The organism is Isoptericola sp. NPDC056578, from assembly GCF_042793275.1.
Lineage (GTDB): Bacteria > Actinomycetota > Actinomycetes > Actinomycetales > Cellulomonadaceae > Isoptericola.
Window position 1 is genome coordinate 1 of record NZ_JBHTVC010000029.1, and the last position, 55,985, is coordinate 55,985.

43 protein-coding genes are annotated in these 55,985 nt (G+C 73.7%); 38 read left to right on the top strand and 5 right to left on the bottom strand.

Going from position 1 to position 55,985, the window contains the following annotated elements; genetic code table 11:
* Nucleotides 1–38: 38 nt before the first annotated feature.
* Complete coding sequence (locus ACFQ80_RS12785; RefSeq protein ID WP_430563912.1) at nucleotides 39–254, bottom strand: YtxH domain-containing protein; 216 nt, start codon at nucleotides 252–254, stop codon at nucleotides 39–41.
* Between the two features lie 305 nt (nucleotides 255–559).
* Between ACFQ80_RS12785 and ACFQ80_RS12790 the strand changes: the two genes are divergently transcribed.
* The 16 genes from ACFQ80_RS12790 (at nucleotide 560) to ACFQ80_RS12865 (ending at nucleotide 19,817) form a co-directional block, all read left to right on the top strand.
* The gene (locus ACFQ80_RS12790) at nucleotides 560–1,873 is read left to right on the top strand and encodes a geranylgeranyl reductase family protein (protein WP_430563913.1); all 1,314 of its coding nucleotides are present in this window, start codon (nucleotides 560–562) and stop codon (nucleotides 1,871–1,873) included.
* A 76-nt stretch (nucleotides 1,874–1,949) separates the two neighbouring features.
* On the top strand, nucleotides 1,950–2,312 hold the full coding sequence (locus ACFQ80_RS12795; protein ID WP_429735904.1) for an NADH-quinone oxidoreductase subunit A: 363 nt from the start codon (nucleotides 1,950–1,952) through the stop codon (nucleotides 2,310–2,312).
* 107 nt (nucleotides 2,313–2,419) lie between these two features.
* Entirely contained in the window at nucleotides 2,420–2,971 is a 552-nt protein-coding gene (locus ACFQ80_RS12800) for a NuoB/complex I 20 kDa subunit family protein (protein WP_430563914.1), read from the top strand.
* Nucleotides 2,968–3,696: an NADH-quinone oxidoreductase subunit C gene (locus ACFQ80_RS12805; protein WP_430550578.1), complete on the top strand. Its 729-nt coding sequence runs from the start codon at nucleotides 2,968–2,970 to the stop codon at nucleotides 3,694–3,696. Before ACFQ80_RS12800 ends, ACFQ80_RS12805 begins: the two co-directional genes overlap by 4 nt.
* Nucleotides 3,693–5,039, top strand: a complete 1,347-nt coding sequence (locus tag ACFQ80_RS12810; protein WP_430550577.1) for an NADH-quinone oxidoreductase subunit D — start codon at nucleotides 3,693–3,695, stop codon at nucleotides 5,037–5,039. The genes ACFQ80_RS12805 and ACFQ80_RS12810 overlap by 4 nt, the downstream gene beginning before the upstream one ends.
* Complete coding sequence (nuoE, locus tag ACFQ80_RS12815; protein ID WP_430563915.1) at nucleotides 5,036–5,872, top strand: NADH-quinone oxidoreductase subunit NuoE; 837 nt, start codon at nucleotides 5,036–5,038, stop codon at nucleotides 5,870–5,872. The genes ACFQ80_RS12810 and nuoE overlap by 4 nt, the downstream gene beginning before the upstream one ends.
* A complete protein-coding gene (gene nuoF / locus ACFQ80_RS12820; protein WP_430550575.1) occupies nucleotides 5,865–7,199 on the top strand; it encodes an NADH-quinone oxidoreductase subunit NuoF in 1,335 nt (444 codons plus the stop codon). Before nuoE ends, nuoF begins: the two co-directional genes overlap by 8 nt.
* The gene (locus ACFQ80_RS12825; protein ID WP_430563916.1) at nucleotides 7,199–9,856 is read left to right on the top strand and encodes an NADH-quinone oxidoreductase subunit G; all 2,658 of its coding nucleotides are present in this window, start codon (nucleotides 7,199–7,201) and stop codon (nucleotides 9,854–9,856) included. The genes nuoF and ACFQ80_RS12825 overlap by 1 nt, the downstream gene beginning before the upstream one ends.
* Nucleotides 9,853–11,211 (top strand): NADH-quinone oxidoreductase subunit NuoH, encoded by a 1,359-nt coding sequence (gene nuoH, locus ACFQ80_RS12830; RefSeq protein ID WP_430563917.1) that lies wholly within the window; start codon nucleotides 9,853–9,855, stop codon nucleotides 11,209–11,211. The genes ACFQ80_RS12825 and nuoH overlap by 4 nt, the downstream gene beginning before the upstream one ends.
* Nucleotides 11,208–11,987: an NADH-quinone oxidoreductase subunit NuoI gene (gene nuoI, locus ACFQ80_RS12835; RefSeq protein ID WP_430550572.1), complete on the top strand. Its 780-nt coding sequence runs from the start codon at nucleotides 11,208–11,210 to the stop codon at nucleotides 11,985–11,987. The genes nuoH and nuoI overlap by 4 nt, the downstream gene beginning before the upstream one ends.
* Nucleotides 11,988–12,034: 47 nt before the next feature.
* Complete coding sequence (locus ACFQ80_RS12840) at nucleotides 12,035–12,862, top strand: NADH-quinone oxidoreductase subunit J (protein WP_430550770.1); 828 nt, start codon at nucleotides 12,035–12,037, stop codon at nucleotides 12,860–12,862.
* Nucleotides 12,862–13,161 carry an NADH-quinone oxidoreductase subunit NuoK gene (gene nuoK, locus ACFQ80_RS12845; RefSeq protein WP_430550571.1) on the top strand — a complete coding sequence of 100 codons (300 nt, stop codon included), beginning with the start codon at nucleotides 12,862–12,864 and terminating at the stop codon, nucleotides 13,159–13,161. The genes ACFQ80_RS12840 and nuoK overlap by 1 nt, the downstream gene beginning before the upstream one ends.
* A 28-nt stretch (nucleotides 13,162–13,189) precedes the next feature.
* Nucleotides 13,190–15,115 carry an NADH-quinone oxidoreductase subunit L gene (gene nuoL / locus ACFQ80_RS12850; protein ID WP_430563918.1) on the top strand — a complete coding sequence of 642 codons (1,926 nt, stop codon included), beginning with the start codon at nucleotides 13,190–13,192 and terminating at the stop codon, nucleotides 15,113–15,115.
* Between the two features lie 82 nt (nucleotides 15,116–15,197).
* Nucleotides 15,198–16,841 (top strand): NADH-quinone oxidoreductase subunit M, encoded by a 1,644-nt coding sequence (locus ACFQ80_RS12855; RefSeq protein ID WP_430563937.1) that lies wholly within the window; start codon nucleotides 15,198–15,200, stop codon nucleotides 16,839–16,841.
* A complete protein-coding gene (gene nuoN / locus ACFQ80_RS12860; RefSeq protein WP_430550569.1) occupies nucleotides 16,838–18,604 on the top strand; it encodes an NADH-quinone oxidoreductase subunit NuoN in 1,767 nt (588 codons plus the stop codon). The genes ACFQ80_RS12855 and nuoN overlap by 4 nt, the downstream gene beginning before the upstream one ends.
* 268 nt (nucleotides 18,605–18,872) lie before the next feature.
* Complete coding sequence (locus ACFQ80_RS12865; protein WP_430563938.1) at nucleotides 18,873–19,817, top strand: polyprenyl synthetase family protein; 945 nt, start codon at nucleotides 18,873–18,875, stop codon at nucleotides 19,815–19,817.
* Between the two features lie 62 nt (nucleotides 19,818–19,879).
* Here ACFQ80_RS12865 and ACFQ80_RS12870 read toward each other — a convergent pair whose 3' ends face one another.
* Together ACFQ80_RS12870 and ACFQ80_RS12875 are read right to left on the bottom strand one after the other, a co-directional pair.
* Nucleotides 19,880–20,458: a prepilin peptidase gene (locus tag ACFQ80_RS12870; protein ID WP_430563919.1), complete on the bottom strand. Its 579-nt coding sequence runs from the start codon at nucleotides 20,456–20,458 to the stop codon at nucleotides 19,880–19,882.
* Between the two features lie 73 nt (nucleotides 20,459–20,531).
* Nucleotides 20,532–21,380 (bottom strand): UbiA family prenyltransferase, encoded by an 849-nt coding sequence (locus ACFQ80_RS12875; RefSeq protein ID WP_430563920.1) that lies wholly within the window; start codon nucleotides 21,378–21,380, stop codon nucleotides 20,532–20,534.
* Nucleotides 21,381–21,522: 142 nt separating this feature from the next.
* On the opposite strand from ACFQ80_RS12875, the gene ACFQ80_RS12880 reads away from it, so the two are divergent.
* The 6 genes from ACFQ80_RS12880 to ACFQ80_RS12905 all read left to right on the top strand — a co-directional run bounded on the left by ACFQ80_RS12880 (nucleotide 21,523) and on the right by ACFQ80_RS12905 (nucleotide 27,756).
* On the top strand, nucleotides 21,523–22,605 hold the full coding sequence (locus tag ACFQ80_RS12880) for a type III polyketide synthase (RefSeq protein ID WP_430563921.1): 1,083 nt from the start codon (nucleotides 21,523–21,525) through the stop codon (nucleotides 22,603–22,605).
* Complete coding sequence (locus ACFQ80_RS12885) at nucleotides 22,602–23,126, top strand: isoprenylcysteine carboxyl methyltransferase family protein (RefSeq protein ID WP_430563922.1); 525 nt, start codon at nucleotides 22,602–22,604, stop codon at nucleotides 23,124–23,126. Before ACFQ80_RS12880 ends, ACFQ80_RS12885 begins: the two co-directional genes overlap by 4 nt.
* Nucleotides 23,126–24,205, top strand: coding sequence for an NAD(P)/FAD-dependent oxidoreductase (locus ACFQ80_RS12890; protein ID WP_430563923.1), 1,080 nt, complete (start codon nucleotides 23,126–23,128; stop codon nucleotides 24,203–24,205). The genes ACFQ80_RS12885 and ACFQ80_RS12890 overlap by 1 nt, the downstream gene beginning before the upstream one ends.
* Before the next feature lie 176 nt (nucleotides 24,206–24,381).
* On the top strand, nucleotides 24,382–25,788 hold the full coding sequence (locus ACFQ80_RS12895; RefSeq protein ID WP_430563924.1) for an FAD-dependent oxidoreductase: 1,407 nt from the start codon (nucleotides 24,382–24,384) through the stop codon (nucleotides 25,786–25,788).
* A gap of 141 nt (nucleotides 25,789–25,929) precedes the next feature.
* A complete protein-coding gene (gene htpX, locus ACFQ80_RS12900) occupies nucleotides 25,930–26,823 on the top strand; it encodes a zinc metalloprotease HtpX (protein WP_429764854.1) in 894 nt (297 codons plus the stop codon).
* A 60-nt stretch (nucleotides 26,824–26,883) separates the two neighbouring features.
* Nucleotides 26,884–27,756 carry a potassium channel family protein gene (locus tag ACFQ80_RS12905; RefSeq protein WP_430563925.1) on the top strand — a complete coding sequence of 291 codons (873 nt, stop codon included), beginning with the start codon at nucleotides 26,884–26,886 and terminating at the stop codon, nucleotides 27,754–27,756.
* On the opposite strand, the gene ACFQ80_RS12910 is transcribed toward ACFQ80_RS12905, so the two are convergent.
* The gene (locus ACFQ80_RS12910; RefSeq protein WP_430563926.1) at nucleotides 27,729–28,610 is read right to left on the bottom strand and encodes an HAD family hydrolase; all 882 of its coding nucleotides are present in this window, start codon (nucleotides 28,608–28,610) and stop codon (nucleotides 27,729–27,731) included. The two genes, ACFQ80_RS12905 and ACFQ80_RS12910, sit on opposite strands and share 28 nt — an antisense overlap.
* Nucleotides 28,611–28,648: 38 nt before the next feature.
* Nucleotides 28,649–29,146: a YajQ family cyclic di-GMP-binding protein gene (locus ACFQ80_RS12915; protein ID WP_429764848.1), complete on the bottom strand. Its 498-nt coding sequence runs from the start codon at nucleotides 29,144–29,146 to the stop codon at nucleotides 28,649–28,651.
* A 305-nt stretch (nucleotides 29,147–29,451) separates the two neighbouring features.
* Between ACFQ80_RS12915 and ACFQ80_RS12920 the strand changes: the two genes are divergently transcribed.
* From ACFQ80_RS12920 to ACFQ80_RS12995, 16 genes are all read left to right on the top strand, one after another.
* Nucleotides 29,452–35,559, top strand: a complete 6,108-nt coding sequence (locus ACFQ80_RS12920; protein WP_430563927.1) for an Ig-like domain-containing protein — start codon at nucleotides 29,452–29,454, stop codon at nucleotides 35,557–35,559.
* A gap of 55 nt (nucleotides 35,560–35,614) precedes the next feature.
* On the top strand, nucleotides 35,615–36,586 hold the full coding sequence (locus ACFQ80_RS12925) for an AAA family ATPase (RefSeq protein WP_430550559.1): 972 nt from the start codon (nucleotides 35,615–35,617) through the stop codon (nucleotides 36,584–36,586).
* On the top strand, nucleotides 36,583–37,875 hold the full coding sequence (locus ACFQ80_RS12930) for a DUF58 domain-containing protein (protein ID WP_430563928.1): 1,293 nt from the start codon (nucleotides 36,583–36,585) through the stop codon (nucleotides 37,873–37,875). Before ACFQ80_RS12925 ends, ACFQ80_RS12930 begins: the two co-directional genes overlap by 4 nt.
* Entirely contained in the window at nucleotides 37,872–40,367 is a 2,496-nt protein-coding gene (locus ACFQ80_RS12935; RefSeq protein ID WP_430563929.1) for a transglutaminase-like domain-containing protein, read from the top strand. The genes ACFQ80_RS12930 and ACFQ80_RS12935 overlap by 4 nt, the downstream gene beginning before the upstream one ends.
* Nucleotides 40,364–41,971: an RDD family protein gene (locus ACFQ80_RS12940; RefSeq protein ID WP_430563930.1), complete on the top strand. Its 1,608-nt coding sequence runs from the start codon at nucleotides 40,364–40,366 to the stop codon at nucleotides 41,969–41,971. The genes ACFQ80_RS12935 and ACFQ80_RS12940 overlap by 4 nt, the downstream gene beginning before the upstream one ends.
* Entirely contained in the window at nucleotides 41,968–42,831 is an 864-nt protein-coding gene (locus tag ACFQ80_RS12945) for a PP2C family protein-serine/threonine phosphatase (RefSeq protein ID WP_430563931.1), read from the top strand. Before ACFQ80_RS12940 ends, ACFQ80_RS12945 begins: the two co-directional genes overlap by 4 nt.
* Nucleotides 42,828–44,639, top strand: a complete 1,812-nt coding sequence (locus ACFQ80_RS12950) for an FHA domain-containing protein (RefSeq protein WP_430563932.1) — start codon at nucleotides 42,828–42,830, stop codon at nucleotides 44,637–44,639. Before ACFQ80_RS12945 ends, ACFQ80_RS12950 begins: the two co-directional genes overlap by 4 nt.
* Before the next feature lie 7 nt (nucleotides 44,640–44,646).
* Nucleotides 44,647–46,350: a serine/threonine protein kinase gene (locus tag ACFQ80_RS12955; RefSeq protein ID WP_430563933.1), complete on the top strand. Its 1,704-nt coding sequence runs from the start codon at nucleotides 44,647–44,649 to the stop codon at nucleotides 46,348–46,350.
* The gene (locus ACFQ80_RS12960) at nucleotides 46,350–47,045 is read left to right on the top strand and encodes a hypothetical protein (RefSeq protein ID WP_430550552.1); all 696 of its coding nucleotides are present in this window, start codon (nucleotides 46,350–46,352) and stop codon (nucleotides 47,043–47,045) included. The genes ACFQ80_RS12955 and ACFQ80_RS12960 overlap by 1 nt, the downstream gene beginning before the upstream one ends.
* Before the next feature lies 1 nt (nucleotide 47,046).
* Nucleotides 47,047–51,528 (top strand): FtsK/SpoIIIE domain-containing protein, encoded by a 4,482-nt coding sequence (locus tag ACFQ80_RS12965; RefSeq protein WP_430563934.1) that lies wholly within the window; start codon nucleotides 47,047–47,049, stop codon nucleotides 51,526–51,528.
* Between the two features lie 122 nt (nucleotides 51,529–51,650).
* Complete coding sequence (locus ACFQ80_RS12970) at nucleotides 51,651–51,935, top strand: WXG100 family type VII secretion target (RefSeq protein ID WP_430550550.1); 285 nt, start codon at nucleotides 51,651–51,653, stop codon at nucleotides 51,933–51,935.
* 300 nt (nucleotides 51,936–52,235) lie between these two features.
* Complete coding sequence (locus tag ACFQ80_RS12975) at nucleotides 52,236–52,520, top strand: WXG100 family type VII secretion target (protein WP_430550550.1); 285 nt, start codon at nucleotides 52,236–52,238, stop codon at nucleotides 52,518–52,520.
* A 138-nt stretch (nucleotides 52,521–52,658) separates the two neighbouring features.
* Nucleotides 52,659–53,909 carry a hypothetical protein gene (locus ACFQ80_RS12980; RefSeq protein ID WP_430550549.1) on the top strand — a complete coding sequence of 417 codons (1,251 nt, stop codon included), beginning with the start codon at nucleotides 52,659–52,661 and terminating at the stop codon, nucleotides 53,907–53,909.
* 32 nt (nucleotides 53,910–53,941) lie between these two features.
* Nucleotides 53,942–54,418, top strand: a complete 477-nt coding sequence (locus tag ACFQ80_RS12985) for an LpqN/LpqT family lipoprotein (protein ID WP_430550548.1) — start codon at nucleotides 53,942–53,944, stop codon at nucleotides 54,416–54,418.
* Nucleotides 54,415–55,188 (top strand): hypothetical protein, encoded by a 774-nt coding sequence (locus ACFQ80_RS12990; protein ID WP_430563935.1) that lies wholly within the window; start codon nucleotides 54,415–54,417, stop codon nucleotides 55,186–55,188. The genes ACFQ80_RS12985 and ACFQ80_RS12990 overlap by 4 nt, the downstream gene beginning before the upstream one ends.
* Nucleotides 55,189–55,210: 22 nt before the next feature.
* Nucleotides 55,211–55,858 (top strand): hypothetical protein, encoded by a 648-nt coding sequence (locus ACFQ80_RS12995; RefSeq protein WP_430563936.1) that lies wholly within the window; start codon nucleotides 55,211–55,213, stop codon nucleotides 55,856–55,858.
* Nucleotides 55,859–55,985 lie beyond the last annotated feature (127 nt).

A 55,985-nucleotide genomic window follows, 5' to 3' on the forward strand; every position in this document is an offset into this window, starting at 1 on the left:
GTGCCGAGCTGATCCACCCGCTGCCGAACAGATCGTGGTCAGCTGCCTGCCGTGCGGTCCTTGAGCCCGCTGCCCTGCTCCTTGGCGAACTCGGTGACGCTGCTCGTGACGTCCGAGACCTTGGCCTGCACGCGCGGGTCGTTCCAGGTCTCCGTCGCCCAGTCCTTGGCCTTGTCCAGCTGCTGCCGGCCCCTCTCGGTGCCGAGCAGGTAGCCGAGCGCTGCGCCGACGACGAATGCCGGTCCTGCCTTCATGTGTCGCGCCTCCTCGTAGGTCGTGCCGATGGTGGTTGCTGGCGGTCGTGGTCGTGGGTCGTGCGCACGACCGTAGGCACGCCTGCCGTCGTACGCACCCCGCGACATGCCGACCGCGGCACCCTGCCGGACCTGCGGGGACGCGGGCCGGTGCGCCTGCGGCGCGCCGCCCGGGCGCAAGGAAGGTTTACCTTCCTACACAGCGCCGCCCGATCGTGACTAGAGTGCTCGCAAGAGTTGTGATCAGGTTCACAAGTCCGCCCCGGCACCGTCGCCGGGGCGCTTCGAGGGATCGAGGTGAGCACGTGCGGTCAGGTCGCGTCGACGACGCCGACGTCATCGTCGTGGGCGCCGGCCCGGCCGGTTCGTCCACGGCCCACTGGTGCGCCGCCGCGGGCCTCGACGTGCTCCTGCTCGACAAGGCCTCCTTCCCCCGCGACAAGGTGTGCGGCGACGGGCTGACTCCCCGTGCCGTCGGCGAGCTGGCCCGCATGGGGCTCGGCACCCGCGAGGACGACGGCTGGATCCGCAACGAGGGGCTGCGCGTGGTCGCGGGCGCCCGGTCGTGGGAGCTGCCCTGGCCCGACCTCGACTCGTACCCCGGCTACGGCATGGCCCGCGCGCGGACGTCGCTCGACCACCGGCTCGCGCAGCACGCGCAGGCGAGCGGCGCCAAGCTGCTCGAGCGCACCAAGGTGACCGGCCCCGTCCTCGACGAGCGCGACGGTCGCGTCGTGGGCGTGCGGGCGCAGGCCCTCGACGGCCGCGGTCGCGCCGACGGCGCCGAGACGACCTACCGGGCGCCCGTCGTGGTCGCCGCCGACGGCGTCTCCTCCCGCTTCGCCACCGGCCTCGGCATCGCCCGCCGCGACGACCGACCGCTCGGCACGGCGGTGCGCACGTACTTCCGCACCGAGGGCACGTCGCGGCACGAGGACGCGTGGATGGAGTCGCACCTCGAGCTGTGGGACGGCGCCCCGGGGGCGTCGAACCTGCTGCCGGGCTACGGCTGGATCTTCGCGCTGGGCGACGGCACCGCGAACGTCGGTCTCGGCTCGGTGAGCTCCACGCCCGCCCGCCAGTCCGCCCACGGGCACGACTACAAGGGCCTGATGCAGGCCTGGATGCGCAACGCCCCCGCGGAGTGGGGGTTCACCCCCGAGAACCAGGTGGGGCCGATCCGCGGGGCCGCGCTGCCGATGGGCTTCAACCGCACGCCCCTGTACCGCGACGGCGCGGTGCTCGTGGGCGACGCGGCCGGCATGGTCAGCCCGTTCAACGGCGAGGGCATCGCCTACGCCCTGCAGGCGGGCCGCGTCGCGGCCGACGCGATCGCCCAGGCGCGCACCCGCACCACGGACGACGCGCGCGAGCGGACGCTCGCCTCCTACGGGGACCGCATGCGGGCCGACCTGGGCGGCTACTACACGCTGGGCCGCTGGTTCGTGCGGCTCATCGAGCACCCGCAGATCATGCGGATCTGCGTGCGGTACGGGCTGCCGCGGCCGGTGGTCATGCGGTTCGTGCTCAAGCTGCTGTCCGACTGCTACGAGCCGCGCGGCGGTGACTGGGTGGACCGGGTCATCGCGGGGCTCACGAGGGTGGTCCCGGCGGCATGAGCGCACACGAGCACAAGGGAGTGGTCGAGATGCACGAGGTCGACGAGCGCGCGGCCGTGCGGACGGGGGTCCTGCGATGACGAACCCGTACGTGCCGGTCCTCATGCTCATGGGCGTAGCCCTGGTGCTCGCCGTGGGCGGCGTGGCGGCGAGCGCCGTCATCGGGCCCAAGCGCTACAACCGGGCCAAGCTCGACGCGTACGAGTGCGGCATCGAGCCGACGCCGCACGCGGTCGGCGGTGGGCGGCTGCCGGTCAAGTACTACCTGGTGGCGATGACGTTCATCGTCTTCGACATCGAGGTCGTCTTCCTCTACCCGTGGGCGGTGGACTTCGCCGTGCTGGCCGGCTTCGGCCTCGTCGCGATGCTCACGTTCCTCGCCCTCATCACCGTCCCCTTCGTCTACGAGTGGCGGCGCGGGGGCCTCACCTGGGTCTAGGCCCGCACGCACGACCAGCACGATCAGCACCACCCAGCACGACACGGCACAACGGACGGCATCGGCGCCGAGGATCCTCACGCCGATGTTCACGAAGGGGAGGGGTCATGGGCCTGGAAGAGGCTCCGTCGGGCTTCCTGCTGACGACGATCGAGGACCTGGCGGGCTACCTGCGCAAGGCGTCCGTCTGGCCGGTGACGTTCGGGCTGGCGTGCTGCGCCATCGAGATGATGGCGGCCGGCGCGTCGCGGTTCGACCTGTCGCGGTTCGGCATGGAGGTCTTCCGGGCCTCGCCGCGTCAGGCGGACCTCATGATCGTGGCGGGCCGGGTGAGCCAGAAGATGGCGCCCGTCGTGCGGCAGGTCTACGACCAGATGAGCGAGCCCAAGTGGGTGCTGTCGATGGGCGTGTGCGCGTCCAGCGGCGGCATGTTCAACAACTACGCGATCGTGCAGGGCGTCGACCACATCGTGCCGGTCGACGTCTACCTGCCCGGCTGCCCGCCGCGCCCGGAGATGCTCATCAACGCGATCCTCGCGCTGCACCAGCACATCCAGGACTCGCCGCTGGGCGTGAACCGCAGCGAGGCGGCCGCGGCCGCCGAGGCGGCGGCGCTCGAGGCCACCCCGACGTTCGAGCTCAAGGGGCTGCTGCGATGACCGGCGAGCTCGTCCCCGAGGGCGCCCCGGACGCCCGCCGGCCGGAGGTCGTCGAGGTGCGGCACGGCATGTTCGGCGTCCGCGGCTCCGGCGACACCTCCGGGTACGGCGGCCTGGTGCAGCCGGTCGCGATGCCCGCCGCCGCCACGAGGCCGTACGGCGGCTGGTTCGACGAGGCCGTGGACGTGCTGGCCGAGGTGCTCGGCGAGGCGGGGGTCGCGTTCGACGACGCGGTGGAGCGCGTGGCCGTCGACCCGCACACCGACCCGCCGAGCCCCCACGCCGAGCTCACGCTGCACGTGGCGCGCGAGCACCTGCTGGCCGTCTGCCGGGCGCTGCGCGACGACCAGGACCTGCGGTTCGAGCTCAGCCTCGGGGTCTCGGGCGTGCACTACCCCGACGACGCCGGGCGCGAGCTGCACGCCGTCTACCACCTCACCTCGGTGACGCACGGCCGCCGCGTGCGGCTCGAGGTGTCGGTGCCCGACGCCGACCCGCACGTCCCGTCCACCACGTCGCTGTACCCCACCAACGACTGGCACGAGCGCGAGACCTGGGACTTCTTCGGGATCGTCTTCGACGACCACCCCGGACTGGCGCGCATCGAGATGCCCGACGACTGGCCGGGCCACCCGCAGCGCAAGGACTACCCGCTCGGCGGCATCCCCGTGGAGTACAAGGGCGCCACGGTGCCGCCGCCGGACACGAGGAGGTCTTACTCGTGAGCACTGGAACCTTCAGCGCCACCCGCCCGCCCACCGCCGACGAGTTCGACCCGGGGATCCCCGGGTTCGAGGCGTCGGGGGGCGACTGGGACGAGATCGCCCGCGAGGCCGTGGGCGAGGAGCGCATCGTCGTCAACATGGGCCCCCAGCACCCGTCGACGCACGGGGTGCTGCGCCTCATGCTGGAGATCGACGGGGAGACGGTCACCGAGGCCCGCTGCGGCATCGGCTACCTGCACACCGGCATCGAGAAGAACATGGAGTTCCGCACCTGGACGCAGGGCACCACGTTCTGCACCCGGATGGACTACCTGGCGCCGCTCTTCCAGGAGACGGCGTACTGCCTCGCCACCGAGAAGCTGCTCGGCATCACCGACGACGTGCCGGAGCGGGCGTCGATCATCCGCGTGCTGATGATGGAGCTCAACCGGGTGGCGTCCCACCTCGTCTGCCTGGGCACGGGCGGCAACGAGATGGGCGCGACGACGGTCATGACGATCGGCTTCACCGCCCGTGAGGAGATCCTGCGGCTGTTCGAGGCGGTCACCGGGCTGCGGATGAACCACGCGTACGTGCGGCCGGGCGGCGTCGCGCAGGACGTGCCGGACGGCTTCGAGGACCAGGTGCGGGCGGCGCTGCCGAAGATCCGCCACTACCTCGGCCAGCTCGGCGACCTCATGCTCGCCAACCCGATCTTCAAGGCGCGCCTCACCGACGTCGGCGTCCTCAACCTCGCCGGCTGCATGGCGCTGGGCGTCACCGGCCCGGTGCTGCGCTCCACGGGGCTGCCGTACGACGTGCGCAAGGCCTTCCCGTACTGCGGGTACGAGACGTACGACTTCGACGTGCCGACCTCGACCGACGCGGACTGCTACTCCCGCGTGGTGCTGCGGATCGAGGAGTGCTACCAGTCGCTGCGCATCGTGGAGCAGGCGCTCACCCGGCTCGAGGCGACCTCGGGGGCGCCGGTCATGGTGGCGGACAAGAAGATCGCGTGGCCGGCGCAGCTCGCGGTCGGCGGCGACGGTCAGGGCAACTCGCTCGACCACATCCGCCAGATCATGGGTACCTCGATGGAGGCCCTGATCCACCACTTCAAGCTCGTCACGGAGGGCTTCCGGGTGCCGGCCGGGCAGGTGTGGCAGACCGTCGAGCACCCGCGCGGCGAGCTGGGCGTGCACGCGGTGTCCGACGGCGGCACCAAGCCGTACCGGGCGCACTTCCGCGACCCGTCGTTCAACAACCTCCAGGCCGTGTCGGTGATGTGCGAGGGCGGCCAGGTGGCCGACGTCGTCGTGGCCGTCGCGTCCCTGGACCCCGTGCTGGGAGGGGTCGACCGATGACGGCAGAACCCACGAGCGCCCGTTCGGCCACGCGGTACGACGCCGACACGCTCGCGTCGCTGGCGGCCGACGCCGCCGCGATCAAGGCGCGCTACCCCGACCCGCGCTCCGGCCTGCTGCCGATGCTGCACCTGGTGCAGTCGGTGGACGGGTACGTGAGCCGCGACGGCATCCTGTTCTGCGCCGAGCAGCTCGGGATGACGCCCGCCGAGGTGAGCGCCGTCGCGACCTTCTACACCCAGTACAAGCGGCACCCCAACGGCACCTACACGGTGGGCGTGTGCACGAACACGCTGTGCGCGGTGATGGGCGGCGACGCGATCTTCGACGAGCTGAGCGAGCACCTCGGCGTCGGGCACGACGAGACCACCGACGACGGCGCGATCACGCTCGAGCGTGTCGAGTGCAACGCCGCCTGCGACTACGCGCCGGTCGTGATGGTCAACTGGGAGTTCTTCGACAACCAGACGCCGGAGTCCGCCACGGACCTCGCCGACCGCCTGCGGGCGGGCGAGCAGGTGGCGCCCACGCGCGGCGCGTCCTCGGTGTGCGGCTTCAAGCAGATGAGCCGCGTGCTCGCGGGGTTCACCGACGGCCGCGCGGACGAGGGCGTGGGCGCGGGGGAGCCGACGCTCGCCGGGCTGCGGCTGGCGCGCGCCTCGGCCGCCGTCGACGGCGGGGAGCCGTCCGGCGGGCCCGCCGCGTCGCCCGAGGGCTCGTCCGCCGCGTCGTCCGCCGAGGTGCCGCCGGAGACCGGGACGGCGCAGTCCAGCGCGGAGCGCAAGCCCACGACCGAGGACGATGTCGAGCCGAAGGGTGGCAGCGATGACTGACCTCATGCCGGTGCTCACGGACACGTGGGACGCCGACCGGTCGTGGAAGCTCGCGTCGTACGAGGCCGCCGGCGGGTACGCGGGGCTGCGCAAGGCCCTGGCGACGGAGCCCGCCGACCTCGTGCAGACGGTCAAGGACTCGGGCCTGCGCGGCCGCGGCGGCGCCGGCTTCCCGACCGGCATGAAGTGGGGCTTCCTGCCCCCGCCGGACGGCGGCCCGCGCTACCTCGTGGTCAACGCGGACGAGTCCGAGCCGGGCACGTGCAAGGACATCCCCCTGATGCTGGCGAGCCCCCAGCACCTGGTGGAGGGCATCGCGATCACGAGCTACGCGATCGGCTGCCACCACGCGTTCGTGTACGTGCGCGGGGAGGTGCTGCACGTGTACCGGCGGCTGCTGGCCGCGGTGCAGGAGGCGTACGACGCCGGGTACCTCGGCAAGGACGTGCTCGGCTCCGGCTTCGACCTGGACGTCACCGTGCACGCGGGCGCCGGCGCCTACATCTGCGGCGAGGAGACGGCGCTGCTCGACTCGCTCGAGGGCAAGCGCGGCCAGCCGCGGCTCAAGCCGCCGTTCCCCGCGGTCGCGGGCCTGTACGCGCGGCCCACGGTGGTGAACAACGTCGAGTCCATCGCGTCGGTGCCCGGCATCGTGGCGCGCGGCGCGGACTGGTTCGCCGGCATGGGCACCGAGAAGTCGCAGGGGCACGGCCTGTTCTCCCTGTCCGGGCACGTGACCCGGCCGGGCCAGTACGAGGCGCCGCTCGGCATCACGCTGCGCGAGCTGCTCGACCTCGCCGGCGGGATGCGGGCGGGGCACGAGCTGAAGTTCTGGACTCCGGGCGGGTCGTCGACGCCGCTGTTCACCGCCGACCACCTCGACACCCCGCTCGACTACGAGTCGGTGGGCGCGGCGGGCTCGATGCTCGGCACCCGCGCGCTCCAGCTCTTCGACGACACGACGTGCGTGGTCCGCGCGGTCAGCCGGTGGACCGACTTCTACGCGCACGAGTCGTGCGGCAAGTGCACGCCGTGCCGCGAGGGCACCTACTGGCTCAAGCAGGTGCTGCACCGCATCGAGGCGGGGCAGGGCGAGGAGCGCGACGTCGACCTGCTGCTCGACCTGTGCGACAACATCCTCGGCCGCGCGTTCTGCGCGCTCGGCGACGGCGCGACGTCGCCGGTGACGTCGAGCATCCAGCTCTTCCGCGACGAGTACGAGGCGCACCTCACCGGCCGCGGGTGCCCCTTCGACCCGAGCGCCAGCGCGCTGTTCCCGTACACCCCCAAGCAGACGCCGGCGCTCGCCGGGGCGGGAGGTCACTGATGACGGCGACCACGGACAAGTCGACGGCGGCCGCGCCTCCGGTGGAGACGGTCACGCTCACCATCGACGAGGTCGAGGTGACCGTGCCGAAGGGCACGCTGATCATCCGCGCGGCCGAGCAGGTGGGCATCCAGATCCCGCGGTTCTGCGACCACCCGCTGCTCGAGCCCGCCGGCGCGTGCCGGCAGTGCCTGGTCGAGGTCGCGATGCCCGACCGCGAGGGCAACGTGCGGCCCATGCCGAAGCCGCAGGCCTCGTGCACGATGACGGTCACGCCCGGCATGGTCGTCAAGACCCAGCGCACGTCGCCGGTCGCGGACAAGGCGCAGCACGGTGTCATGGAGCTGCTGCTCATGAACCACCCGCTGGACTGCCCGGTGTGCGACAAGGGCGGCGAGTGCCCCCTGCAGAACCAGGCGATGACCAACGGGCGCGCGGAGACGCGGTTCGAGGACGTCAAGCGGACCTTCCCCAAGCCCATCGCGGTGTCCACCGAGATCCTGCTGGACCGGGAGCGCTGCGTGCTGTGCCAGCGCTGCACCCGGTTCAGCGACGAGATCGCGGGCGACGCGTTCATCGCGCTGCAGGAGCGCGGCGCGCACCAGCAGATCGGCCGGTTCGACGAGACGGTGCTGGACTTCACGCCCCCGCCCGGCGAGCCCGCCGAGGCGACGTTCGGGTCCGCCGCGGCCACGGCCGGCGGGCAGCCCTTCGCGTCGTACTTCTCCGGCAACACCGTGCAGATCTGCCCGGTGGGCGCGCTCACGGGCGCGGCCTACCGGTTCCGGTCCCGGCCCTTCGACCTGGTGTCGACGCCGGGGATCTCCGAGCACGACTCGTGCGGCTCGGCGATCCGCGTCGACCACCGGCGCGGCGTGGTGCTGCGCCGGCTGTCGGGGGAGGACCCGGCGGTCAACGAGGAGTGGATCACCGACAAGGACCGCTTCGCGTTCACGTGGCAGGCGGCGCCCGACCGGCTCACGGTCCCGCTGGTGCGGGACCGGGTGCTCGGCCAGGACGGCGCCGTCGTGTCCCGCGGCGAGCTGCGCCCCGCGTCGTGGGTCGAGGCGCTCGAGCTGGCGGCCGAGGGCCTGGCCGCGGCCCGCGCGGCCGGCGGGGTCGGGGTGCTGCCCGGCGGCCGGCTGACCGTCGAGGACGCGTTCGCCTGGTCGCGCTTCGCGCGCACCGTGCTCGGCACCGACGACGTCGACCAGCGGGCCCGCGTGGGCTCGGCGGAGGAGACGGCGTTCCTGGGCCACGCGGTGGCGGGCACCGGCATCGGCGTGACGTTCGGCGACGTCGAGGCCGCACCGGCCGTGCTGCTGGCCGGCCTGGAGGCCGAGGAGGAGGCGGGCGTCACCTTCCTGCGGCTGCGCAAGGGGGTGCGCAAGCACGGCACGACGGTGTGGTCGATCGCCCCGTTCGCGAGCCGCGGCCTCGCCCGGCTGGAGGGCGAGCTGCTGCCCGCCGCCCCCGGCACCGAGGCGGAGTGGCTGGGCATCCTCGCCACCCGGGCGGGCGGCGGTCTGGTGCCCGCGGACTCGGACGCGGGCACGCTGGGCGCCGTCGCCGACGGCCTCGCGACGCCCGGCGCGCTGATCCTCGTGGGCGAGCGGCTCGCGTCGGCGCCCGGCGCCTACGGGGCGGTCCTGCGGCTCGCGGAGGTCACCGGCGCCCGTGTCGCCTGGGTCCCGCGCCGCGCGGGGGAGCGCGGCGGCCTCGAGGCGGGCCTCCTGCCGGGGCTGCTGCCCGGCGGACGCCCGCTGACCGACGCCGCGGCCCGTGCCGAGGTGGCCGCGGCCTGGGGCGTCGACGCCGACGCGCTGCCGTCCGCCCCGGGGCGCGACGTCGCGGAGATCCTCGACGCCCTCTCGGTCGGCCAGCTCGGCGGCGCCCTCGTCGGTGGCGTCGAGCTCGCCGACCTGCCCGACCCGGCGCACGCCCGGCGGGCGCTCGGCGCGGCGGGCTTCGTGGTCTCGCTCGAGGTCCGGAGGACCGAAGCAGTCGAGCTCGCTGACGTCGTGCTTCCTGTTGCTCCTCCCGTCGAGAGGGCGGGGTCGTACTGGAACTGGGAGGGCCGCGTCCGCGCGTTCGGCCAGGCGCTGGAGTCCGCCGCGCTGCCCGACCACCGGGTGCTCGACGCGTTGGCCGCGCAGGCGGGCGTCGCGCTCGGCGCGGCGACGCCGCTCGACGCGCACCGGGCGATCGCGGCCCTGCCCGCGTGGGGCGGCACCCGTGTGCCGGCCCCGCAGGCCGAGCCGGTCGAGCCGCCCGTGGTGCCGGCCGGGTCCGCCGTGCTGGCGAGCTGGCACCTGCTGCTCGACGACGGGGCCCTGCAGGACGGCGAGCAGTTCCTCGCCGGCACGGCCAAGCGGCCCGTCGCGCGGATGTCGGCGGCCACGGCGGCCGCCGTCGACGTGTACGACGGCGACCGGGTGACCGTGGCCACCGACCGCGGGACGGTGACGGTGCCGGTCGCGATCACGGAGATGGTCGACCACGTCGTGTGGCTGCCGCTCGCGTCGCGCGGGTGCCGGGTGCACGACACGCTCGGCGCCGCGCCGGGCGACCTGGTGCGCATCGGACCGCCGGAGGCGGTCGCCGCCGGCGGGGTCCCAGGCTCGACCGACGAGAAGGCACAGGGAGGGGCCGCATGATCCCCGGGGTCGCGTCCGACTTCAGCAACGACTGGCTGTGGGTGTCGCTGATCAAGGCGGTGCTCATCGTCGTCTTCCTCCTGACCAGCGTGCTCTTCGCCATCTGGTTCGAGCGCAAGGTCGTGGCGCGCATGCAGGTGCGCCCCGGCCCCAACTGGCACGGCCCGTTCGGCCTGCTGCAGTCGCTCGCGGACGCGATGAAGCTGCTGCTCAAGGAGGACGTGAACGTCACCCGGGCGGACCGGATCGTGTACCTGCTGGCACCGATGATCTCGGTGTTCTGCGCGCTGCTGGTGTTCGCGGTCATCCCGTTCGGGCCCGAGGTGACGATCCCGTTCACCGACTACACGACGCCGGCCCAGCTGACCGACTTCCCGGTGGCGGTCCTGTACGTGCTGGCCTGCGCGTCGATGGGCGTCTACGGCATCGTGCTGGGCGGCTGGTCGTCGGGCTCCACCTACCCGCTCCTCGGGTCCGTGCGGTCCACGGCCCAGGTGATCTCGTACGAGCTCGCCATGGGGCTCTCGCTGGTCAGCGTGTTCATCATGGCCGGCTCGATGTCGACCTCGCAGATCGTGGCGTCGCAGACCAGCATCTGGTGGTTCCTGCCGCTGCTGCCCGCGTTCGTCGTCTACGTCATCTCGATGATCGGCGAGACCAACCGGCTCCCGTTCGACCTGCCGGAGGCCGAGGGCGAGCTCGTCTCCGGCTACATGACCGAGTACAGCTCGATGAAGTTCGCCTGGTTCTTCCTGGCGGAGTACATCAACATGCTCAACGTCTCCGCCGTCGCCACCACCCTGTTCCTCGGCGGCTGGCGGGCGCCGTGGCCGCTGTCGGCGATCAACGACGGGATGTTCAACACCGGCTGGTGGCCGGTGCTGTGGTTCCTGGTCAAGCTCTGGCTGGTCATGTTCGTGTTCGTCTGGGTGCGCGGCACGCTGCTCCGCCTCCGCTACGACCAGTTCATGTCGTTCGGCTGGAAGGTGCTCATCCCGGTCGCGCTGGTGTGGGTCGTGGTGCTGAGCGTGTTCCAGTACCTCGGCCTCGCGGGCGTCACCCGCACCCAGCTCATCACCGGCGTCGCGGTCGCGGCGGTGGTCGTCATCGGCCTCCTGTGGCTCTGGCCCGACCGGAAGGCGAAGGCCGCCGACGGCGCCGGTCTACCGGGCGGCTCTCGCCGTCCGGCCGGGGACTTCGACGCCTTCGCCGACGGCTTCCCCGTGCCGCCGCTCCCGGGCCAGGCCCTGCCGCCGTCGCCCCGCGCGCGCCGGCACGTGATGCAGGCCGCCGACGTCCCGGGCGCGTCCGCCGTCCCCGACCCCGCCGTCGACCGATCCGAGGAGACGCGATGACCGACAAGCCGTACGAGCCGCTGCGCCCGTCCAAGGGGCCGCTCGGGGAGCTGTTCGCCCCGGTGGCCGGGTTCGGCGTGACGTTCTCGTCGATGTTCCGGCCCACGGTGACGGAGCAGTACCCCCGCAAGAAGACGGCGCCGCAGCGCCGGTACCACGGCCGTCACCAGCTCAACCGCTACGCCGACGGCCTGGAGAAGTGCATCGGCTGCGAGCTGTGCGCGTGGGCGTGCCCGGCGGACGCGATCTACGTGGAGGGGGCGGACAACGCCGAGCTGCCCGACGGCGCGCACCTGTCGCCCGGTGAGCGCTACGGCCGCGTCTACCAGATCAACTACCTGCGCTGCATCTTCTGCGGGCTGTGCATCGAGGCGTGCCCCACGCGGGCGCTCACGATGACCAACGACTACGAGCTCGCGGGCCCCGACCGCGCCGGGATGATCTACGAGAAGCAGGATCTCCTCGCCCCGCTCGCCGAGGGGATGCTCGCCGCGCCGCACCCGATGGTCGAGGGGACGACGGACACCGAGTACTACCGCGGCGAGGTCACCGCGCCGACGGCGCAGCAGGTCGACTGGGTGCGCGAGCACCGGCCCGACGACCCGACCCTGGACGCCGCCGCCCGCGTGGTGCACGGGGACGCGCCGCCCCCGACCCCACGTCGGCACCGGCTGCGCGGCAGCGCCACCAAGGCCGCCGTCGCGACCCGGCAGGCCGCCGAGGGCGGTCATGTCGCGACGCTGCCCACCCCCGACCTCACGGACGGCCGGCCGTGACCGCGTCGGGCGCGGAGGCCGCGCTGTTCTGGGTGCTCGCCCCGCTCATGGTGCTCGCCGCGCTCGGGCTGCTGTTCGCCCGCAAGGCCGTGCACGCCGCGGTGTGCGTGATGTTCGTGATGGTCGGGCTGGCCATCTTCTACGTGGCGCAGGAGGCGCCGTTCCTCGGCGTCGTGCAGGTGGTCGTCTACACCGGCGCCGTGATGATGCTCTTCCTGTTCGTGCTCATGCTGGTGGGCGTCGACTCCGCGGACTCGCTGACCGAGACCATCAAGGGCCAGCGCGGGCTGGGCGTGCTGCTCGGCCTCGGGCTGGTCGTCGTGCTGCTCGGCGTGGTCGCGCAGGCGACGTTCCCGCCCGCCGTCGGGCTGGCTGCGAGCGAGGAGCTCACCAACCCGGTGGCACTGGCCCGGGTGCTGCTGGGCGACTACGTCCTCGCGATGGAGGTGGTCGGCGTCCTGCTGGTCACCGCCGCGCTGGCCGGCCTGGTGCTCACGCACCGCCGCCGGCTCAGCGTGCGGCCCACGCAGCGCGTCCTCGCGCAAGCACGCGTCGCCGCCCTGCCGCACGGCAGCACGCTCACGCCGCTGCCCGCGCCCGGCGTCTACGCGCAGAACAACGCCATGGACACGCCGGCGCTCGGACCCGACGGCGAGCCGCTGCCGCACTCCGTGCCGCGCGTGCTGCGCATCCGCGGGCAGGAGCGGTCGGCGACGGCGGTCCTTGCCGAGGAGGAGACGCTCGTGGCGCGCGACGACCTGCGCCTCCTCGGCGTCGGCCCCGCGGCGGACACGACGGTCGAGCAGACCGGCGACCCGGTCGCGACGGGCGCGACCGACGAGGGCTCCGGCGACGACGACGGGGAGGTGCGCTGATGGAGATCACGAACTACCTGGGGCTGGCCGCGATCCTGTTCGCGATCGGTGCGACGACGGTGCTGCTGCGGCGCAACGCCATCGTGGTGTTCATGGGCGTGGAGCTCATGCTCAACGCCACCAACCTCGCGTTCGTGACGTTCGCGCGCATCCACGGCGACGTGACGGGCCAGGTGCTCGCGTTCTTCGTCATGGTGGTCGCCGCGGCCGAGGTCGTGGTGGGCCTCGCGATCATCATCACGATCTTCCGTTCCCGTAGGTCGGCCTCGGTCGACGACGTCAACCTGCTGCACAGCTGAGAGGCGACCTGTGGACACGCAGACGACGATGCAGACTCTCTCCCTCGCCCCCTGGCTGGTCGCGACCCCGATGATCGGCGCCCTCGTGCTGCTGGTCGCCGGCCGGCGCACCGACCGGTGGGGGCACTGGCTGGGAGTGCTGGCCAGCGCGGCGACGTTCGTCGTCGGGCTGGTGATCCTGCTCGACATGCTCGGCACCCCCGCCGACCAGCGGGTGGGCACCCACACCGTGGGCACCTGGATCGACTCGGGGCCCCTGCACGTGGACCTCGGGTTCCAGGTGGACCCGCTGTCGATGACGTTCGTGATGCTCGTGACGTTCGTCGGCACGCTGATCCACGTGTACTCGGTGGCGTACATGGGCCACGACGTCGACCGGCGCCGCTTCTTCGGGTACCTCAACCTCTTCGTCGCGGCGATGCTGCTGCTGGTGCTCGCCGACTCCTACCTGCTGCTCTTCGTCGGCTGGGAGGGCGTGGGCCTGGCGTCGTTCCTGCTCATCGGGTTCTGGGACGGCAAGCGGGAGAACGCGGTCGCGGGCAAGAAGGCGTTCGTCATGAACCGCGTCGGCGACATGGGGCTCATCGTCGCGATGATGCTCCTGCTCGCGACCTTCGGTTCGCTGAGCTTCGGCACGGTGCTGCCGGCGGCCGGCGAGGGGGCGACGGCGGCCGGTCAGGGCGTCATGACGGCGATCGGCCTCATGCTCCTGCTGGCGGCGTGCGGCAAGTCGGCGCAGCTGCCGCTGCAGGCGTGGCTCGGGGACGCGATGGCGGGCCCGACGCCGGTGTCCGCGCTGATCCACGCGGCGACGATGGTGACCGCCGGGGTGTACCTGCTGGTGCGCTCGGGCCCGATCCTCGAGGCGGCGCCGGACGCGCAGCTCGTCGTCGCGATCGTCGGCGCGCTGACCCTGCTGTTCGGGGCGATCGTCGGTACCGCGAAGGACGACATCAAGAAGGCGCTCGCGGCGTCGACGATGTCGCAGATCGGCTACATGATGCTCGCCGCCGGCCTGGGGCCGGTCGGGTACGCGTTCGCGATCTTCCACCTGCTCACGCACGGCTTCTTCAAGGCGGGGCTGTTCCTCGGCGCCGGGTCCGTGATGCACGCGATGGACGACGACGTGAACATGCGGCGCTTCGGCGGGCTGTCCCGTCTGCTGCCCGTCACGGCCATCACGATGGGCCTGGGCTGGCTCGCCATCCTCGGGGTGCCGCCGTTCTCGGGGTTCTGGTCGAAGGACAAGATCATCGAGGCGGCGTTCGTCGGCGAGGGCTGGCGCCCGTGGGTCTTCGGCATGGCGGCGCTGCTGGGCGCCGGGATCACGGCGTACTACATGTCCCGGCTGTTCTTCATGACGTTCCTGGGGCGGCGCCGCTGGAGCGACGGCGAGCCCGGCGACGACGGTGCGCCCGTGCGGCACCCGCACGAGTCCCCGCGCCTCATGACCTGGCCGATGATCGTGCTGGCCGTGGGGTCGGTGGCGCTCGGCGGGATCCTGGCGATGGGCGACCGGTTCGTCACGTGGCTCGAGCCGGTCACCGGGCACGCCGAGCACCACGATCCGGTGCTCCCGGTGGGGCTGCTCATCGCGCTCACGCTGCTGCTCGTGGCGCTCGGCATCGTGCTGGCCTGGCGCCAGTACGTGGTCGCCGCGGTGCCGGTCGAGCCGCCTCCGGCGCCCGCCGTCGTGCGGGCGGCGCGGGTCGACCTGTACCAGGACGCCGTCAACGAGTCGCTGGTCATGCGGCCGGGGCAGTACCTCACCCGGGCGCTCGTGTACTCGGACCGCACGGCCGTCGACGGCGGCTGGCTGGGCCTGGCCGGCGGCATCGGGCGCCTCGGCTCCCGGCTGCGGCGAATGCAGAACGGCTACGTGCGGTCGTACGCGGCGACGATGCTCGGCGGCCTCGGCGTCGTCGGGCTGGTCGTCTGGGTCCTGGCGAGCTGAGCGGGGTGGCGGGAGCGATGGCGATGACGCCGAACACGACGCCGGACACGGTGTCGACGACGAAGGACGGGGAAGCATGACGATGTCCGCAGGGTTCCCCTGGCTCACGGTCCTCATCGTGTGGCCGCTGGTGGCCGCGGCCGCGACGGCCCTCACGGGCGTGGGCCGGGGCCGCCCGGCCGCCGGCCCGGTCACCGGGGGCAGGTTCGGTGCGGGCGCCGCTCGCACGGTCGCCCTGGTCGGCGCGCTGGTGGAGGTCCTCCTGCTGGTCGGGGCCTTCGCGGCCTTCGACACCGGCGACGCGGGGACCCACCAGCTCACCGAGACGTACTCCTGGATCCCGCCGATCGGCGCCAGCTATGCCGTCGGCGTCGACGGCGTGGGGCTGCTGCTGGTCGCGCTGTCGGTGGGCCTGGTGCCCCTGGTGATCCTCGCGGCCTGGCGCGAGCAGGGCGGCGACCACGTGCGGCTGCGCCGCTACCTCGCCACCGTGCTGCTGCTCGAGGCGTTCATGGTGACGGTCTTCGTCGCCCGCGACGTGTTCCTCTTCTACGTGGTGTTCGAGGCCATGCTCATCCCGGCGTACTTCCTCATCGGCGGGTTCGGGCAGGGGCCGCAGCGCCGGTACGCGGCGGTGAAGTTCCTGCTGTTCTCGCTGGCCGGCGGCCTCGTGATGCTGGTGGGCGTCATCGCGCTCTACCTGCAGGTGCCGGCCGCGGACCGCGGCCCGCAGACGTTCCTCACCGACAACCTCACGGGGCTGACGCTCGACCCGACGGCCGAGAAGCTCATGTTCTGCGCCTTCTTCCTCGCGTTCGCGATCAAGGCGCCGATGTTCCCCGTGCACTCGTGGCTGCCCGACGTCACGCAGCACTCGACGCCCGGCACCTCGACGCTCCTCATCTGCGTGCTCGACAAGGTGGGCACCTTCGGGATGCTCACCCTGTGCCTGCCGCTGTTCCCCGAGGCGAGCCGCTGGGCGGCACCGTTCGTGATCGTGCTCGCGGTGATCTCGATCCTGTACGGCGCGGTCCTTGCCATCGGCCAGAGCGACCTGCTGCGCCTCATCGGCTACACGTCGGTGTCCCACTTCGGGTTCATCGTCCTGGGCATCTTCACCTTCACGTCGCTGGGCACCGCGGGCTCCGGCCTGATGATGCTCAACCACGGCATCTCCACCGGGGCGCTGTTCCTCGTCGCCGGGTTCGCGATCGCGCGGCACCCGCGCCAGAGCCAGCTCATCGGCGACTACGGCGGCCTGCGCCGGGTGGCGCCGATCCTGGGCGGCACGTTCCTCGTCGCCGGCCTGTCCGCGGCGGCCCTGCCCGGCCTGGCGACGTTCGTCTCCGAGATCATGGTGTTCCTCGGGTCGTACGCCCGCTGGCCCGCCGCCGTGCTCGTGGCCGTGCCCGCCGTCGTCCTCGCCGCGGTCTACGTGCTGCTCACCTACCAGCGCATGTTCACGGGGGAGACGACGCCGGAGCTGGCGTCCGCGCGCGACCTCGACGGCCGGGAGAAGACCGTGGCCGGCGTGCTCGTGGGGGCCCTGCTCGTGCTCGGCCTCGTGCCCGGGCCGGTGCTCGACTACGTGCGTGCGCCGGGGGAGGTCGCCGTCGAGCAGGTCGGCGAGACGGATCCACCTCCGGTGGTAGAACCGGTCGAGACCCAGGCGATGGTCGCGACGGGCTCGGCTGACGGGAGCTTCACCGAGGGGAGCCAGCTGTGAACGACTTCGTCGCCCCGACCATCGACTGGGCCGCCGTGTCGCCGGTGCTGATCGTGCTGGCGGCGGGCGTGCTCGGCGTCCTGCTGGAGGCGTTCGTGCCGGCGAAGGCCCGGCGCGCGACGCAGCTCACGCTCACCCTGGCGGCGCTCGCGGGCTCGCTCGTCGCGGTCGGGCTGCTCTGGGAGCGGGTGCAGGAGAACGCGGTGTCGGTGGTGGGCGGGTCGTACCTGCTGACGCCGTTCGGCCTGGGCGTGCAGGCCGTGATCGGCGTGTGCGCGCTGCTGGGCGTGCTCGTCGTCGCGGAGCGCACCACCACCGGCCAGGACGCGTTCGCGCCGTCCGCGGCGGCGGTGCCGGGCACGGCCTACGAGGACGAGACGCGCCGTGCGGGCCTCCAGCAGACCGAGATCTACCCGCTCCTGCTGTTCTCGACCGGCGGCATGCTGCTCTTCCCGGCCACGGACGACCTCATCGTCATGTTCGTCGCGCTCGAGGTGCTGTCGCTGCCGCTGTACGTGCTGTGCGCGACGGCGCGCCGCCGCCGGCTCCTCAGCCAGGAGGCCGCGTTCAAGTACTTCGTGCTCGGCGCGTTCGCCTCCGCGCTGTTCGTCTTCGGCATCGCGCTCGTCTACGGCTTCGCCGGCACGGTGCGGCTGCAGGGCGTGGTGCAGGTGCTCGCGGACCCGGCCGTCTCGCCGCTGGGGTCGATGACGGCCCTGGTGGTGGTCGGGCTGCTGCTGGTGCTCAGCGGGCTGCTGTTCAAGATCGGCGCCGCGCCGCTGCACGCCTGGACCCCGGACGTGTACCAGGGCGCGCCCACGCCGATCACGGGCTTCATGGCGGCGTGCACCAAGGCCGCCGCGATGGGCGCGCTGGTGCGCGTGCTGTTCACGCTGGCGAACGGCCTGAGCCCCGCCGTCCGGCACGACGTGGAGGTCGCGCTCTGGGCGGTCGCGATCCTCACGATGCTGATCGGCACCGTCGTCGGCGCGGTGCAGACGGACGTCAAGCGCCTGCTCGCGTACTCCGCGATCGCGCACGCCGGGTTCCTCCTGGTCGGCGTGGTCGGGATGGACGAGGCCGGCTCGCGGGCCGTCCTCTTCTACCTGCTCGCGTACGGGCTCGCGTCCGTCGGCGCGTTCGCCGTCGTCACGCTCGTGCGCGAGCGCACCGTGTCGGGCGACGACGACACCGCCGAGAGGGGGGCCGGTGGGCCGGTCCCCGACGACGGCGTGGTGCTGGGCGAGGCCACCCGCCTGGCGCAGTGGACGGGCCTGGGGCGGCAGGCCCCGTGGCTCACGGCGGCGTTCTCGCTGTTCCTCCTGTCGATGGCGGGGATCCCGCTCACGGCCGGGTTCGTGGCGAAGTTCGGCGTCTTCTCGGCCGCCGTCGAGGCGGGGGCGTGGCCGCTCGCGCTGCTCGGCGTGCTCGCGTCCGCCGTCTCCGTCTTCTTCTACGTCCGGGTCATCGTGCTCATGGTCCTCACCCCGCCGCCCGGCGGTGAGCAGGGCACGACGTCGACGGGCGCGGCCTCGTCGGGGACGACGGACGGCGGTGAGCAGGGCGGCGGCAGCGGTGGCACCGCCACGGTGACGGGCGCCGCGACCCGCACGCTCGTCTCGCGGACGGTCGTGACGGTGGTCGGCTCGCGCGGTCCCGCGGCGTTCGCGATCGCGGTGTGCGCGGTGGGCGTGCTGCTCCTCGGCATCCTCCCGTCGGGCGCGCTGGACCTGGTCGGCCAGGCGGCGCAGTTCCGCCCCTGACGACCTCCGGTCGGCGGTCCGTCCTCGGGTCGGCCCACGTTCGCGCCGACCCGAGGTCGGGTGGCCGGCCCGGCGCACCCGCCGGGGTGTCCGACCTGACGCGGCCGAGGGCCGTCTCGGTGCGGTGTTCGGCGCCCCGGCCGGATAGGTTCGGACAGTGACTCGCGCTCCTTCCGCCTCGGCCCCCCGGCCCGGGCCCACGCCGCCCCCGGCGCCTCCGGCGATCCCGCTGTCCGACCCGGCGCTCGCCGACCGGCTCGCCGAGCGCATGACGCGGGTGGACGCGGCGCTCGACGAGGCCGTGGCCTCGGCGGACGCCCTGGCCGACGACGCGTCGCGGCACCTCGTCGCGGCCGGTGGCAAGCGGTTCCGCCCGCTGCTCACGCTGCTCGCGGGCGAGCTGGGCGACGGGTCGCGCCCGGAGCTCGTGGACGCGGCGGTCGTCGTGGAGCTCACGCAGGTCGCGTCGCTGTACCACGACGACGTCATGGACTCCGCGCCGCTGCGCCGCGGGGCCCCCGCGGCGCACACCGTGTGGGGCAACTCGGTCGCGATCCTGGTGGGCGACCTCCTGTTCGCCCGGGCGTCCGCGCTCGTCGCCGGCCTCGGCCCGGAGGCGGTGGTGCTGCAGTCGCGCACCTTCGAGCGCATGTGCCTCGGCCAGCTGCACGAGACGATGGGGCCGCGTGCCGACGACGACCCGGTGGAGCACTACCTGCAGGTGCTCAGCGACAAGACGGCGTCGCTGCTCGCGACGTCGGCGCGCCTCGGTGCGATGTTCGGTGGGTGCGAGCCGGCCGTCGTCGACGCCGTGGCGGCGTACGGCGAGAAGGTGGGCGTCGCGTTCCAGCTCGCCGACGACGTGCTCGACATCGCGTCCTCCGGCGACGAGTCCGGCAAGACGCCCGGCACCGACCTCCGCGAGCACGTGCCGACGATGCCCGTGCTGCTGCTGCGCCAGCGGGTCGCGCAGGGCGACGGCTCCGCGGCGGACGCGGCGCTCGTCGCCCGGCTCGACGGCGACCTCGCCGGCGACGACGCGCTCGCCGACGTCGTCGCGGAGCTGCGGGCGCACGACGTGCTCGCCGAGACCCGCGCCCTCGCCGGCCGGTGGGCGCGCGAGGCCGCCGCGGAGCTGGCGCCGCTGCCCGACGGCCCGGTGAAGCAGGCGCTCGCCGACCTCGCCCAGGCGCTGGCCGACCGGACGGTGTGACCGGCCGCCGCGACCTGCCTCCGACCTGACTCCGGCCTGCCTCGTGACCGGGCGTCGACGGGCTAGGCGGAGGCCAGCCGGGCGAGCGTCACCGCGATCGCCGCGCCGGCGAGCAGGTACGGGCCGAAGGCCAGCGCCGTCCCGCGCGACGCCCGCCGGGAGGCCATGAGCACGATCGCCACGGCCCCGCCGAGCAGGATCGGGAGCACCGCCGCGGCGACGAGCGTCGACCACCCGTACCAGGCGGTGACGAGGCCGAGCAGCGCGGCGAGCTTGGCGTCGCCGCGCCCCATCCCCGAGCGGTGCGCGAGGTGCAGCAGCAGGTACGCGCCGCCGAGCAGGAGGCCGCCGAGGAGCGCCCGCAGCGCCGTGTCCCACGTCCCGCCGCCGAGCGCCGCGAGGGCGAGGAGCGCGCCGACGACCGCCGTCGTCGGGTAGGTGAGGGCGTCCGGCAGCCGGTGCGTGCGGGCGTCGATCACCCACAGCGCGGCCCCCGCCACGGCCGCGACGACGAGCGCCGGCGTCGACCAGCCGGGTCCGCTCGCCCAGACCGCCCAGGCCGCGGCGAGGGCGGCTCCCCACGTCGCCGCGCGGCGGTGGGGCGCGACCTCGGCACGGGCACGCTGGAGGATCGGGGGCACGTCGGGATGCTATGCGCCGGCGTCGGGGCGCCGGGGGCGCCGTCCACAGCCCGTCCGGCCGCCCCGGGCCGGGTCAGCCCGGGAGCGCCACGGCGTCGGCCGCGAGGACGAGCTGCACCACGCACACCACCGCCACGGCCAGGCTCAGCAGGAACGGCGCGCGGCTGTGCGGCCGCACGAGCCCCACGGTCCCGGCGAGGGCGGCCAGCACGACCGCGCCGCCGGTGAGCGCTGCCGACGCGACGGAGGGCGGGCCCGGCGGGCCGAGGAGGATCACGACGCTGCCCGCCGCCAGGACCACGGGCGCCAGCACGCTCGCGCCCCGGCGCCCCAGGCGGTGCGGCAGCCCCCGCACCCCGGTGGCGTCGTCGTCCTCCAGGTCCGGCAGCACGTTGGCGAGGTGGGCGCCGACGCCGAGCAGCGCTGCCGCGCCGACCGTCCAGCCCGCGACGCGACCGTCGCCCGCCGCGGCCACCACGAACGCGGGCAGCAGGCCGAAGCTCACGGCGTAGGGCAGCCACGACAGCGGCGTCGACTTGAGCCGCGCGTTGTAGGCCCAGGCGCTGCCGACCGCGGCGACGTGCAGCAGCCCCGGCACGAGCCCCGTCGCGAAGGACAGGACGACGCACCCGGCCAGGGCGGCGATGGCGGCCGTCCGGAGCGTGCGGGGCGCGACGGCGCCCGTCACGGTCGGCTTGTCCGCGCGTCCGACGCGGCGGTCGCGCGCGGCGTCCAGCCAGTCGTTGCTCCACCCGACCGACAGCTGGCCGGCGGCGACGGCCGCCGTGACGAGCAGGGCGCGGCCCCCGGGGAGGCCGACGCCGACCGCGAAGACCAGGGCCAGCCCCGTGACCACCGCCGCGGGTGCAGGGTGCGTGGCGAGCAGCAACCCGCGCACCCGTGCCGCCACGTCGCTGCCCATGACGGGAAACTACGCCTGTCGCCCCGTGACCCGGGGCAGGACGCGGGGTTCTCGCGCGGAAGGAAGGCTCGCGGCGCGCGTCTGCCGCGTCCGGCGGGGTGCCCGCGCGCGGGAGAGCGGCGCCGGTGCCACGATGCGAAGCATGTCGCGCGTCCTCGCCGTCGCCCCCGTCCTGCCCGGTCCGGCGCACCCCCAGGGGCGGATCGCCGAGATGGTCGCCCCGCTGCTGGCAGACGCGGGGCCGCGCCGCGAACTGGCCCGCCGGCTGCACGCCGCGGCCGGCGTGCGCACCCGGCACCTCGCGCTCCCGCTCGCCGACTACGAGCGGCCGTTCGGGTTCGCGGACGCCAACGCCGTGTTCGCCCGCGAGGGGGCGGCGCTGGCCGAGCGGGCGTGCCGGGAGGCGCTGGCGGCCGCGGGCGTGGAGCCGGGCGACGTCGACCTGCTGTTCTTCACGTCGGTGACGGGCGTGGGCGCGCCGTCGGTCGACGCCGGGCTGGTGGCCCGTCTGGGGCTGCGGCCCGACGTGCGCCGCGTGCCGTCCTTCGGGCTCGGGTGCGCGGGCGGCGCCGCCGGGCTGGCGCACCTGCACGAGTACCTCGCGGGGCACCCGGACCAGGTGGCGCTGCTGGTCTCCGTCGAGCTGTGCTCGCTCACGCTGCAGCGGGACGACGGCTCGACCGCGAACCTGCTCTCGTCCGGCCTCTTCGGGGACGGGGCGAGCGCGGTGGTCGTCGCCGGCGACGACGTCGTGGCCCGCGGCCCGCGCCCCGCGCCGTGGGTCGTGGACGCCCGCGGCCGGCTCTACGCCGGCACCGAGCGGCTCCTGGGGTGGGAGGTCCGGGACACCGGGTTCGGCATCGTGCTGTCGGCGGAGCTGCCGCAGCTGCTGCGGGCGCACCTCGCGGGGGACGTCAAGGACCTGCTGGCGGCGCACGGCCTGGAGCCGGCCGACGTCGGCACCTGGGTGGTGCACGCCGGCGGGCCGAAGATCGTCGACGCCGTGCGCGACGCCCTCGACCTGCCCGAGGAGGCGCTGGCCCGCACCCGCGCGACGCTGGCGGCCGAGGGCAACCTGTCGTCGTCCTCCGTGCTGCACGTGCTCGCGGCGACCCTCGACGACGGTGCGCCGCCGCCGGGCGGGTGGGCGGTGCTCATGGCGTTCGGGCCCGGCGTGGCGGTCGAGCTGGTGCTGCTGCGCGCGGCCGCCGCGGGGGCGGCATGAGCGCGGCGCTCTACGCCGCCCTGGTGCTCGCGACCGGCGTGGAGCGGCTGGCCGAGCTCGTGGTCTCGGCGCGCCACGCCCGCTGGTCGTTCGCGCGCGGGGGCGTCGAGTCCGGCCGCGGGCACTTCCCGGCGATGGTCGCCCTGCACACCGGCCTGCTGGTGGCGTGCGTCGTGGAGGTCGTCGTCGCCGACCGGCCCTTCCTGCCGTGGCTGGGGTGGCCCATGCTCGCGCTCGTCCTCGCGAGCCAGGGGCTGCGCTGGTGGTGCATCGCGACGCTGGGGGAGCGGTGGAACACGCGCGTGATCGTGGTGCCCGGGCTGCCGCTGGTGCGCCGCGGCCCCTACCGCTGGCTGGCGCACCCCAACTACGTGGCCGTGGTCGTCGAGGGCGTCGCGCTGCCGCTGGTGCACACGGCGTGGGTGACGGCGCTGGTGTTCACCGTCCTGAACGCCTGGTTGCTGCTGAGCTTTCGCATCCCCGCGGAGGAACGCGCGCTGCGGGCCGCCGGGGCCGGCTGATGCGTCGACCCGACCAGGGCGTCGACGTCGAGACGGACGTGCTGGTGGTCGGCGGCGGCCCCGTCGGCCTCGCGGCGGCGATCGAGGCGCGGCGGGCCGGGCTGGGCGTCGTGGTGCTGGAGCCCCGGTCGGCACCGGTCGACAAGGCGTGCGGCGAGGGGCTGATGCCGGGCACGCTCGCCGCGGTGCGGCGGCTGGGGGTCGACCCGCCGGGCTGGCCGCTGCGCGGGATCTCCTACCGCCAGGACGGGGTCGCCGCCGACCACCGGTTCGCGGCCGGGCCCGGCCGTGGCGTGCGCCGCACCGCCCTGCACGCCGCGCTGCACGCGGCCGCGCTCGACGCCGGCGCGTCCGTGCTTCCCCGGCGCGCCGGGGCGGTGGTGCAGGACGCCGAGGGCGCCGTGGCGGCGGGGGTCCGCGGCCGCTGGCTGCTCGCCTGCGACGGGCTGCACTCGCGGGTGCGGAGGGAGGTGGGGCTCGACCTGCGCGACGACGGGCCCCCCGGCGTCGCGCGCCGGCGCGTCGGCCGCGACCGGAGGCGGCGGTTCGGGCTCCGCCGGCACTTCCGGGTGCCGCCGTGGACGGACCTGGTGGAGGTGCACTGGGCGCCGCGGGTCGAGGCGTACGTCACGCCCGTGGCCCCGGACCTCGTGGGCGTGGCCGTGCTCGGCCCGGCGGGCGCGGACCTCGACACGGCGCTCGCGACCCTGCCGGAGCTGGCCGACCGGCTGGCGGGCGCGCCGGCGGCCGGGCCGGTGCGGGGTGCGGGGCCCATGCGGGTGCGCAGCCGGGCACGGACGGCCGGGCGGGTGCGGCTGGTCGGGGACGCGTCCGGCTACGTGGACGCGCTGACGGGGGAGGGGCTCCGGGTCGGGTTCGCGCAGGCGCGCGCCGCCGTCGCGGACCTCGACGACCCGGCCGGGTACGAGCGTGCGTGGTCCCGGGCCACCCGGGACGTGCGTTGGCTCACGTCCGGGCTCGTGGCGGCGGCGACGTCGCCGCTGCGCGGCCGGGTCGTGCCGGCGGCGGCCCGGGCGCCGGCGCTGTACGGCGCCGTGGTCGAACGACTGGCGCGCTGATGAAAGCCCGAGGCAACTGTGACCGATCTGCAAGACAAGCCGTTCACATGGCGGGACGGTTGTGGCACCCTGGGTAAGGCTGGACCCTGACAGGTGAGGTAAGCCTCACCCGATCGCAGGAGAATCCTCCTAGAATCGAACGCCACGCATCCCCGATCCGGAAGGCGTATCCCGCAGTGAGCAGCATCCGACCTCTGCGCGTCGCGATCGTCGGCGCAGGCCCCGCCGGCATCTACGCCGCGGACATCCTGTCGAAGACCGACCTCGACGTGAGCATCGACCTCTTCGAACGCCTGCCCGCCCCGTTCGGCCTCGTGCGCTACGGCGTCGCCCCGGACCACCCGCGCATCAAGCAGATCATCACCGCGCTGCACCGCGTGCTCGGCCGCGGCGACGTGCGCCTGCTGGGCAACGTGGACTACGGCGTCGACCTCAAGCTCGACGACCTGCGTCAGTTCTACGACGCCGTGATCTTCTCCACGGGCGCGATCAAGGACCACGAGCTGCCGGTGCCCGGCATCGACCTCGAGGGCTCGTACGGCGCGGCGGACTTCGTGTCCTGGTACGACGGCCACCCCGACGTGCCGCGCACCTGGCCGCTCGAGGCCAAGGAGGTCGCCGTGCTCGGCGCCGGCAACGTCGCCCTCGACGTCGCGCGCATCCTCGCCAAGCACGCGGACGACCTGCTGCCCACCGAGATCCCGGCCAACGTCTACGACATCCTCAAGACCTCGCCGGTCACCGACGTGCACGTGTTCGCCCGCCGCGGCCCGGCGCAGGTGAAGTTCTCGCCGCTGGAGCTGCGCGAGCTCGGCCACGTGCCGGACGTCGACATCGTCGTCTACCCCGAGGACTACGAGTTCGACGACGGCTCGATGGCCGCGGTCGAGTCGTCCAACCAGACCAAGCAGGTCGTCAAGACGCTCACGGACTGGACGCTCGTCGACCCGTCGACGCAGAAGGCCTCGCGCCGCCTGCACCTGCACTTCCTGCACGCGCCGGCCGAGATCCTCGGCGAGGACGGCAAGGTCGTGGGGCTGCGCACCGAGCGCACGGCGCTCCAGGGCGACGGCACGGTCAAGGGCACGGGCGAGTTCCACGACTGGCCGGTCCAGGCCGTGTACCGCGCGGTCGGCTACTTCGGCTCGCCGCTGCCGGAGATCCCCTTCGACGAGCTGAAGGGCGTCATCTCCAACCGCGAGGGCCGCGTCGTCGACCTCGACGGCGAGCACCTGCCCGGCGTGTATGCCACCGGCTGGATCAAGCGCGGGCCGGTCGGCCTCATCGGCCACACCAAGTCCGACGCGTCCGAGACGATCCGCCACCTCGTGGAGGACGTCACGGGTGTGGGCGACGGCGGCGACGTCGCGACCGGCGACCTCGCGTCCGGCCGCACCGCCACGCAGGCGGACCCGCAGGCCGTGCTCGACTTCCTCGCCGACCGCGGCGTGGACGTCGTCGAGTGGGACCACTTCGTGCTCCTCGACGAGCACGAGAAGGCGCTGGGCGAGCCGCACGGCCGCGAGCGGATCAAGGTCGTGCCGCGCGACGAGATGCTCGACATCGCGAAGGGTCGCGCGTGACGGTGCGAGCCTGACGGCGGGACCGACGGATCGGCACGAGGGCCCGGGCGGGAACCGCCCGGGCCCTCGGCGCGTTCACCCCGTGACATCCTGCCGGCGCGCCGGCGCGGGCAGGGCGCACGGAAGGAGACGGCAGGACACATGGGCCACCAGCACTTCAACGGTCTCAAGACGGCGGCGCTCTTCGGCGTCATGTGGGCCGTGGTCCTCGGTCTGTGGGCGCTGTTCTTCCGCGGCAGCGCGGGCATGCTCGTCGTCTTCGTGGGGATCGGCCTCGTCACGACGTTCGTCGGCTACTGGAACTCCGACAAGATCGCGATCCGGGCGATGCACGCCTACCCGGTGACGGAGCTCGAGGCGCCGGAGATGTACCGCATCGTGCGGGAGCTCTCCACCGAGGCCCGCCAGCCCATGCCGCGCCTGTTCATCTCGCCCACGCAGGCGCCGAACGCGTTCGCGACCGGGCGCAACCCCAAGAACGCGGCGGTGTGCTGCACCGAGGGCATCCTGCGCCTGCTCGACGAGCGGGAGCTGCGCGGCGTGCTCGGGCACGAGCTGATGCACGTGTACAACCGCGACATCCTCACGTCCTCGGTGGCGTCCGCGATGGCGGGCGTCATCACCTCGCTGGCGCAGTTCCTGCTGATCTTCGGCGGCGGCGACCGGCGCGAGGGCGGCAACCCGCTCGCCGCGCTGGCCATGGCGATCCTCGCGCCGTTCGCCGCGATGATGATCCAGATGGCGATCTCCCGCACGCGCGAGTACGACGCGGACGAGGACGGCGCCAAGCTCACGGGCGACCCGATGGCCCTCGCGTCCGCGCTGCGCAAGCTGGAGTCCGGCACGGCGAAGGCACCGCTGCCGCAGACCCGCGAGCTGCAGAACGTCTCCCACCTCATGCTGGCCAACCCGTTCCGCGGCGCCGGCATGGCGAAGATGTTCTCCACGCACCCGCCGATGGCGGACCGCATCGCCCGCCTGGAGAAGATGGCCGGCGGCACGGGCTTCGGCCCGGGGGGAATCACCCGCTACTGACGCCCCGCGCGGCCGCGCTCGGGGAGCGTGGCCGACGTCGGTCTGCCAGGCTGACCTGCGATGACCTCAGCCCCGCCGGGCGGCCGGGACGACACCCGTGACACGGCCGAGCCCGGGCAGCGCGAGCGCCCGACGTCGTCGCACCCGGACGCCGGTCACGCGCGCCTGCGGCGCTGGCAGGCGGCCACCGAGTGGCCGCTGACGGCGATCTCCCTGCTGTTCCTGGTCGCGTACGCGATCCCGATCGCGCGCCCGGACGTCTCGCCGGACGTGCGGGCCGTCTGCTCCGTCGTGCTCGGGGTGACGTGGCTGCTCTTCGTCCTGGACTACGTGGTGCGCACCCGGCTGGCCCCGCACCCGTGGCGGTACGTGCGCCGGCACCCGCTCGAGCTCGCCGTGGTCGTGCTGCCGGTGCTGCGCCCCCTGCTGCTGGTCTCCGTGGTGGTGCGCCTCAACCGCGTCAACGCCGTGCGCCTGCGGGGACGCGTGGTGCGGTTCGCCGTGGCCGGCACCGCGCTCCTGGTCGTCGTCGGAGCGCTGACGGTGACACAGGCCGAGCGGGGTGCGCCGGGCGCCAACATCGTCAACCTCGGCGACGGGTTCTGGTGGGCGATGGTGACCATCACGACCGTCGGCTACGGCGACCTCACGCCGGTGACCCCGACGGGCCGGGTCATCGCGGTCTGCCTGATGCTCGGGGGCATCGCGCTGCTGGGCGTCGTGACGGCGACGCTCTCGTCCTGGCTGGTGGAGCGGGTCACCGACACGTCGTCGCCCGACGACCGCCTGGGTGCGGCGGGGGAGGCGCCCGTCGGCATGGTCAGCCAGGCGCAGGTGGCGCTGCTCGTCGCGGAGGTGCAGGAGCTGCGCGCGCAGCTCGTCGCCGACCGGCAGCGCACGCAGGCTCAGGGGGAGAGCGGCTCGGCGGAGTAGCCGTCCACGCGCGGGGAGACGTCGAGCGCCGCCTCGAGCGCGGCGGCGACGCCGTCGTCGTCGTTGCCGGGCACGACGGCGTCCGCGCAGGCGAGCACGTCCGGGTGCGCGTTGGCGACGGCGTGCCCGCGGCCGGCCCAGCGCAGCATCGGCAGGTCGTTCGGCATGTCGCCGAAGGCCCACACGTCGCGGGCGTCGACGCCGAGCCGGCGGCACCACCGGGCGAGCGCGACGTCCTTCGTCACGCCGGGCGGCAGCAGCTCGGCCAGCCCGGCGGCGCCGGAGTAGTGCAGCTCGGCCCGGCCGCCCACGACCTCGCGCACCCGGTCGAAGAACATCTCCTGGTCGTCGTCCCGGACGTCGCCGCGCTGCACGACGCCGAAGCCCTGCGTGGGGGTGCCGGGCCGGACGGCGAGCAGCTTGGCCACGGCGTCGTCCCCGCCGCGCAGCGCGTGCTCGACGGGCACGGCCCGCAGGCCGCGGTCGAGCCCGGGCTCGCCGTCGGGGAACCAGGGGTCGAAGGCCGGGCCGCGGACGGTCTCGACGGCGAGGCCGACCCCGGGCACGGCCGCCCGCAGCCCGGCGACGAGCTCCTGCACGACGCCCTCGCCGAAGCCGCAGGCGTCCAGCGCCCGGCCGGAGCCCAGGTCCCAGACCGCGGCGCCGCCCAGCGCGATGACCCGGCCGTGGCCGCCGACCAGGTCGCCCAGGTCGGCCAGCCAGCGGGGCGGGCGGGCGGTGACGAAGACGACCTCGACTCCGGCGTCCTCCACGTCCCGCAGCGCGCGGCGCGTGCGCGCGGAGACGGTGCCGTCCGAGCGCAGCAGCGTGCCGTCGAGGTCTGTCGCGACCACGCGCGGCAACCCGCGGCGTGCGCCGCCCGCCCGTGCGGTCACCGGTAGTTGACGAACTGGACCGCGAAGTCGAGGTCCGCGCCCTTGAGGAGCGCGATCACGGCCTGCAGGTCGTCGCGGGACTTGCTCGTCGCGCGGACCTCGTCGCCGGTGATCTGCGTCTTGACGCCCTTGGGGCCCTCCTCGCGGATGAGCTTGGTGACCTTCTTGGCGTTCTCACCCGCGAGGCCCTCCTTGAGGGAGCCGGCGAGCCGGTAGACCTTGCCGGACGACTGGGGCTCGTTCTCGCCCGTGTCGAGGGCCTTGAGCGAGACCCCGCGCTTGACGAGCTTGGTCTGGAACACGTCGAGGGCGGCGAGCACGCGCTCCGCGGAGTTCGCCTCGAAGACGATGGTGTCCTGACCGCTCCACGCGATGGACGCGCCCACCCCCTTGAAGTCGTACCGCTGCGCGATCTCCTTGGCGGCCTGGTTGAGGGCGTTGTCCACCTCCTGGCGGTCCACCTTGCTGACGATGTCGAACGACGAGTCGGCCACGACTGCTCCTTGCTGCTCTGGTCTTGCTCAGATCGGCGTGCGATCCGGGCCCGGACGTATCAGGTGGGTGGGGTTCGCCCACTACCGTAGTGCGGCGGTGCATGGGGAGGCCTACCCATCGAGACGGACCGCGTCATGTCGGGCGTCTTCGGTAGGGTTCGCCGAGGTATGCATCACGCCGGTTCCCAGGCAACTTCCCCAGATGGGTCAGACCGGTCCTCCGCCCGCGGCGCGACGGTAGCGCGCGGGCTGTCGCACCAGCCGCTGTCCGCACCTGCCCAGAAGTAGGAGAGGAACCGAACCGCATGAGCCTCGTCTCTCGTGCCGTGGAGAACCGTCGGTCCATCGCATCGGTCGGGGTCGTCGCGCTCTTCGGCGCGGGGCTGACCGGCTTCGCGCTCTGGTACGACGGCGAGGCGACGGTGGACGTCGACCTCAACGACTCCGGCGTGTGGGTGACGAACGCCGCCGACGGCGAGATCGGCCGGTTCAACTACGAGGCCAAGGCGCTCGACGGCACGCTGTACGCCAACACGACGGGCTTCGACGTCCAGCAGGACGCGCAGCGCGTGCTCCTGTCGAGCACGGGGGACTCCTCGGCCAGCCCCGTCGACCCGGCGCAGCTCGCCCTGACCAGCACGATGAAGCTGCCCGGAGGGGCGCAGGTCGCCTCGGGCAGCGCCACCACCGCGATCTACGACGGCGAGTCGGGCAGCGTGTGGGTGCTCCCGTTCGACGGGGCGGCGTCCTTCGACCCCGAGGAGACGGAGCCCGTGCTCGAGAAGGTGGGCAAGGGCGCCCGGCTCGAGGTGAGCACCGGCGGCACCGCCGTCGTGGCGTCCCCGGCCGACCAGAAGCTGTGGACCATCCCGACCAGCGCGCGCGGCACGGCCGAGGACCCCGAGGAGGAACGGCTCTCGGTGCAGCCGGGGACCGACGTGCAGGTGACCACCGTGGGCGAGGAGCCCGTGGTGCTCGACCGCTCGACGGGCAAGGTCGTGCTGCCCGGGGGCGACGCGGTGGAGATCGACGGCGGCGCCGAGGCGCAGCTGCAGCAGCCGTCGCCCGACTCGGACATCGTGCTCCTCGCGACCTCGCGCGGGCTGGTCTCCCAGCCGCTGGACGGCGGGACGCCGACGAAGCGGACCGCGAACGGCACGCCCGCGCGGCCCGTCCAGCTCGGCGAGTGCGTCTACGGCGCCTGGTCGGTGTCCGGGCAGGTCGTGCGCGACTGCCCCGGGACCGACGACGACCAGGACGTCGTCCTGGAGGGCCTCTCCGCCGACAGCAGCCTCGTCTACCGCGTGAACCGCGACGTCATCGTGCTCAACGACGTGGCCCGCGGCACCCTGTGGATGGCGGCGGACGAGTTCCAGAAGGTCGACGACTGGGACCTGACCATCCCGGAGAACGACGAGGGCGAGAAGACCGAGTCCGAGGAGACGACGCCGGAGCAGGTCGACCAGTTCGTCGCCGACCGGGACAAGAAGAACCGGCCGCCGCAGGCGAAGGACGACTCGTTCGGCGTCCGGCCCGGCCGCACCACCGTGCTCAACGTGCTCGGCAACGACGTCGACCCCGACGGCGACGTCATGACCGTCGAGGTCGACGGCGAGCCGACCGGTGACATCGCCGTGGACCGGGTGCTCGACGGCGCCGCGCTGCAGGCCGACGTGCCCACGGACGCGACGGGGAGCACGACGCTCACCTACGTGGTCGACGACGGCCGCGACGGGTCCGACACCGCGAAGGTCACGCTCACCGTGGTGCCGGAGTCCGAGAACGACGCCCCGACCCAGACGGGCGAGCCCGTGCTGCGGGTCGGCCAGGACGGCACCGCCAGCATCAAGGTGCTGCCGTACTTCCGCGACCCGGACGGCGACGACCTGTTCCTGTCCCACGCCAGCACGGGCGACCCGAAGGACGAGGTGCGCTCGCGGCCCGACGGGACGATCGAGTTCCGCGACGGCGGGGCGGCCACCGGCCGCAAGATCGTCGACGTCACGGTCTCCGACTCCCGGGGCAAGCCGGTGGAGGGGACGCTGATCGTCGAGGTCGTGGCGACCAACGAGCCACCGGTCGCGGTGCAGGACCACGTCACGGTGCTCGCCGGCCAGCCGGTCACCGTGCGGCCGCTCGAGAACGACACCGACCCCAACGGCGACCCGCTCCGGCTCGTGCACGTGACCGAGAAGAAGGGCCTGTCGTTCTCGAACAACCTCAACGCGGGGATGTTCACGGTGCAGGGCGACGAGCCCGGGTCCTTCGACGTGACCTACCAGGTGAGCGACGGCCCCAACTCGACGACGGGGCTCGTCCGGGTGGACGTCGTCGCGCCGCCGGAGGACGCGGCCCCGCCGGTGGTGGTCTCCGACCAGGTGCTGCTGCCGTCGGACGGCTCCGCGCTGCTCGACGTGCTGGCGAACGACACCGACCCGGCGGGCGGCGTGCTCGTCGTGCAGTCGGTCTCCGTGCCGGACGACTCCCCGGTCGACGTGGCGGTGCTCAACCACGACGTCCTCAAGATCATGGAGAAGCAGCGGCTCGACGAGCCGGTGACCTTCGAGTACACCGTCGCGAACGGCACCGGCTCCGCCACCGGCCAGGTGCGCGTGGTGCCCATCCCGGCCCCGAACACCCTGCGGCCGCCGGACGCGGGTGCCGACGAGGCGATCGTCCACACGGGCGACGTCGTCACCGTCCCCGTGCTCGACAACGACACGCACCCGGACGGGCTGGACGTCGAGCTGAACGACGAGCTGCAGGAGGAGCCCGAGGCGGAGCTCGGCGAGGCGTTCGTCTCCGAGGACACCGTGCGGTTCAAGGCGGGTCCCGAGGCGGGCACCGCCCACCTCGTCTACGAGGTGCGGGACAGCAACGGTCAGAAGGACTCCGCCCAGGTCACCATCACGATCAAGGACGACGAGGAGAACACCGCCCCGCAGGTGCCCGACACCGAGACGCGGGTGCTCAGCGGCAAGACGGTGCGCATCCCGCTCGCGCTCGACGGCACCGACCCCGACGGCGACCAGGTCACGCTGAGCTCGATCGCCGCGGCCCCGGAGCAGGGCACGGCGACGATCGTGGACGGGTTCGTCGACTACACGGCTGCCGAGGGCGCCGCGGGCTTCGACTCCTTCACCTACCAGGTGACCGACACCCGTGGAGCGGTCGGCCAGGGCACCGTGCACGTGGGCATCGCCGCGCCGCCGGAGACGAACCAGCCCCCGCAGGCCGTGGACGACGAGACCACGGTGCGGCCCGGGCGCACGGTGGCCGTGCGCGCGCTGGAGAACGACAACGACCCCGACGGCGACGAGATCGGCCTCGTGAAGGACGGCTTCGACGGGCTGCCGGACGGGCTGACGCCGAAGGCGGTCGAGGACGACATCGTCCTCGAGGCCCCCGCCGACGAGGGCGCGACGTCCTTCTACTACACGGTCCAGGACGCCTTCAAGGCACGTTCCACCGGGTCGGTCACGGTGAACGTGGACGCCGACGCGCCGCTGCTCCGGCCGGTCGCGAAGGACGACGTGGTGACGGCGGAGCAGGTCCGCGACGCCTCGACGGTCACGGTGGACGTGCTCGCCAACGACGTCGACCCCGACGGCGTGGGTGCCGACCTCGAGGTGTCGGTGGACCAGCAGACCGAGGGCGTCACCGTGCGCGAGGACGGCCAGGTGCAGGTGGCGCTGACGCCGCAGGCGCAGGTGATCACCTACACCGTCACGGACGTGGACGGGCTGCAGGCCAAGGCCTTCGTGCGCGTGCCGGGCGACCAGTCGCGTCCCTACGTGAAGCCGGGCTCGACGCCGCTCCAGGCGGTCAGCGGCGAGCCGCTGCCCGTCGAGCTGGGCGAGCTCGTGGTGGTCCGGGACGGTCGTGAGCCGCGGATCACCGAGGAGAAGTCGGTCGAGGTCACCGAGGGGACCGCGGTCGTGCAGGACGCCGACACGATCGAGTTCACGTCGAGCGAGGACTTCGCCGGGTCGGCGTCGGTGAGCTTCGAGGTGACCGACGGCGACGGGCCCGACGACGAGGACGGCAACAAGGCGGTGCTCACGCTGCCGATCGACGTCGTGCCCTCGACGAACCAGCCGCCGAAGGTGGTCGGCTCGCCGACGCTCCAGGTCGCGGCGGGCGAGGACAGCACGGTCGACCTGTCGCGCTACGTCAAGGACCCGGACAAGGACAAGCTGACCTTCGACGTCGAGAGCCCGAAGGGCATCACGACGTCCGTGTCGGGCGGCACCGTGACCGCGCAGGTCGAGCCGTCGGTGCCCAAGGGCACCACGCAGGACGTCGCGTTCACCGTGTCCGACGGCAAGAACCCGCCCGTCAGCGGCAACCTCGAGCTCACGGTCGTCGGCTCCACGCGCCCGCTCGTGCAGACGACGCCCGACAAGGTGCCCGACGCCCACCAGGGGCAGCCGGTGACGATCCCGGTGCTGGAGAACGACACCAACCCGTTCCCGGGCGAGGACCTGACCGTGGTCGGCGCGTACGGCGAGACCGGGTCGGGCACCGTGTCGTACGACGACCGGGACGTGATCATCACCCCGGACGAGGACTTCCACGGTGTGCTCACCGCGCGCTACGCGGTGCAGGACGCCACGCAGGACCCGGACCGCCAGGTCGAGGGCACCGTGACGGTCACCGTCCTGGGCCGTCCGGAGCCGCCGCGCGCGCCCACGGTGGAGGAGGTGCGCTCCGGCACGGTGGTGCTGAGCTGGGAGCAGCCGAACAACAACGGCGCCGACATCACCGGGTACACGCTGCACGCCTCGGACGGCAAGACCCAGGAGTGCGCCACCACGACGTGCACCTTCGACGGGCTGACCAACGACGTGGAGTACACGTTCACGGTGACGGCCACGAACGAGGTGGGCGACTCGGACGAGTCGGCGGCGTCGAAGAGCGCCCGGCCGGACCAGAAGCCCGACGCGCCGGCGGCGCCGAAGCTCGAGTTCGGCGACGAGCAGCTCACCGTCACGTGGACGAACAAGGACTACACCGACCGGTCCGCGATCACGTGCGTCAACCTGGAGATCAGCCCGGCCCCGGCCGACGGCAAGATCCAGAAGCCGTGCGTCGAGGGGACCTCGACCGTGTGGGAGGGCCTGACCAACGGCACCGCGTACACGGTGCGGGCGCAGGCGCTGAACGACGCCCCGGACCCGTCCGACTGGGGCAAGGCGTCCTCCCCGGAGACGCCCGCCGGCCCCCCGGCGGCCCCGGCGGCCCCGAAGGCGAGCCGGGTGGACACGGCCGTGGGCGGCCAGACGACCGTGTCGTGGCAGGAGCCGGACACCAACGGCGCCCCGATCGACATGTACTACCTCGACGTCTACGAGGGCGGTTCCCAGGTCAAGACCGTCAAGGTCGGCAAGGCGCGGTCCCAGACGGTGCAGGACCTCAAGACGAACGCCACGTACACCTTCAAGGTGCGGGCCGAGAACAAGGCCGACGTCTCCGCCGCGAGCCCCGCGTCCAACGCGGTGGTCCCGTACGGCACGCCGACGGTGCCGGGCAACGTGCAGGCCGCCCTCGGGTCGACCACGAACGGCCAGGCGGACGTGAGCTGGAGCGCGGCGGCGGAGTTCCGGGGGCCGGCCCCGTACTACCAGGTGCGGGCCAACGGCTCCGGCGGGAAGAACGTCGGCAACGTGACGTCGTACACCTACAAGGGCCTGTCCAACGGCACCACGTACACGTTCCAGGTCCAGGCGTGCAACGAGTACACCTGCTCCGACTGGTCGGACAGCTCGGGCTCCGTGACCCCGTTCACCACCCCGGGAAACCCGCGCCTGAGCTGGAGCGGGACCAAGAACGGCACCGGCCGGGTCGACGACGGGTCGTTCTCGATCAACGCCCCGAGCAGCAACGGCGGGCGGGCGGTCGACAAGATCGAGTGGAAGCTGTCGGGCAGCGCCTCGGACGAAGGGACCAAGACGTCGTGGCCGGCCTCCGTCGGTGTCCCGACGGGCTACAGCAAGACCTACACGCTGCAGGCCCGCGCCCACAACGAGGCGGGCTGGGGAGCGTGGACCTCCGTCACGGGCAAGACGGACGCGCCGCCGCAGCCGAAGGCGACGGTGTCGAAGGGCAACCGGACCGGCGTGCAGGACGGCTGCTCGTCCGGCAACTGCAACTACTTCAAGGTCACGGCCAAGGACTTCGACGGCAAGTCCCACCGCGTCGAGTGCTGGTCGTACAACAACCCGGACTCGACCGCGGGCTGGCACAACATCCGCATGACGGGCAGCAAGGTCTGGACGACCCCGGGTGGCCCCGGCTACGACGTGAAGCTCGGCGCCTCGACCACCGTCCAGCTCGACTGCTACTACGGCTACGACGGCACCCAGGTCGCCGTGGTGATCGACGGCGAGCGATATGCCGCGACCACCTGGTGACCCCGTCCAGCAGGACCACGACTCCCCGAGACAACGAGCACGAAGGAACACCGAGATGACGATGACCCCCGAGCAGGCCGCCTGGTTCGCCCAGACGTTCGAGCGCCTCGTCGGCAACGTGGGGCAGGCGGTCCTGGGCAAGGCGCCCGTGGTGCGCCTCGCGCTGACCTGCATGCTGGCCGAGGGGCACCTCCTGCTGGAGGACGCCCCCGGCACCGGCAAGACGGCGATGGCACGCGCGATCGCGGCGTCCGTGCAGGGCTCCCACAACCGCATCCAGTTCACCCCGGACCTGCTGCCGTCCGACGTCACCGGCGTGACGATCTACGACCAGCGCACGCACGAGTTCGACTTCCGCCCGGGCCCGATCTTCGCGTCCATCGTGCTGGCCGACGAGATCAACCGTGCCTCGCCGAAGACGCAGTCGGCGCTGCTGGAGGTCATGGAGGAGGGGCGCGTCACCGTGGACGGCACCACCCACGACGTGGGCCGCCCGTTCATGGTCATCGCCACGCAGAACCCGATCGAGCAGGCCGGCACGTACCGCCTGCCCGAGGCGCAGCTCGACCGCTTCCTCATGAAGACGTCGGTGGGCTACCCGGACCACGCGTCCACGGTGGAGATCCTGTCCGGCGCGTCGGTGCGCGACCGCAGCCAGGCGCTCCAGCCGATCATCACCACGCAGGCGGTCACGGAGATGGCGACGCTCGGCGCGACGGTGCACACCGACTCCGCGGTGCTCGAGTACGTGAGCCGCCTGGCGGAGGAGACCCGCAACGCGCCCGAGGCCCGGATCGGCGTGTCCGTCCGTGGCGCGCTCGCCCTGGTGCGGTGCTGCAAGGTGTGGGCGGCCGCGCACGGTCGCAACTACGTGCTGCCGGACGACGTCAAGCAGCTCGCGCAGCCCGTCTGGGCCCACCGCTTCGTCCTGGACCCGGAGGCCGAGTTCACCGGCGCCCGGGCGGAGGTCGTCCTCGCGCGCATCCTCGCCGACGTCGCCGCGCCGCAGGAGCGCGCCGCGGTATGACCTCGACATCGACCCCGGTGTCCCCGGCCCCCGCGGCCGCACGGGACACCACCGGGAACCGGCTCGGGCGCTGGTGGGTGCGCGCGTCCGGGGCCGTCGGCGCACGCTGGGCGGCGCTCGTGCGGGCGTGCGCCCCCGTGACGCAGGCGTTCTCGACGTTCGGCGTGGCCGTGCTGGTCGTGTGCGTGGGCGCATGGGTGGCCGGGCTCGCCCTGGGCTGGCTCGAGGTGCTCGTCGGCGCCGTCCTGCTCACGGTGACCCTCGTGGCGGCCATCGGCTTCGTCCTGGGGCGCCTGCGGTACGAGGTCTCGCTCACGCTCACGCAGTCGCGCGTGACGGTGGGGGACCCGGCGGTGGGGCGCCTCGACGTCCGCAACTCCGCGGCGCGGCCGATCCTGCCGTCCGTGATGGAGCTGCCCGTCGGCCGCGGCACCGCCGCGTTCCCGGTGCCGCGGCTGCGCGGCGGCGGCTCGCACGAGGAGATCTTCCGCATCCCGACCCGGCGCCGCGGCGTCATCACCGTCGGCCCGGTGAAGTCGGTGCGCGCCGACCCGATCGGGCTGCTGCGCCGCGAGGTGACGTGGACGGACGAGCAGGAGCTGTTCGTGCACCCGCAGGTGAAGAACCTGGCGGGGTCGTCGACGGGCTACCTGCGCGACCTCGAGGGGCGCGTCACGACCGACATCACCGACTCCGACGTGTCGTTCCACGCCCTGCGCGAGTACGTGGCGGGCGACGACCTGCGGCACATCCACTGGAAGACGACGGCCCGCACCGGCACGCTCATGGTGCGCCAGTTCGAGGAGACGCGGCGCTCGCACCTCGCGGTGCTGCTCTCCACCCGCGTCGAGGACTACGCGAACGACGACGAGTTCGAGCTCGCGGTGTCGGTGTGCGCCTCCCTCGGCCTGCAGGCCATCAAGGAGGACCGCGGGGTCACCGTGCTCGTGCAGTCCGGCAGCCTGCGCGGCGACCACCACACCCGGCTGCTCGACGACCTGTCGCGCGTGGAGCTCGAGCCGTCGCGTCGTGCGCTCGTCGACCTGGCCCGCGCCGCGGGGAGCACCGCCGCCGACGCGTCCGTGATCGCGTTCGTGCTCGGCAGCCGGGTGACCCCGACCGAGCTGCGGTCCGCGTCCGCGCGCCTGCCCGTGGGCGTGAACGTCATGGCGATCCAGTGCGTGCCGGGGGCGAACCTGTCGCGGCACAACATCGCGGAGGTCGGCGTCCTGACCCTCGGGCGGCTGGGCGACCTGCCGATCGCGCTGAAGAAGATGAGCGAGACATGAACGACGAGACCACACGCGGCGGGCGCCGGGCCTGGTCGGGGCAGGGCGCGGGCGACGACTCGCTGCGCACCGGCACCGGGCTCGGCCGCGGCACGACGCGCCGCAAGGAGGCGTCGCGTCCCCGCGCGACGTCGCCGCTCGCCCTGGTCGACCTGGCGGCGCTCGTGGTGCTGCTCGCGGCCGTCGCCGTCGGCTTCGGGCCGGTCTGGGGCTCGGCGGGCTACGTGCTGCCCGCCGCCGGGGGCGCCGTCCTCGGTCTGACGGTCGCCTGGCTCGGTGCCTGGCGCCGGTTCCCGGCGGTGCTCGTGCTGGCGGTCGCGGTGGTCGCGTACCTGCTGTTCGGCGCGGCCCTCGCGCTGCCGCAGGACGCGATCGGCGGCGTGCTGCCGAGCCTGCAGACCCTCCAGGACCTCCTGATCGGCGCGGTCGAGGGCTGGAAGCAGTTCATCACCACGGTGCCGCCCATGAGCTCGTTCCCGGAGCTCGCGGTCGTGCCCTACCTGCTGATGCTGCTCGTGGCGCTCGTCGCGGGGACGATCGCCTGGCGCGCCCGGCACGCGGTGTGGGCGATGGTCCCGGTGCTCGTCGGGTTCGTGGGCGTCATCCTGCTCGGCACGCTCGACGCGGCGCTGCCGGTGGCCCAGGGCATCACGATCGCCCTCGTCGGCCTGCTGTGGGGCGGGGTCCGCGCGATGGAGGCGCGGGTCGGGACCCACTCGATCAGCACGGAGCAGAGCGAGGAGGCCACCCGCCGCCTGCGCTGGTACCGGGTGCGCACGGGCGCCGCCATCCTCGGCGTCGCGGCCGTGACGGCCGCCTTCGTGGCGCCGGCGATCATGCCGTCCCAGCCGCGGTCGGTGCTGCGCGAGACGATCGTGCCGCCGCTCGACCTGCACCAGTACGCGAGCCCGCTCGTCGGCTTCCGCCACATCGTGAAGGAGCAGCGGGAGGACGAGCTGTTCACGGTGAGCGACCTGCCCGAGGACGGCCGCGTGCGCCTGGCCGCGCTCGACCGCTACGACGGGGTGGTCTTCGACGCCTCCGGGACCGGCGGCGACACCGGCGTGTACAGCCGCGTCGGCACGACCATCGCCACCGCCCAGGAGGGCACCCCGCAGCGCGTCGACGTGACCGTGACGGGGTACGACGGCGTGTGGGTGCCGCAGTTCGGTGCGCTCACGGGCCTCACGTGGACGGACGCGAACGCGCGCGCCCAGGACGCGGGCTCGTACTACAACTCGACCACGGGCACGGTGCTCACGACCGCGGGCGTGCGCCCCGGCGACACGTACAGCCTGGACACGATCGTCACCGAGGAGCCGTCGGAGGACGCGCTCAAGAAGGCGACGATCGTGGGTGCCGACCTGCCCGAGACCGACCAGTCGGCCCTGCCGCCGGGCCTGCCCGCGAAGGCGGTGCAGTTCGCGGGGGAGGAGACGGACCCGGCCACGAAGCTGTTCCTCATCCGTGACGCCCTCGCGGCGTCGGGCGTCCTGTCGAGCGGGCTCGAGGGCCAGTACCCGTCGCGCCCCGGCCACTCCGCGGAGCGGGTCGACACGCTGGTGCAGCAGGAGAAGATGGTGGGCGACGACGAGCAGTTCGCCGTCGCGCTCGCCCTCATGGCGCGGCAGGCCGGCATCCCGGCGCGCGTCGTCATGGGCTTCTACCCCGGCAAGGACAGCAACTACACGGCCGGCGAGCCGTGGACCGTGCTGGGCAGCGACGTGCACGCCTGGGTCGAGGTGCCGACCTCGGAGTACGGGTGGGCGGCGATCGAGGCCGTGCCGGAGCAGAAGCCGCAGATCCAGCCGGAGCCCAAGTCGGAGCAGGTGCCCAAGCCGCCGGTGCTCCAGGAGCCGGAGCCGCCGGAGGAGCCCGAGCGCGTCGAGGCGGGCACGGTCGAGGACGACGAGGAGGAGGCCGAGAACGAGGCCTTCGACTGGCGCCTCGTGGGCCTGGTCGTGCTGATCGTCGGGATCCCGCTGCTGCTGATCGGCGGCCCGATCGTCGCGATCCTCGCGTACAAGGCGCGTCGTCGGGCCCGACGGCGCACGGCCGACGACGCTGCCGCCCGGATCAGCGGCGGCTGGCACGAGGTCGTGGACGTCGCCACGGACCTGGGCAGCACCGTCCCCCCGTCGGCCACCCGCCGGGAGGGCGCGTACCTGATCGCCGAGCAGTACCGGGCGCCCGGTACGCTCGCTCTCGCCCACCGTGCGGACGCAGGCGTCTTCGGGGAGGGCGAGCCCAGTGCCACGGAGGCGGACGACTTCTGGCGCGAGGTGGACGAGCTCGTCGCGGGGGTGCGGTCCGGTGTCGATCGGCGCCGCCGGCTCTTCGGGGCCCTGTCCCTGCGGTCGCTGCGTGCTCGCGCGACGTGGCGGCCGGGGCGGGCGCTCGGCCGGTTCGCGCGGGACGTCGGCGCCAAGGTCTCCGGGGTCGGTTCGAGGATCGTCTCCAGGGACGGCTCCAGGAGCAAGGAGAAGCGATGAGTGACGTGCAGTGCCCCGGCTGCGGGTCCACCCAGCGGGCGGGGGCGCCGTTCTGCGCCGTGTGCGGGCGCGAGTTCCCACGCACGGGCAGGCCGGTCGGGCCGCCCGCGGGTCCTCCGCGGGGCGCGTTCGACGCCGCGGCCGGCGTCGCCGGCCCGGGTGGCCCCGCGTCCCTCGTGCACACGGGCACCACCGAGCCCGAGATGATGACGGCCACGCAGGTGCCCGCGTACCTCGGGTCCTCGACGCCCGAGCCCGAGGCCGTACCCGTGTACGCGCACGTGGGCCGGCGCATCGTGGCGTTCCTGCTCGACGGCGTCGTGGCGGGGGTGCTCTTCGGGATCGTCTACGGCATCGGGTTCTCGACGATCGACCTGCCGTCGGGCGTCATCACGTCCACCGACCCGCGGTTCGCGGGGCTCGTCACCCAGATCCTCACCGTGGCGGGCCTCGCCTCCGCGGCGGCGGGCCTGTACTGGCTCGCCATGCTGATCTGGGAGGGCCTGACCGGCAAGACGCTCGGCAACCTGGTCATGGGTATCCGCACGCAGGGCGTCGACGGCGGCATGCCGATCGGGGTGGGCCGCGCGTTCCTGCGCTACCTGGTCGTCGCCGCCTGCGGGCTGGTGCCGTTCTTCGGCACGATCCTCGTGCAGCTCAGCCCGCTGTGGGACGGCGGCGGCCGCCGCCAGGGCTGGCACGACAAGGCCGGGAAGGCCGTCGTCGTGGACGCTCGCGCCATGCAGCGTGCCGCGGCGCCGCGCACCGCCAGCTTCGCCCCGGCCTCCGGCGGCCCGGCGGTGGGCCTCGCCGCGCCGCCGTCGGCGCCGTCCGCCGTCCTGCTGGGGGCGGTGGCGGCGCCGCCGACCCCGACGCAGCAGCCGGCGCCGCAGCAACAGGCGCACCAGCCGGTGAACCAGCCGCCGTACCAGCCGACGAACCAGCCGCCGTACCAGGCCCCTGCCGGCCCGCCGGCCGGCGTGCCGGACCCCTACGCGACGCCGGCCTACCAGCCGCTGGCCGGTCCGGCGTCGGGTGCGGGCGGGCTCATCACCGGGATCCCGGGGTCCACCGCCCAGCCGCCGGCGGGGCCGCAGCAGGCGATGCCCGACCCGCAGCAGCTCCAGCAGCAGTTCCAGCAGCCCCACCAGCAGCCCCAGACCCAGCAGCCCGCCTCGGACGTCACGCCCGAGGTGTCGGAGCACACGAGCTTCGACACGCGCATGCAGTCGCGGGCGCAGCGCCAGGAGCTGCGCCCGGCGCCCGTCGTGGGCGTGGTGCTCGAGCTCGAGTCGGGCGACCGGCACACCGTCGACGGGCCGGCCCGGGTCGGCCGCAACCCGGAGGCGTCGGCGGGCGAGACCGTCACGCTCGTGCGGATCGACGACCCGACGCGGTCGGTGTCGAAGAACCACGCCGACCTGGACGTGGACTCCGCGGGCCTGTGGATCAACGACCGCGGGTCCACGAACGGGACCGTCATCTCCGTCGCCGGTCTGCCGCCGCGGGTGGCCGAGCCCGGCGCACGCGTCCGCGTGCCCATGGGGGCCACGATCCACGTGGGCGACCGTCGCATCGTCGTCCACCCGGGGGCGCACGCATGACCGACGACGACGCGCTCGTCCTGTCCTGGGGCAGCTCGTCGCACGTGGGGCGCCGGCGCAAGGTCAACGAGGACGGGTACCTGGCCGGGGCCGGCGTCTTCCTGGTGGCGGACGGGATGGGCGGTCACGACGCGGGCGAGGTCGCCAGCGCCGTCGCGCTCGACACCCTGAGCCCGCTGCAGGACGAGCCGAGGGTGGACGCCGACCGGGTGGCCGAGCTGGTCGCCCTGGCGCAGTCGCGGGTGCGGGCGATCGACACCGGCCCCTCGGGGCGGGGCGCCGGCACGACGCTCACCGGCGCGCTGGTCTCCGAGCAGGACGACGTCCCCTACTGGCTGTTCGTGAACGTGGGCGACTCGCGCACGTACCTGATGTCGAGCGGCGTGCTGGACCAGGTCAGCGTGGACCACTCCGAGGTCCAGGAGCTGGTGGACGCGGGGATGCTCACGGCGCAGGAGGCGCGGCTGCACCCGCGCCGGAACGTCGTGACGCGGGCGCTCGGCGCGGACTCCACGCCGATGCCCGACTTCCGGTACGTCCCGGTCGCCGCGGGCGACCGGGTGCTGGTGTGCTCCGACGGGCTGACCGTCGAGCTCACCGACGAGCGGATCGCCCGGGTGCTGCTCGAGCACCCGGACCCGCAGCGGGCGGCGAGCCGGCTCGTGGTGGCGGCGGTCGCGGCCGGAGGCCGCGACAACATCACGGTCGTGGTGGTCGACGTCACCCATGCGGTGGACGACGACGAGACCGCGACCAGCCCGCGGGGCGGGCAGGTGCTGGACGACGAGGACACGATCCCGACGCCCGAGGGCGCGTGGGGCCGGGCCTCGATGACCGGGGGGCAGGAGGTCGACGCATGATGACGGTGGGATACGTCGAGGGCAGGGCGCAGGCGCTGGTACGGGGGGACACCGTGCTGCTGCTGCCGGAGCCCGTGGAGCCGGAGGTCGTCTCGCGGCTCTGGGAGGCGCTCGAGGCGCCGGAGCAGGGCGGTGTCGTGTCCGTGGTCGGGGCGCTGACGGACGTCGCGGGGAGCCTGACGGCGGTGCCGCCCTTCGCGGTGGTGACGCTCGACGCCCGGGCGCGCGAGGCGCGCGTCGCCGTGCGCGGGACGTCCGCCGCGGTGCGGGTGCGGGCGGCGGGCGGCGACGTGGAGGTGTCCGGCGCCGGCGTGCTGATGTGGGCCGAGCGCGTGGTGGCGGAGGTGGCCTCGGTCGAGCTGGCCCTGGACCCCGGCCCTGCCGGGGACGGCCCGGTCTGGCCGTTGCAGGGCGGAGTGGTCCGCGCGGCGCTCCTGCGCCGGGCGCTGGACGGCGGCGACGTCGCGACCGCGGCACCCGCGGCGGCACCCGCGGCGGAACCCGCCGGGTCCGCCCCGGCCGCGCCTGCGGCGGGGCCCGCCGCACCCGCCCCGGCCGAGCCGCTCGGCGGCCTCGGGGGTTCCGACCCGGACGCCTGGCCGCTGCCGGGCCAGTCGAAGCTGCGCGCTCCGGCGCTGCCCGCGGTCGTCGCGGTCCCCTCGCAGGAGACGCTGATCGGGGGCGCCGACGGTGACCCCCTGCCGATCGCGACGATCTCCGCGCCCGGCGAGGGCGTGGCGGCCACCGGCGACGTGCCGGACGCCGCCGCCCCGGACGGGCCCGCGATCGCCGACGGCACGCCGGACGACGACGAGACCCCCGCGCCCGAGCGGCAGGAGCAGGGCGAGCCGAGCTCGGACACCGTGCTCGGCGGCGACGGGGACGACTACGACCACCTGTTCGGCGACACCGTGTTCCGCAGCGTCGAGGACGCGGCGGTGCGTCTCGCCGGCGACGAGGAGGGCGAGGTCGACGCCGCGCCGGACGCGTCGTCCGGGCCCGCGGCGGGCCCCGAGGCTCCCGCACCGGACCCCGCACCAGGCCCCGCGCCGGAGGCGTCCGCGCCCCCCGCCCCTCCCGCGCCCCCGGCGGCGTCGGACGGCGGGCTGATCGCGTCGATCCCGTTCGGCCCCGGCGCCCCGGGGACCCCGGCGGCCGCCTCCCGTGCCGCCTCCGTCTCCGCGGAGCCCCCGAGCGGACCACCCGCACCGTCCGGGCCCGTCGACGACCACGACGGCAACACGATCATGACCTCGGACCTGGCCGCGCTGCGCGAGGCCGCGGGCGCCGCGCTGCCGCAGTTCGGGGCGCCCGCGGCCCCCGGGGCCCGGGACGTCCTGGCGCTGGAGTGCCCGCAGGGGCACCCCAACCCGCCGACCCGTCAGCAGTGCCGCACCTGCGGCGTCCCGCTGGACGGCGACCCGGCGCTCTCGCCGCGCCCGCCGCTGGGCCGCGTCCGGATCGGGGCGGTCGACGGGGCCCCCGCGGGGGAGGACCAGGTGGTGGAGCTCGACCGCGACGTCGTCGTCGGACGCCGCCCCCGGTCCAGCACGACGTCGGCGGACCGGATGCCGCGGATGGTCACGGTCCCGAGCCCGCAGAAGGACATCTCCCGCTCGCACGTCCAGGTGACGCTCGAGGAGTGGCACGTGCTGGTGGAGGACCTCGCCACCACGAACGGCACCGTGCTGCTCCGCCCGGGACAGAAGCCCCGGCGCCTGCACCCGAACCAGAAGGAGATCGTGGTGGACGGCGACGTGCTGGAGCTCGGGGACGGCATCACCCTCGCGTTCGAAGGGATCTGGTGACTGGCGGATGAGCAGCAAGCGGGCACCCTCCGCGCCGCCGGAGATCCCGGGCTACACGTATCGCAAGGTCATCGGCACCGGCGGCTTCTCCGACGTCTTCCTCTACGAGCAGCACCGGCCGCGCCGCCAGGTGGCGGTGAAGGTGCTGCTCAAGGAGTGGTCGAACGACACCCAGCGCGCGGCGTTCGACGCCGAGGCCGACCTCATGGCGACGCTGGGGAACCACCCGTCGATCGTCACGATGTACGAGGCGGGGGTCGCCCCCGACGGGCGCCCCTACCTCGCGCTCGAGTACTGCTCGCGCCCGAACCTCGGCGCGCGCTACCGCTCGGAGCGCATGTCGGTGCCGGAGGCGATGCGCACGACGATCCAGATCGCGGGAGCGGTCGAGACGGCGCACCGCCTCGGCATCCTGCACCGTGACATCAAGCCGGCGAACATCCTGGTCACCCAGTTCGGGCACCCGGCGCTCACCGACTTCGGCATCTCGTCCACCGTGGACTCGGCGTCGGTCGCGGAGGGCATGTCCATCCCCTGGTCGCCCCCCGAGTCGTTCGGCGACCCGCCGGTCAGCGGCATCGCGACGGACGTGTGGGCCCTGGGCGCCACCTGCTACACCCTGCTCGCGGGGCGGACGCCGTTCGAGGTGCCGGGCGGGTCCAACTCGTCGGCCGACCTCATGGGCCGCATCGCGACCACCTCCCTGGCCGAGATCGGGCGCGGCGACGTCCCCGAGTCGCTCGAACGGGTGCTGCGCATCGCGATGGCGAAGCGGCCGGGGTCGCGGTACCCGACGGCGCTCGCGTTCGCGCGCGCCGTGCAGCAGGTGCAGGTCGAGCTGGCGCGCGACATGACCCCGATCGACCTCCTCGACGAGGCCGGGTCGGTGCTCGAGGACGAGGACGAGGCCGAGGGCACCCGGATGAACCGGGTCCGGGCGATCGACCCGGAGCAGCGCAGCGCGCCGCCGGGCCCGGCGGTGGCCGCCGTGCCCTATGCGCCGGTCCAGGCGCCGCCGTACCCGACGGCCTCCCCGGGCACCTCGTCGGGCTTCTCGTCGGGCTTCTCGTCGGGCTTCTCGTCGGGCACGGAGTCCGGGTGGGCGGCCCCGGCCACGGCGACCCCCGCCCCGGGGCGGGTGCCGACCGTCGACGCGGCGGGCGAGCCGTCCGACGCGTCGGTGGACGAGACGGTGTTCCGCACGGAGCGCCCGGCCGCGCCCGAGACGGACGACGATTCCGGGGCCGAGGCGCCCGCCGCGTCGCGGTGGGCGTGGCTGCTGGTCGCCGTCGGGTCGGTCCTCGTCCTCGGTGTCGGCGGTCTGATCTGGTGGCTGAACCGCGACGCCGGGACCGAGCCCACCGTGGCCGACCCCGGCCAGACGCAGGCCGCGGCGCCCGCCGACCCGCTCGGCGGCTACGTGCCGCCGGTGCAGGACCTGCAGGCTGTGGTCGAGGGCGACGAGGTCCTCGTGACCTGGGAGCCCCCGCGCGAGGCGGAGGAGGGCGACTCCTTCGGGTGGAAGCAGCTCTCGCTCACCTCGGAGTCGCAGTACACGACGACGGACGAGACGTCGGCCAGCGTCCCGGCGGATCCCGGCAAGGACGTGTGCGTGCAGGTCGTGGTGATCCGGGACGGCAGCAGCCTGTCGCAGGAGGAGCAGACCTGCGTCGCGGCCGGTGCGGACGCGAGCGAGGGGGCGACGGGCTGATGGGCGAGCTGGCGATCGAGTTCTGCGGCGAGTGGTTCAGGCCCTCGCCCGAGGTGCCGTTCGACATCGGTCGCGAGGGCGACCTGGCGATCGACGACAACCTGTACCTGCACCGCCGCTTCCTCCGCGTCACCTGCGACGACGACATCTGGTGGCTCACCAACGCGGGCTCGAACATCGCCGCCACCGTGAGCGACGTCCGGGGCGGCGTGCAGTCGTGGCTGCCGCCCGGGCACCGCCTGCCGATCGTGCTGCCGCACACGGCGATCGTCTTCACCGCCGGCCCCACCACCTACGAGCTCACCGTGACGCTCAGCGACGCGCCGTACTACGAGGTGCACCCGGAGGACCCGGGCAGCGGCGACACGACGATCGGGGCGGTGCAGTTCACCGTGAGCCAGCGCCAGCTCATCGTCGCGCTCGCGGAGCCCATGCTCCGGCGCGAGGGCACGGGCCTCAGCGAGATCCCGTCCAGCGTCGACGCCGCGCGGCGGCTCGGCTGGGCCACCACGCGCTTCAACCGCAAGCTCGACAACGTCTGCGACAAGCTCGACCGGATCGGGGTGAAGGGGCTGCGGGGCGGCCCGGGCGGCGCGGCGACCAACCGCCGGGCGCGCCTCGTCGAGCACGCCGTCACCTCTCGCCTCGTCACCGCCGACGACCTCCACCTCCTCGACCAGAAGGACGACGCCTGACGTGCGCATCAAGCTCACCCTGCACCGGTCGGACGACTCGGCCGTCGACGTGGCGGTCACGGCGGACGCCACCGCCACCGTCCGTGACGTCGCGGAGGCGCTGTTCTCCGGCGACCCCGGCCGCCGTGGCGCGGCCGCCCCGGAGAACCTGACGCTCCAGGTCGTCGGCGACGGCACGGCGCAGCACACCGTGACCGCCGGCAGGGTGCTCACCCCGACGAGCGACCTGGTGCAGGCCGGGCTCCGGTCGGGGTCCGGGGTGTCGATCGTGCGGCTCTCCGACCAGTTCGTGCACAGCGGGCAGGACCGTGGGGCGGCCGTCGCCGTCCTGCGCGTGCTCGAGGGCCCGGACGCCGGGCGCGAGTTCCACCTGCCCGTCGGCACCTCCTACCTCGGCCGCGACCGGGGGATGGACATCCGGCTGCAGGACGCCCAGGTCTCCAAGCGGCACGCGCGGATCATCGTGGGGGAGCAGCTCGAGATCCACGACCTCGACTCCGCGAACGGGCTGGAGATGGGCGGCAAGCGGATGACCCGCTCCGTCCTCACGTCGTCCGACACCGTGACCGTGGGCCAGAGCGTCGTGTCGGTGGTGTCCCTGCACCGTTCCACGAGCCTCCCGCCCACCAGCCCCGTGGTGGAGTTCAACCGCTCGCCCCGCGTCGTCGCGCGGTTCGGCGAGCGCAAGATCACGGCGCCCAAGCCCCCGAAGCCCGTGCCTCCGGGCCGGCTGCCGTGGATCCCCATGATGGCGCCCGCCCTCATGGGCCTGGTGATGTTCGCGTTCTTCAACAACCCGCGGATGCTCGTGTTCATGTTCATGAGCCCGCTGATCATGCTGGGCGTCTACTACGACCGGCGGATCGCGCGGAAGAAGGACTTCGAGCGGGCGTCGGAGCTGTTCGAGGAGGCCGTCACCGCCACGCAGGAGCGGATCGCCCGGACGCACGCCGTCGAGCGGGCGGTGCGCCTGGCCGAGGTCCCGTCCCTCGCGGAGTCGCTCGACGCGGTGCGCCGCCTCGGCGGGCTCATGTGGACCCACCGGCCCGAGCACCGCGGCTTCCTCACCCTGCGCCTCGGCATCGGGGCGGCGCCGTCGCGCACCGAGTTCACCGAGCCGCGGGAGAACGAGGCGATCCCGGAGCACTGGGAGAAGGTGCTCGAGCTGCAGTCGCGCTGCTCGGTGATCGACGACGTGCCCGCCGTCGCCGCGCTGCGCTACGGCGGCAACGTCGGCCTGGCGGGGCCCGCCGGCATGGTCGAGTCCGTGGCGCGCGCCGCGCTGCTGCAGATGGTGGCGCTGCACTCGCCGTCGGAGGTGGTGCTCACGGCCCTGACGTCGCACCGCTCGCGCGAGGACTGGGAATGGCTCCAGTGGGTGCCGCACACCGGCTCGCCGCACAGCCCGCTGGGGACCTCGGACCACCTGGCCGCCGACCCGGGCCGCGGCCTCGCCCTGCTGACCCGCCTGGAGGAGCTCATCGAGGCCCGCGGGATCAGCCTGGACGGGCCGCCGCCGCTGGAGACGGAGCGGGACCCCGAGAAGGACCGCGGCGAGGCCGCGCCCAAGCCGGTGCTCCCGGCCGTGGTGGTGCTCGTCGAGGACGACACGCCGCTCGAGCGGTCGCGGCTCGTGCGGCTCGCGGAGCGCGGCCCCAAGGCGAACGTGCACGTCGTGTGGGTGGCCCCCACCGTGGAGCAGCTCCCCGCCGCGTGCCGGACGTTCGTGCTCCTCGACGCCCAGGAGGGCGCCGGCTCCGGCATGACGGGCGAGGTGCACTACGGCCGCCTCGCGTTCCCGGTGCGCTGCGAGGCGGCGGACCTGGCCACGGCGGCCGAGGTGGCCCGCATCCTGTCCCCGGTGGTCGACGTCGGCGCGCCCGTGGACGACGAGTCCGACCTGCCCCGCTCCGTGTCGTACCTGGCGCTCGCGGGCACGGACCTCGGCTCCGACGCGGCCGGCGTGGTCGAGCGGTGGCGGGAGAACCTCTCGCTCACGCCGCGCGACGGCTCGCCGCCGGTGCGCCGCAAGACGCCGACCAACCTGCGCGCCCTCATCGGGCACAACGGCGTCGAGCAGTTCTACCTGGACCTGCGCACCCAGGGCCCGCACGCGCTGGTGGGCGGCACCACCGGTGCGGGCAAGTCCGAGTTCCTGCAGTCGTGGGTGCTGGGCATGGCCGCGGCGCACAGCCCGGACCGCGTCACGTTCCTGTTCGTGGACTACAAGGGTGGCGCCGCGTTCGCGGACTGCGTGCACCTGCCGCACACGGTGGGCCTGGTCACCGACCTGTCGCCGCACCTGGTGCGGCGCGCGCTGTCGTCGCTGCGCGCGGAGCTGCACTACCGCGAGCACCTGCTGAACCGGAAGAAGGCCAAGGACCTCGCGTCCCTGGAGCGCACGGGCGACCCGGAGGCGCCGCCGAGCCTCATCATCGTGGTGGACGAGTTCGCGGCGCTGGTCGGCGAGGTCCCGGAGTTCGTGGACGGCGTCGTCGACGTCGCCCAGCGTGGCCGGTCCCTCGGCCTGCACCTCATCCTCGCGACGCAGCGGCCCGCGGGCGTCATCAAGGACAACCTGCGCGCCAACACGAACCTGCGCATCGCCCTGCGGATGGCCGACGAGTCGGACTCCAAGGACGTGCTCGGCGACACGATGGCGGCGCACTTCCCGCCGACGATCCCCGGCCGCGGCGCGGCGAAGACCGGTCCCGGCCGTCTCACGACCTTCCAGACCGGCTACGCCGGCGGCTGGACGAAGGACGAGCCGGAGCCGTCCCAGATCGACGTCGAGGAGATGGACTTCGGCACGGGCCGGCGCTGGGAGATGCCGACGGTCGCCCGGTCCGACGACGACGGCGACCCGGGGCCGAACGACATCGCGCGCATGGTGGCGACGATCCGCCACGCGGCGACGAGCGCGGGGGTGCCCGCCCCCCGCAAGCCGTGGCTGGAGGAGCTGGCCGCCACCTACGACCTGGCCCTGCTGCCCAACCCGCGCACGGACTCGCGCCTGCTGCTCGGCGTGCGCGACGACCCGCACGGGCAGGCCCAGCCGACGGTGCACTACGAGCCGGACGTCGACGGCAACCTCGCCGTGTACGGCACGGGCGGTACCGGCAAGAGCACCACGCTGCGCACGATCGCGGTGACCGCAGGCCTCACGGCCCGCGGCGGCCCGGTCCAGGTGTACGGCATCGACTGCGGCTCCGGCGGCCTGTCGATGCTGGAGAGTCTGCCGCACGTCGGCGCGGTGATCTCCGGCGACGACGAGGAGCGGGTGTCGCGCCTCATGCGGCGGCTCACCGAGATGCTCGACGAGCGCTCCGCGCGGTACGCGGAGGTGCGGGCGAGCACGATCGACGAGTACCGGCGCATCGCGAACCGCCCGGACGAGCCCCGCATCATCGTGCTGGTCGACGGCATCCAGTCGTTCCGGGACAGCTACGAGATCTTCGCGGGCCGGGGGTTCTCGGTCTACGGCGCGTTCTCCCAGCTGGCCACCGACGGCCGCCCCGTAGGCATCCACCTGGTGATGTCGGGCGACCGGGCCGTGGCGGTGCCGCCGGCGCTCGCCTCCACCGTGCAGAAGCGGATCGTGCACCGGATGGCGCGCGAGGACGACTACATGATGCTCAACGTCCCGAAGGACGTGCTGACCCCCGCGTCGGCGCCGGGCCGCGCGATCATGCACGGCCAGGAGGCGCAGATCGCGGTGCTCGGCGGCGACCCGAACGGCGCCGTGCAGTCGCGCGAGCTGGCCAAGCTCGAGCAGACCATGCGTCGCATGGGTGCGGTACAGGCGCCCGGCGTGGCGCGGCTGCCCGACAACTTCACGCTCGACAGCCTGCCGGTGCGCACCGGCGAGCTGGCGACGATCGGCCTGCGCGACCTCGACCTCTTGCCGGTCGGGCTGCCGCTGCGCTCACCGTTCATGCTGGCGGGCCCGCCGGGGTCGGGGCGCACGACGGCGTTCGTCACGCTCGCGACGGCGCTGCGGCGCCGGGGCGGCACCCGCCTGGTGTACCTGTCGTCGCGGCGCACGAGCCTGGGCGCCCTGGACCTGTGGGACCAGCAGGCGGCCAACCCGGAGGACGTCGTCGAGCTCGTCAAGGAGCTCACGGAGGTGCTGAACGCCGAGAGCGTCGCGCCGGGCGGGCTCGCCGTGATGATCGAGAACTACACCGAGCTCACGGGCACCCCCGCGGAGAAGCCGCTCGAGGCGTTCGTGAAGCTCGCGGTGCGCAAGGAGCACTTCGTCGTCGGCGAGTCGGAGTCGTCCACCTGGTCGAAGGCGTTCACGCTGGCCGGCCCGTTCAAGTCGGGGCGCAACGGCATCCTGCTGACGCCCGGCGACACGGACGGCGACACCCTGATGAACACGCCGCTCGGGCGCATGCGGCGCAAGGACTTCCCGCCCGGCCGAGGGTTCCTCGTCACCGCGGGGCGCGCCGTCAAGATCCACGTGGCCCTGCCGGGCTGACGGGAGCAGGGGAGATGGGGAGGTCTCCCCATTCCCCGACGTCGCGGGCTCTGGTTGAGTGAGCGGCGTCGAAACGTGAAGAGGTTGTCCGTCGGGGGCAGCCATGAATGAAGGAGCAGCACATGGTCGCAGAGGGTGGCAACGTCTTCGGTCTTGACGTCGAGGCGGTCCGGAGCCTGGCGAACGTCCTGCGGGAGCAGGCGGAGCAGGTGCGGACGACGGTCTCCACGATCACGTCGCAGATGGGTCAGACGGAGTGGAACGGTCCGGACGCGGTGCAGTTCCAGGAGGAGTGGGACGGGACGCACTCGGCGAAGCTGAACGAGATCGCGTCGGCGCTGGACGGGTACGCCTCGACGGCGGACAACAACGCGTCGCAGCAGGAGGACACCTCGAACTCGTACTGAGTTCGGGTGGGGGTCCCCGCTGCGGGGACGGACGAGGGGTGCGGACCACGGGCGTGGCGCCGCACCCCTCGCGGTCGGTGGGGGCGGCGGCAGGGCCGGGACGGAGCCCCGGTGGCGCACTCGTCGTGCTCGCGGTCCGCCGGGGAGCGGCGCCGTTCCCTGACCGCTCCCTGGACGGTGGTATCGAACCGGATGGGTAGCGCTCCCCATTCCCGGATGCCCCGGGCTCTGGTTGAGTGAGCGGCGTCGAAACGTGAAGAGGTTGTCCGTCGGGGGCAGCCATGAATGAAGGAGCAGCACATGGTCGCAGAGGGTGGCAACGTCTTCGGTCTTGACGTCGAGGCGGTCCGGAGCCTGGCGAACGTCCTGCGGGAGCAGGCGGAGCAGGTGCGGACGACGGTCTCCACGATCACGTCGCAGATGGGTCAGACGGAGTGGAACGGTCCGGACGCGGTGCAGTTCCAGGAGGAGTGGGACGGGACGCACTCGGCGAAGCTGAACGAGATCGCGTCGGCGCTGGACGGGTACGCCTCGACGGCGGACAACAACGCGTCGCAGCAGGAGGACACCTCGAACTCGTACTGAGTTCGGGTGGGGGTCCCCGCTGCGGGGACGAACGAGGGGTGCGGCACACGGCAGAGAGGTGCCGCACCCCTCGAACGCTGGGTCGGTCGAGTGGTGCGGATCCCGGACGGACGTCCGGCGGGGTGTTGAGGAGGAGCTGTGGGCGAAGGGATGTACGGCGCCGATATCGAGGCGCTGCGTCTGCTCGCGGACAAGATCGCTGAGGGTGGCACCACGCTGGAGGCCGTCATCACCGCAGTCGAGACGGCCATGCCCGGTCCGGAGGGGTGGGACGGCCCCGACGCGGAGGGGTTCCGCTCGGAGTGGGGCGACACGCACGTCGTGCGCCTGCGTGACACGGCGAACCTGCTGCGCGACGTCGCGACGAAGGTGCGCGAGAACGCGGACGAGCAGGACACGACGTCGAACGACTACTCGGGCTTCGGCGGGGCCACGGGCAGCGGCACCGGGAACGCCGGCGGTGGCGGCGGCGGTGGCGGTGGCGGCGGGGTCGGCGACGAGGAGGCGGAGGGCGGGGAGAACCCGCTGTCGTCGCCCGGGGCCGACCCGACGCGGACGCCGACCGACACCACCGACCCGGACCACCACTGGACCGACGGCTACGAGGGCGGCGAGCACCGCGGTCCCTCGTACCAGGCCGAGAACCAGATCCGGACGGGCGAGAACGGCACCGGTACCGGTGAGGGCGACGGCACCGGCGACGGCACGGGTGACGGCACCGGCAACAACAGCAACCTGACCAGCTCGGAGAAGGGGAACGTCGGCGAGACGCTCCTCGAGGGGGAGACGGGCGGCTTCGTCGGGTACGAGGCGGGCGCCGAGGGCGAGTTCGGCTCCGAGGACGGCGTGCACGGCTCGGGAGAGGCGGGCGTGGCCGCCGGTGCCGGGTACGACGCGTCCGGCGAGGTGAGCATCTCGGAGAACGGCCTCGTCGCGGAGGGCTCCGTCGGCGGCAGCGCCGGCGTGAGCGCGAACGCGAGCGGCCAGGTCGGCGTCGGGGAGCACCTGACGGCCGAGGGGTCGGCCGACGCGCTCGTCGGCGCCCGGGCCGAGGCGACCGGTGGCGTCTCCGTGGGTCCGCACGGCCTCGGTGCGAGCGTCGGCGTCGACGCCTTCGCGGGTGCCGAGGCGGGCGTGGACGGATCGGTGAACATCGCGGGTGCGCAGGTGGGGGCCGGCGCGGAGGTCTACGCGGGTGTCGGCGTGACCGCCAACGCGGACGTCAACGTCGGCTGGGACAGCGTGGGTGTCGACCTGGAGCTGGGTGCCGCGCTCGGCGTCGGCGCCGGCTTCGACGTCTCGTTCGACTGGTCGCCGTCGGAGACGGTCGACGCGATCGGTGACCTCGGCGGTGACTTCGTCGACGGGATCACCGGTGGATGGTGGTGACCCGTCATGGCAGCGACTGATTGGATGAGGACATGAGCACAGTCACCTACCCGAGCGAGACGTTCCCGGGCTTCCCCGAGATCTCCATGGACTGCCCGGAGGGCTGGGCGCCGCACCCGGTGCCGGCCGCACAGCTCGCCATCGTGCAGCAGCGGCCCGACGGGGAGTTCCGCCCCAACGTCGTCGTCGTGATGCAGCGGCTCAGCGGTGACCAGACGATCGAGGAGGTCATCCAGCAGGCCGTCGAGCGGCTGGAGGCGACCCCCGGGTACGAGGAGGTCGGCCGCATCCGCACGACGCTCGCCGGGGCCCCCGCGGCCCGGATCGAGGGCGCGTGGTCCACGGAGGAGACCGGCACGGTCGCCCAGGCCCTGCGCATCGCCGTCATCGAGCACGACGGCGTCCGGGACGTCGTCGAGGTCACGGGGACGTGCGCGGGATCGCAGGCCACCGAGGTCTGGCAGACCGTCCGGGCCATCCAGGACAGCGTCGAGCTGGTCGCCCGATGACGGCCGAGGACCGGGGGGCCCAGCGCTTCGCGGTGGTCAGCCGCGTCGTCGTGCTCGTCGTCGGCATCGCCCTCCTGGCCTTCGGCGCCCTCGCGCTCGCGTCCGGCAGCACGGTGCTGGGCATCGTGCTGATCGTGGTGGCGGCGCTGCTCGTCATCGCCCGAGGGGTCTGGACCGCGGTGCGCGGCACCCGCGCCGTGGAGGCCGGCAGGGAGAAGGCCCAGGTGCCGGACGCCCCGGTCGTGGCGCCGGGCTCGGCGTCGCCCGTCGACCGTGTCGTGGCCGACCTGGTCGGGATGAACAGCGACGGCCTGCCCTACCGCATCGACGCGACGCGGTCGGGGGACGACGTCGAGGTCGAGGTCCGGTGGAAGTCCGAGGAGCTCCGCTGGCAGACGCTCTTCGTCCGCGGGCGGGTAGCGTACGCGTGGCGCATGGAGCTGACGCTCGACCCGGCGAAGGCGCAGTACAAGTTCACCGAGTACTCCGGGACGGCGTCGACCAACGCGGGCTTCGGCCCCGGCGGCGTCTACGCCCGCGGCGACTGGAACTGGAAGCGGGGCAAGACGGCGTTCCAGACGTCGGCCTCGTTCCGCGAGGGCGCCGACGGCCAGATCGTCGTCGCGGACGCCAGCGGCGCGCGGGCCTCCTGGGAGGGCGCGACCATCATCCGCCCCGCCGACGCGAAGAAGCCGGTCTTCACCGTGCTGCGCAACCACGGGTGGCGCCCCCGGGCCGACTGGGCCGGCTCGCGCATGTTCGAGAACTAGCCACACCCATCGAAGGACACCTATGAAGCAGATCCGCACCCGACGTCGCGCGCGCCTTGCGCTCGCGGCCCTGATCGTGGCGCCGGCTCTGGCCGCGTGCTCGTTCTCGGCCGGCGAGCTTGAGCCCGTGGGAGGCGACGCCGAGGCGTCGCAGCCTGCCGAGGAGTCGGCGGAGCCGACCGAGTCGGCTCCCGAGGAGACGGCCGCCGCCGAGCTCACGACCATCCACGCCGAGCACATCGCGGCGCGGGTCCCGGCCGACTGGCAGCAGGTCGGCGACGCGGACGGCTGGTCCTACGTGCACCAGAAGGCGAACGACTCCGGCGGCGTCGCCGGGCGTGTCGGCTTCATGCCGGGCGGCTCCGCGATGACCGCGCAGGAGTCGGTCGACTGGTACGTCAGCCAGGTCGAGGGCAAGGGCGTCACGGACGAGAACTACGCGCCCGTGACGACGCTCCGCGACGAGCCGGAGCGCGCGAACACGTCGTACACCTACTCGTCCGGCGGCGAGACGTACACCTCGGTGGTGTGGGGGCTCGTGGACGGCAAGGGCATCCCGTCGCTCGTCCAGCTGTCCGGCACCCAGGACATCATGACCGAGGACTTCGTCACCGGTTTCGACCAGTCGCTCAACCTCAACGGCGACTGGGAGGGCAAGGCCGCCGGCTGACCGGCTCCCGACCGCGCGCAGGGGCGGTGCGACCTCAGGGTCGCACCGCCCCAGCGGCGTCCCCGGGGGGGGGGCGCGCCGCGCGGGCCGGCCGGGGGGCCGCGGCCGTGAGGGTCACGAGCCCCAC

Bases quoted from the DNA above. Each gene is read 5' to 3' on its own strand.
- ACFQ80_RS12785 (WP_430563912.1), bottom strand. From the start codon at position 254: ATGAAGGCAGGACCGGCATTCGTCGTCGGCGCAGCGCTCGGCTACCTG.
- ACFQ80_RS12795 (WP_429735904.1), top strand. From the start codon at position 1,950: ATGACGAACCCGTACGTGCCGGTCCTCATGCTCATGGGCGTAGCCCTG.
- ACFQ80_RS12800 (WP_430563914.1), top strand. From the start codon at position 2,420: ATGGGCCTGGAAGAGGCTCCGTCGGGCTTCCTGCTGACGACGATCGAG.
- ACFQ80_RS12805 (WP_430550578.1), top strand. From the start codon at position 2,968: ATGACCGGCGAGCTCGTCCCCGAGGGCGCCCCGGACGCCCGCCGGCCG.
- nuoE (WP_430563915.1), top strand. From the start codon at position 5,036: ATGACGGCAGAACCCACGAGCGCCCGTTCGGCCACGCGGTACGACGCC.
- nuoF (WP_430550575.1), top strand. From the start codon at position 5,865: ATGACTGACCTCATGCCGGTGCTCACGGACACGTGGGACGCCGACCGG.
- ACFQ80_RS12825 (WP_430563916.1), top strand. From the start codon at position 7,199: ATGACGGCGACCACGGACAAGTCGACGGCGGCCGCGCCTCCGGTGGAG.
- nuoH (WP_430563917.1), top strand. From the start codon at position 9,853: ATGATCCCCGGGGTCGCGTCCGACTTCAGCAACGACTGGCTGTGGGTG.
- nuoI (WP_430550572.1), top strand. From the start codon at position 11,208: ATGACCGACAAGCCGTACGAGCCGCTGCGCCCGTCCAAGGGGCCGCTC.
- ACFQ80_RS12840 (WP_430550770.1), top strand. From the start codon at position 12,035: ATGGTGCTCGCCGCGCTCGGGCTGCTGTTCGCCCGCAAGGCCGTGCAC.
- nuoK (WP_430550571.1), top strand. From the start codon at position 12,862: ATGGAGATCACGAACTACCTGGGGCTGGCCGCGATCCTGTTCGCGATC.
- nuoL (WP_430563918.1), top strand. From the start codon at position 13,190: ATGCAGACTCTCTCCCTCGCCCCCTGGCTGGTCGCGACCCCGATGATC.
- ACFQ80_RS12855 (WP_430563937.1), top strand. From the start codon at position 15,198: ATGTCCGCAGGGTTCCCCTGGCTCACGGTCCTCATCGTGTGGCCGCTG.
- ACFQ80_RS12865 (WP_430563938.1), top strand. From the start codon at position 18,873: ATGACGCGGGTGGACGCGGCGCTCGACGAGGCCGTGGCCTCGGCGGAC.
- ACFQ80_RS12875 (WP_430563920.1), bottom strand. From the start codon at position 21,380: ATGGGCAGCGACGTGGCGGCACGGGTGCGCGGGTTGCTGCTCGCCACG.
- ACFQ80_RS12880 (WP_430563921.1), top strand. From the start codon at position 21,523: ATGTCGCGCGTCCTCGCCGTCGCCCCCGTCCTGCCCGGTCCGGCGCAC.
- ACFQ80_RS12885 (WP_430563922.1), top strand. From the start codon at position 22,602: ATGAGCGCGGCGCTCTACGCCGCCCTGGTGCTCGCGACCGGCGTGGAG.
- ACFQ80_RS12890 (WP_430563923.1), top strand. From the start codon at position 23,126: ATGCGTCGACCCGACCAGGGCGTCGACGTCGAGACGGACGTGCTGGTG.
- htpX (WP_429764854.1), top strand. From the start codon at position 25,930: ATGGGCCACCAGCACTTCAACGGTCTCAAGACGGCGGCGCTCTTCGGC.
- ACFQ80_RS12905 (WP_430563925.1), top strand. From the start codon at position 26,884: ATGACCTCAGCCCCGCCGGGCGGCCGGGACGACACCCGTGACACGGCC.
- ACFQ80_RS12920 (WP_430563927.1), top strand. From the start codon at position 29,452: ATGAGCCTCGTCTCTCGTGCCGTGGAGAACCGTCGGTCCATCGCATCG.
- ACFQ80_RS12925 (WP_430550559.1), top strand. From the start codon at position 35,615: ATGACGATGACCCCCGAGCAGGCCGCCTGGTTCGCCCAGACGTTCGAG.
- ACFQ80_RS12930 (WP_430563928.1), top strand. From the start codon at position 36,583: ATGACCTCGACATCGACCCCGGTGTCCCCGGCCCCCGCGGCCGCACGG.
- ACFQ80_RS12935 (WP_430563929.1), top strand. From the start codon at position 37,872: ATGAACGACGAGACCACACGCGGCGGGCGCCGGGCCTGGTCGGGGCAG.
- ACFQ80_RS12940 (WP_430563930.1), top strand. From the start codon at position 40,364: ATGAGTGACGTGCAGTGCCCCGGCTGCGGGTCCACCCAGCGGGCGGGG.
- ACFQ80_RS12945 (WP_430563931.1), top strand. From the start codon at position 41,968: ATGACCGACGACGACGCGCTCGTCCTGTCCTGGGGCAGCTCGTCGCAC.
- ACFQ80_RS12950 (WP_430563932.1), top strand. From the start codon at position 42,828: ATGATGACGGTGGGATACGTCGAGGGCAGGGCGCAGGCGCTGGTACGG.
- ACFQ80_RS12955 (WP_430563933.1), top strand. From the start codon at position 44,647: ATGAGCAGCAAGCGGGCACCCTCCGCGCCGCCGGAGATCCCGGGCTAC.
- ACFQ80_RS12960 (WP_430550552.1), top strand. From the start codon at position 46,350: ATGGGCGAGCTGGCGATCGAGTTCTGCGGCGAGTGGTTCAGGCCCTCG.
- ACFQ80_RS12970 (WP_430550550.1), top strand. From the start codon at position 51,651: ATGGTCGCAGAGGGTGGCAACGTCTTCGGTCTTGACGTCGAGGCGGTC.
- ACFQ80_RS12975 (WP_430550550.1), top strand. From the start codon at position 52,236: ATGGTCGCAGAGGGTGGCAACGTCTTCGGTCTTGACGTCGAGGCGGTC.
- ACFQ80_RS12985 (WP_430550548.1), top strand. From the start codon at position 53,942: ATGAGCACAGTCACCTACCCGAGCGAGACGTTCCCGGGCTTCCCCGAG.
- ACFQ80_RS12990 (WP_430563935.1), top strand. From the start codon at position 54,415: ATGACGGCCGAGGACCGGGGGGCCCAGCGCTTCGCGGTGGTCAGCCGC.
- ACFQ80_RS12995 (WP_430563936.1), top strand. From the start codon at position 55,211: ATGAAGCAGATCCGCACCCGACGTCGCGCGCGCCTTGCGCTCGCGGCC.